Genomic DNA, 57,289 nt, shown 5'->3' on the forward strand with positions numbered 1-57,289 from the left:
CGCAGATCGACCTTTGGTGCGCAGAAGAGCCGGCGCGCGCTGCGGACCCGACCGCGCAGGAGGCCTTTCTGCGAAGCATCGGCTATCTGGTCGACACCCCGGCACCGTTCACGATCCATACCGGTGCCGTCGATCCCGAGATTGCCCAGCTTGCCGGGCCGCAGCTCGTCGTGCCGGGGCTCAACGCGCGCTTCCTGCTCAACGCCGCCAATGCGCGCTGGGGCAGCCTGTATGATGCCTTGTACGGGACCGACGCGCTTCCGGGCGCACCCCGGCCCGGGGGCTATGATCGCGAACGCGGCGCGCAGGTGATCGCGCGGGCAAAAGCGTTTCTGGACGAAGCCGTTCCGCTGGCCGATATGGCCTGGGCCGAGTTCACACAGGGCGATTTGCCGCTGGCAGATCCGACGCAGTTTGTAGGGCAGCGGGGCGAATCGTTGCTGTTTCGCCACCACGGGCTGCACATCGAAGTGGTGATCGATCGCACCCACCCGATTGGCGCGATCGATCCTGCGGGCATTGCGGATGTTGTGCTCGAAGCGGCGCTGACGGCGATCGTCGATCTGGAGGATTCGGTCGCCGCGGTCGATGCCGAGGACAAGGTCGCGGCCTATGCCAATTGGCTTGGGTTGATGCGCGGCGATCTGGAGGAGCGTTTCGACAAGGGCGGCGTGGCGATCACCCGGCGGCTTGCGGAGGACCGCGTCTATCAGGTTCCGGGGGCGGGCGACCTGACGCTGTCCGGGCGTTCGTTGCTGTTCGTCCGCAACGTCGGCCATCTGATGACCACCCCCGCGCTGCTGCTGCCCGATGGAGGCGAGGCGCCGGAGGGCATATTGGACGCGATCGTCACCAGCCTGATCGCGCTCCACGACCTGCGCGGGCTCGGCAGCCACAGGAACAGCCGCGCCGGATCGGTCTATATCGTCAAGCCCAAGATGCACGGTCCGGAGGAATGCGCGTTCACCGATCGGCTGTTCGATGCGGTCGAGGACCTGCTCGGGCTGGCGCGGCACATGATCAAGGTCGGCGTGATGGACGAGGAGCGCCGCACCTCGGCCAATCTCGCGGCGTGCATCGACGCGGTGAAGCACCGTATCGTCTTCATCAACACCGGCTTTCTCGATCGCACCGGCGATGAGATGCACACCAGCATGCACGCCGGGCCGATGGTGCCGAAGGGCGAGATGAAGGCGCTGCCGTGGATCGCCGCCTATGAGGATCGCAACGTTCGCATCGGGCTGGCCTGCGGCTTTTCGGGCAGGGCGCAGATCGGCAAGGGGATGTGGGCGGCGCCCGACCGGATGGCCGATATGCTCGCGCAGAAGGGTGCGCATCCGCTGTCGGGGGCGAACACCGCATGGGTGCCGTCGCCGACCGCCGCGACGCTGCATGCGCTTCACTATCATCAGGTCGATGTGTTCGCCCGGCAGCGCGAGATCGCTGGCGAGAGCATCCCGGCGCTGGCGCCGCTACTGACGATTCCCGTCGCGATCGGGCGCAACTGGAGCAGGGACGAGATCGAGCAGGAACTCGACAATAATGCGCAGGGCATTCTCGGCTATGTAGTGCGTTGGATCGATCAGGGTATCGGCTGCTCCAAGGTGCCCGACATCCATGACGTCGGGTTGATGGAGGACCGCGCGACGCTGCGCATTTCGTCTCAGCTTCTCGCCAACTGGCTGTTTCACGGGGTTGCGAGCGCGGTCGATGTCGAAGCCGCGCTGGAGCGCATGGCCTTGAAAGTCGATGCGCAGAACCGCGGCGACCCGCTGTACAGATCGCTTGCGGGGGCCGAAGGGCAGGCCGGGCTGGCGTTTCAGGCAGCGCGCGCGCTCGTGTTCGAAGGGGCTGCGCAACCTAATGGCTATACCGAGCCCTTGCTGCACCGCTTCCGGCGTGAGGCAAAGGCGCGGGGCTGATTGCGCGGCGCAAATTCGACGCTAAGGCGTTCTCTTTGCTTGAGGGAGCCCATCGTTGCGTTTGCTTGTCCCCGTTTCTGGACGGGCCGCGCCTTTGTGTGCGCGCCTTCCGATGGCCCTCCGTCGCGCCCGCAGGCCCTGAGTGTGACGATTGTTGCAACCATGTCATGCGCGTCCGGAGCAAAATCGACCTTCGCTCGTTTCGTGCCCGGGAGGGCCGGGATGCTACCACGGTCCCCGGAGGACGTGTGTGAGTAAAGGGGTTAAGGCGGTGTGGTTGGCCGCTCTGGCGGGGACGGCGTTCCTGCCGGGGCTCGCACAGGCGCAGATCGCCGATCCGACGCCGGGGCAGGGTGCGCCCACGCCCACGCCCGCACCGACCCCGGACTCCCCCCAGGCGTCCGGCAGCACCGCGGCGCCTTTCGCCAACGAAGAGCCCATCGTTGCGGATGATGCATTCGAGGCGCAACTGCCCAAATTGAGCGGAGACATCAATGCGCCGCTGGAGCCGATCCAGCGGTTCGAGCCGACCGTTCCCGCGCCAGCAGCAGGTGCTCCGACGCCGGGCGCTGCGCCAACTCCGGGTGCGCTTCAGGACTCGATCGAGAGCTTCCCTCCGCCCGCCGCTGAGTCTCCCGAATTTGCCCAGCCGCTGCCGCCGCTCGCGGATTTCCGCGTCGAGCCGGTGGCGATTGCCGGGGTCGAAGACGAAAAAGTCGGTTCGGTCCGCTATACAACGGTGCTGGAGGGGCTCGACGCCGTCGGGCTGAGCGGACGCTTTCGCACGCTTTCGGCACTTGAGGACGGCGACGGCAAGGCGGCAAACGCGACGATGGTCGCGGCGCGCGCGCGCGAGGATGAAAACCTTGCGGTCCGGCTGATGCAGTCGATCGGCTATTATGACGGCACCGCGATTTCGACGATAGAGCAGAATCCGCGGAACTCGGGCAATGTCCGCGCGACGATCACGGCCACGCCGGGATCGCTTTATCGGCTCGGAACGGTGCGCATCGTCAGTGACCCGACCGTCCCGGCGGGGCTGATCGACGCCGAACTCAACCTCAACCCGGGCGATCCGATCCAGGCGGATCGCGTTCAGGGCGCCGAAGCGAACGTCAGCATCCGGCTACCGCAGCAGGGCTATCCCTTCCTGAAGCTCGGCGATCGCGACATCCTGCTCGACGAGGAAACCCATTTCGCCGACTATACGCTGCCCGTGGATCTGGGGCCCCGTGCCAGCTTCGGGAAAGTCGTCACCGAAGGCAGGCGCCAGGTATTCGATGTCGAGCATATCGAATTGCTCCGGCGCTATCTGCCTGGGCAGATCTATGACAGCCGCGCGGTCGACGACCTGCGGGACGCGCTCATCGCGACAAGCCTGTTCTCCACGGTTTCGGTCGAGCCGATCCGCACCGGCAAGCCGGGGCCCGACGGGACCGAAATCGTCGACCTGCGCGTCCGGCAGACCGCCGGGCGTCCGCGCACGCTGGCAGGCGAATTGGGGTACAGCACGGGACAGGGCATCCGGCTCGAAGGCAGCTGGACGCACCGCAATTTCTTCCCCCCCGAAGGCGCGCTGATCGCCAGCGGGGTGATCGGCACGCAGGAGCAGGGGATTTCGGGCACGTTCCGCCGATCCAATGCCGGTCGCCGGGACCGCACCTTCCAGGTGATCGCCGCCGCGAACCACAGCGATTATGCCGCGTATGAATCCTACACGACGACCTTTTCGGTCCGCTGGTCGCGCGATTCGACTCCGGTCTGGCAAAAGAACTGGACCTATTTCTACGGCGCTGAGCTCGTCGGATCGAACGAGGACCGGTATAATTTCAACAAGGGCGCGCGCGATCGCGGGACCTGGCTGATCGCCGCGATCCCCGGATTCATTGGCTTCGATGCTTCGGACAATCTGTTGAACCCCACGCGCGGGTTCCGCATCAAGGCGAATGTCAGCCCCGAAACCTCGGTGCGTGGCACGGCGCGGCCCTATGCGCGCCTGATGCTGGAGGGGACCGGCTATTTCCCCATCACGCGCAACATCGTGCTGGGCGGGCGCGCCCGCGTCGGTTCGATCCCCGGAATCGCGCGCGACGACCTGCCGCCCTCGCGCCGCTATTATGCGGGCGGCGGCGGATCGGTGCGCGGTTTTGGCTATCAGGAACTGGGGCCGCGTTCGCCCGATGGGCGCCCGGTCGGCGGGCGCAGCCTCAACGAATTTGCGATCGAGGCGCGGTACCGGTTCGGCAATCTGGGCATCGTGCCGTTCGTCGATGCCGGGCAGGTCTATGAGGGCCTGTATCCGACTGGACAGAATTTGCGCTTCGGCGCGGGGATCGGGGGACGCATCTACACCAATTTCGGACCGTTGCGGGTGGACATCGCCACCCCGATCGCGCGCAAACCCAATGAATCGAAGGTCGCCCTGTACGTCTCGATCGGCCAGGCCTTCTGATGGCGACCGAATTTCCTGAAACCGAGGCTGGCGAGACCGAAACGCAGGTGTCGACGACGCGCCCTCTTTGGCAGCGCGTGGCGAAGTGGATCGGTATCGCGCTTGCGGCCATCATATTGCTGGTCGGAGCGCTCGCGATCGGGATCAACACCGGCCCGGGCCGCGCCTTTGTCGCGAGCCAGATCAACCGGTTGACGCTCGCCTCGGGACTCAATTTCCGCGTCGGGCGGATCGATGGTTCGCTCTACGGAGCGATGGTGCTTCGCGACGTCGAGGTGCGCGATCCCAAGGGCGTGTTCGCCGCGTCGCGCGAGATCGCCGTCGACTGGCGCCCCTTTGCCTATCTGCAAAACCATATCGACGTGCGCAGCCTGACCAGCCCCGAAGTGCGGCTGGCCCGGCTGCCCGAACTCAAGCCGGTCGAGAGCGATCCCAATGCGCCATTCCTGCCGGACATCGATATCGATATCGCCCGCCTCAGCATCGCGCGGCTCGATGTCGCGCCCGCGGTCGGCGGAAACCGCCATATCGCTCGGCTGAGCGGCAGCGCGCACCTTGCCGGCGGGCGCGCGCAGATCGTTGCCGATGGCGCGACGATCGCGGCGCCGGGTATCGCTGGCGGTGACCGCCTGTCGCTTCGGCTGGATGCCGTCCCCGACCAGAACAAGCTCGACATCGCCGCGCGCGTCGATGCCCCGGCGGGCGGGCTGGTCGCCGGTCTCGCGGGGCTCGACGCGCCGCTCGTCTTCGCGATCGACGGCAAGGGCAATTGGCAGGCGTGGCGCGGCCGCGCGACTGGAACGCTGGGCGGCGGGCAACTCGCCGACCTCGCGATCACGGCCAATAATGGCCGCTTCCAGGTACGGGGTCCCACCCATCCGGGGCTGTACCTGCAGGGCCCGGTCGAGCGGCTCACGGCGCCTGCGCTGGACGTTGCCCTCGACATGACGTGGCGCGATCGTCGCGCGGAAGGCGTGGTAAAGCTCAACTCGAAGGCACTTGCGGTCGAAGCCGCGGGGCTTGTCGACCTGGGCGAAAATCGGTTCCGGAACGTCCGGATCGACGCGCGGCTGCTGACCCCCGGTGCGATCGCTCCCAACCTCAACGGTCGCGATGTGCGTGCCGCGCTGGCGTTGAACGGCGCGTTCGCGAGCCCCGTGGTGGACTATAAGGTGCAGGCGGGGGCGATTGGCTTCGGCGAGACCGTGGTCGAGCGCTTGGTCGCGGAGGGCCGGGCACAGGTCGATTCGGATCGCATCCTCGTCCCCATCCGTGCCCGCGCGGCGCGCGTAAGCGGGCTCAATGCTGCCGCTGGGGGCCTCGTCACCAACCTGACAGTGCAGGGCGACCTCGCGATTTCGGGCGACCGCATCCTGTCGGACAACCTCCGGCTCCGGTCGGATCGTGTCGATGCGACCGCAATCATCGCCGCCGACATGAGCACCGGACGCTACACCGGCGCGCTCAAGGGGCGGATCAACGACTATGCGATCAACGGCGTCGGGGTCGTCAATTTGCGGACCGATGCACAATTGTTCACCGCGCCCGGCGGCGGATGGGGCATTCGCGGGCAGATCGCCGCGGAAACCCGCAAGATCACCAACGAGGCTGCGCTCAATTTCCTCGGCGGCAATGCGGTCGCCTCGGCGCGCGTCGTGCTGAATCCCAACGGCATCATCGGCGTGAGCGACCTGCGGATGCGCGCGCCCGATTTCCGCATCTTGCGCGGGTCCGGGCGCTATGATCCCGCTGGCCCATTGCTGATCAACGCCGATGCCGTGTCCGACCAATATGGCCCGCTGACTGCGCGTGTCAGTGGAACACTGAGCGCCCCGCTGGTCTTGCTGCGCGCCGAGCGTCCGGGGCTTGGCGTCGGGCTGGTCAATCTCGAGGCGACCATCCGGGGTCGCGGCGCGGCCTATGCCGTGCTGGCAACCGGTGGCACCGATTACGGGCCGTTCTCCGCCGATGTGGTGGTGCGGACCGGGGCGTTGCTCGCAGTCGATATCCAGAAGGCACAGTTCGCCGGGATGAACATCGCCGGCGCGATCCAGCAGACCCGTGCGGGCCCCTTCGCAGGCAATGTTTCGTTCGAGGGCTCGGGCGTCGTCGGCAGCGCGGTGCTGGCGGCGCAGGGCGACCTCCAGCGCGCCGACTTCCAGGCGCGTGCGCTCAACGCCGTCATTCCGGGCAATGCCGGGCTGACGATCGGGCGCGCATTGGTGAGTGGACACGTCATCCTGGCGGAGACGCCGCAGGTCGTTGCGGACGCACAGGTCGCCAATCTTCGCCTCGGCACCACAGTGCTGCGGACCGCGCGCGTCAAAGTCGATTACCAGGGCGGCAATGGCACGGCGCAAGCCGTGGCTGCCGGATCGTCGGGCGTGCCGTTTGACATCGCGGCCAATGCACGGCTTTCGCCCAGCCAGTGGCTGGTCGCGCTCCAGGGGCATGGCAGCGGCATCGGCTTCCGCACGGTTGCTCCGGCACGAATTGCCATCGATGGCGCCAACTATCGGTTGCTGCCGACTCAGGTCGATTTCGATCAGGGGACTGTCCGGCTCGCAGGGAGCTATGGCGACGGCATGGCGCTTCAGGCGCGGCTCGACCGCCTGGACCTCGCCGTGGTCAACGCCTTCGTCCCCGGTTCGGGCGTTGGCGGCACCGCATCCGGCAGCCTCGATTTTGCGCAGACCAATGACGGGGCGTTCCCCAGCGCGGATGCCCGGCTGGAGATCGACGATTTTACCCGCTCCAGCCTTGCCACGGTTTCTTCCCCGGTCGATGTCAGCTTCGTCGGCAAGCTGTTGCCCGATGGCGGCGACGCGCGCGCGCTGATCAAGCGGGGTACCACCACGATCGGTCGTATCGTCGCGACGCTGCGCCCGCTCAGCGCGGGTGCGGGCAGTTGGACCGAGCGGCTGCTCGGTGCGCCGCTGTCGGGCGGGATCCGCTATAATGGCCCGGCTGCCGTGCCTTTCTCGCTTGCGGGGCTGTCGAACCAGACACTGGCAGGACCGATCGGCATCGCCGCGGATTTCTCGGGTCGCGTCCGTGCGCCCGAACTGACCGGCGTGGTGCGCGGCCAGAACCTGACCTACGCAAACGAAACCTATGGCACGCAGCTTACTGCCATGGCGATCGACGGGCGTTTCTCCAGCGACCGGCTGATCCTCAACCGGATGACGGCGCGCGCCGGCGATGGCACCGTCACCGCGCAGGGCGAACTCGGCCTGTCGGCGGAGGCCGGATATCCGATTTCGATCACTGCCGATTTGGACAATGCCCGGCTGGCGCGCAGCGACGCGCTGGGCGCCACTGCGACCGGCAAGATCACGATCACCAAGACACTGGACGTCGCGAAGATCGAAGGCGAATTGCGCATTCCCGAGGCGCGCTACGAAATCATCCGCCAGGGTGCCGCAGAAGTTCCCGAGTTGACCGGCATCCGCCGCCGCAGCCAGGTTGTCGCGAACGCGGGCGACACCCCCGCAAAGCCCGCACGCGCATCGGGCATCTTCGACCTCAACCTGCGGCTCGTCGCCGACAATCGGCTGTTCGTTTCGGGCATGGGGCTTGAGTCCGAATGGAGCGCGCGGATCTTCGTGCGGGGCACCACGGCGGCACCCGAAGTACGCGGCAACATGGAGATCGTCCGCGGCACCTATAGCTTCGCGAGCCGGCGGTTCGAGATCAGCCGTGGCGTGATCCGTTTCCAGGGCGCGACGCTCACCAATCCTTCGGTCGATATCGCCGCGAGCACCACTGCCGAGGGCGTGACGGCGATCCTCACCGTGTCCGGGACTGCGCAGGCGCCGCAGATCGCCTTCTCGTCGACGCCCAGCCTGCCGCAGGAAGAAGTGCTCTCGCGGCTGTTCTTCGGCACCAACGTGACCAATTTGTCCGCAACCGAGGCCATTCAGCTCGCCGCGGCGGTCAATTCGTTGCGCGGGAGCGGCGGCGGGCTCAATCCGCTCGGCAAGCTCAAGTCGGCGACCGGGATCGACCGGCTGCGTATCCTGGGCGCCGACGACACCACCGGGCGGGGCACGTCGCTGGCGGCGGGCAAATACATCACCGACGACATCTACATCGAGATCATCACCGACGCCCGCGGGTTCACCGCGACCCAGCTCGAAATCTCGCTGACGCGCGCGCTCAGCCTGTTGTCGGAGACGGGGTCCTTTGGCGGATCGAGCGTCAGCCTGCGCTATTCCAAGGACTATTGACCGGCCTCTCCCCGGGGGCATGATTGCTCTGGCCCGCTTACTGACAGTGTTGTAAGCAATCGGGGACGGGAGAGGCCGATGAGCGAGCATTTCGACGTGGTGGTGGTGGGCGCTGGGATTTCCGGCATCGGCGCCGCCTATCACCTCCAGGCCAACAGTCCCGACCGCAGCTATGTGATCCTCGAGGGTCGCGCGCGGCTGGGTGGGACGTGGGACCTGTTCCGCTATCCGGGAATCCGGTCGGACTCGGACATGTATACGCTCGGCTTCGGCTTCAAGCCGTGGACCGACGCCAAGGCGATCGCCGATGGTCCGTCGATCCTGCGCTACCTCGACGAGACCGCGCGCGAGAATGCGATCGACCGGCATATCCGGCTCTCGCACCGCGTGACGCGGGCGTCCTGGTCGACCAGCGAGGCGCGCTGGACGGTGGTCGCGGAGCAGGACGGAGTGGAGCGGGTGTTCACCTGCGCGTTCCTGTTCCTGTGCAGCGGCTATTATAATTATGACCGGGGCTATGCGCCCGACTTTGCCGGGGCCGGGGAATTCGCCGGGCGGATCGTCCATCCGCAATTCTGGCCCGACGACCTGGACTATGCGGGCAAGCGTGTGGTGATTATCGGCAGCGGCGCGACGGCGGTTACGCTGGTCCCGGAAATGGCGAAGCAGGCGGCGCACGTCACGATGCTCCAGCGCTCGCCGACCTATATCGTCGCGCGCCCCTCGACCGATGCGATCGCCAACGGCCTGCGCCGCGTGCTCCCCGCCAAGGCGGCCTATGCCCTCACGCGGTGGAAGAATGTGCTGGTCCAGCAGTATTTCTTCGGACTCGCCCGGCGGCATCCGGAGAAGGCGAAGGCTCGGATCGTGGAGATGGTCCGCGGCGAGCTTGGCGCAGACTATGATGTCGGCACCCACTTCACCCCAAGCTACAATCCGTGGGACCAGCGCCTGTGCCTCGTGCCCGACGCCGATCTGTTCGCGACGATCCGCGCTGGCAAGGCGGAGGTCGTCACCGACACGATCGAGCGGTTCACGCCGACCGGCCTGTTGCTTGCCTCCGGGCGTGCGCTGGAAGCGGATGTCGTGGTGACCGCGACCGGGCTGGAGATCCAGTTGCTGGGCGGCGTGCCGATCACTGTCGACGGGGTGGCATTCGAGACCGCTAAGGCCATGACCTACAAGGGCATGATGTTTGCCGATCTGCCCAATTTCGCGCTTTCGTTCGGCTATACCAATGCCAGTTGGACGCTGAAGGCCGATCTGACCGCGACCTATGTCACCCGCTTGCTCAATGCGATGCGCAAGCGCGGGATGCGGCAGGTCACGCCTCGGGTCGGCGCCCCGGTCGAGGCGATGCCGTTTCTCGACTTCACTTCGGGCTATGTCACCCGTGCCGCCGGCGCGCTGCCGCGTCAGGGGGCACGCAAGCCTTGGAGATTGCACCAGAATTACCTGCGCGACGTGCTTGCGCTCAACTATGGGTCGATCGACGAGGAGATGGAATTTTCCAACCCCTTGCCGCATCCCGATCACGCCGCCGCCTGACCGAGCAGCGCCCGCGCCGCATCGACTCCTGTCTTGTACGCGCCGTGCGCCGTCGAGAATTCATTTGCCGAACACGCCTCCCCGGCAAAGCGGATGCGCGGGTCGACCGGTGCCGCCAGCGCTGCGCGTGCCGCCCGGCAGCCGGGCAGCGCGTGGCTGTAGCCGCCCAGGATGAAGTCGGTCCGGCCCCAGGCCGACCCCGCCAGCAGCCGCAGTCGCGGGCGCCATTCCTTGCCCAGCAGGCCGCACAATTCGTCGATCGCAAAAGCCGTCGCGCCGTCCAGCCCCTCCGCCGCCATCGCTTCCGCGCCTTCGCCGCCGAACATCACCTCGATCACCGGGCGGCCAAAGGGGCGCAGCGTATAGGTGCCCGTCACCGCCGCGCGCGGGTTGCCCAGCAGATGCGCGTTCGGCTCGATCGCGTCGGCGTCGTCGAGCGCTAGGAACAGCTTGTCGGCGAGCCCCAGCGGCAGGCTGGCGGCGGCGTGGAGCGCCGGGTCGAACGCCGTGGGGAGGCGGATCGCGCCGCTGGCAAGGACATTGGTCGAGACGGTGACGATCGCGGCGCCCGCGTCGATCGTGCCGCGCGGAGTCTCCACGCGCAGCCGCGTGCCGCTGGTGTCGATCGCGGTCACCGGCGTCGAGAGCGCGATCGGCAGCCCGCGCGCATGGGCGGCGACCAGCGCGCCATAGCCGTCGGGCACGCGCCAATCGGTCTCGGTCGCGGCGTCGTCATAGGCGAGATAGTCGGTGATCGAGACGGCGCGGTTGGACGCGCCGTTGATGAAGCCGCTGATCGCGTCGAGATAGCCGTTCCATTCGCCATCTGGCGCCATCGCGTCGGCGGCGCAGTCGCTGGGGGGCGGGGCGTCGCGCATCCGGCGGTCGAAGGTCTCGTACGCCGCCCCCGCAGCCGCGCGCTCGGCGGGGGAGAAGCCCAGGTCGCGCCACTGGTTGCGCCAGCGCGGCAGCGTGCGGTCGACGGCGAAGCCGCTCGCCTCGGCGATGCTCACCCACGGGTTATGCTGGGCGGAATGCAGCCAGCCCGCGCCCAGATCGAGCGGCATCCCCGCGACATGCACGGTGTGCGCGCGCCCACCCACGCGGTCGCTAGCCTCGACCAGCAGCACTGCCTTGCCCGCATCGGACAGCGTGCGCGCGGCGGCGACGCCTGCGGCTCTGGCGCCGATCACGATGATTTCGGGGGCGGTCATGCCTGCGGGCGGCTCCGCAGCAGCGCCGAGCGCAGGCATTCGCACACGGTCTCGCCGCGCTGGTTGTGCATCTGATGCCGCCAGGTCACGATGCCCTGGCCGGGGCGCGACTTGCTCGGGCGCATGTCGATCACTTCGGTCGAGGCGCGCAGCGTGTCGCCGATGAACACCGGGCTGGGCATCACCAGCTTGTCATAGCCGAGATTGGCGACCAGCGTGCCGGCGGTCGTGTCGCCCACCGTGATCCCGACCATCAGGCTGAACGTGAAGGTGCCGTTGACGAGGATCTGGCCGAACTCGCTCGCGCGCGCGGCCTCTGCGTCGAGGTGCAGCGGCTGGGTGTTGTGGGTCATGGTCGAGAACAGCAGATTGTCGGTCTCGGTCACGGTGCGGCGCAGATCATGCTCGATCCGGTCGCCGACCCGCCATTCGTCGTAAAAGCGGCCCGCCATCAGTGGTTCTCCGTCAAATGCAGCTTGAAGCCGATATGGCTGCGGTCCCAGCCCAGCCGTTCGTAGAAGCGGTGCGCGTCGGTGCGGGTGCGGTGCGAGGTGAGTTGGACCATGTTGCAGCCGCGCGCGCGGCACTCAGCGACCGCCCAGTCGATCATCGCGCTGCCATGCCCGCCGCCCCGCAGCGCCGTGGCGACCCGTACCGCCTCGATCTGGCCGCGCCACGCGCCGCGGAAGGACAGGCCGGGCAGGAAGCTGAGCTGCATCGTGCCCATCACCGCCCCGTCGAGCTCGGCGACGATCAGCCGCTGGTTGGGATCGGCATCGATCGCGTCGAACGCGGCGCGATAGGCCGGGTCGAGGGGGAGGCTGGGGTCCTCACGCTCATGGGCCACCGCATCGTCGGCGAGCAGCGCGACGATCGCGGGGAGGTCCGCCGGGGTGGCGTCGCGGAGGGTGAGCGTCATGGGTGGGGCCTGTTCGCGGGGATGGGGGGTGTATTCGCGCGCTCGCTCCCCTGCGCAGGCAGGGGGCCAGAGTCGCGGGCGGTGCGGCTTGTGGCCCTGGGCCCCTGCTTTCGCAGGGGAGCGCGGGGGTGAGGCGTGGTCATTCGCTCTTCTCGATGCGGACCAGCAGTGTGGCTTCGCTGACCTGCGTGCCGGCTTCCGCGTTCAGTTCTGCGACGATGCCGTCGAACGGGGCGGTGAGGCTGTGCTCCATCTTCATCGCCTCCAGCGTGACGAGGCGCTGGCCCTTGGTGACGGTGGCGCCGGGGGTGACGTCTACGGCGGTGATGCGGCCGGGCATCGGGGCGAGGATCGCGCCGTCGCCTGCATGGCCCGCCGCAGAGCCTGTGGTTTCCCGGGTCGTAAAGAAGTAGGTTTCACCCCGTTCTGTGACCACCAGAGTGCCGTCACGGTCGAGGTCGGAAGCGAGACCCGTATCCGTGTCGGCCGTTGCGATAGAGCAAGAATAGCGTTTCCCTGATTCGAAGAGCGTCAACTCGACGCGAGAGCTGCCGTTAAGGCGGAAGCCAAACAGCCCTTCCTTGAAAGGGCGTTGTTTCCACTCGGTGCCATCGAGCCAGTCGCGGCGAAAGCGGCGGCCCGCGCTTTCCAGTACTTTTTCGGATGGTTCAGCGCGGCGAGTGAGTGTCTCGCCGGTTCGCTCGATAAGACCTGTGTCGATCTCACCGCGCCCGAAGGCATCAAGCGAAAGGCACTCGTATAGAAATGCCTTGTTGGTTCGGAGCGGCCCGACAAAGCTTGTGTTGAGGTATTTAATCAGCTGAGAGCGCGCCGCTTCGCGTGTTTCACCATGCGCCACGATTTTGGCAATCATGGGATCGTAGAAGGAACTGACGCGATCTCCCTCTTCCACGGCGCTTTCCAATCGTGCGTCGTAGTGGACGTTCATCAGGTCCACGGGCCCTGGGCTCGGCAAAAAACCCTTCGCCGGGTCCTCCGCATACAACCGAGCCTCCATCGCCCAGCCGTCGATCTCCAACTCCTCCTGCCGCTTCGGCAACGCCTCCCCGCTCGCCACGCGCAACTGCCACTCGACCAGATCGACGCCGGTGATTTCCTCGGTCACTGGATGCTCGACCTGGAGCCGCGTGTTCATTTCCATGAACCAGATGCGGTCGGCACGAAGCCCCTCGCTGGCGTCGGCGATGAATTCGATCGTGCCCGCGCCGACATAGTCCACCGCCTTCGCCGCGCGGACCGCCGCTGCGCAGATCGCCTCGCGGGTTGCCTCGTCCATGCCGGGGGCGGGGGCTTCCTCGATCACCTTCTGGTGGCGGCGCTGGAGCGAGCAGTCGCGCTCGAACAGGTGGACGACGTTTCCGAAGGTGTCGCCGAACACCTGCACTTCGATGTGGCGGGGCGACAGGATGTATTTCTCCAGCAGCACGCGGTCGTCGCCGAACGACGAGGCGGCTTCGCGGCGGCAGCTTGCCAGTGCGTCGGCGAAGTCGGCGGCGCGCTCGACGCGGCGCATCCCCTTGCCGCCGCCGCCCGCCACGGCCTTGATCAGCACGGGATAGCCGATCGCGTCGGCTTCGGCCTGGAGGCGGTCGGGCGACTGGTCCTCGCCGAGATAGCCGGGGGTGACGGGCACCCCGGCGGCGATCATGCGTGACTTGGCGGCATCCTTCAGCCCCATGGCGCGGATGCTGTCGGGGCGGGGGCCGACCCAGATGAGGCCGGCGTCGAGCACGGCTTCCGCGAAATCGGCATTTTCCGACAGGAAGCCATAGCCGGGGTGAACCGCCTCAGCCCCGGTTTCGCGGGCGGCGGCGAGGATCTTCTCGGCGACGAGGTAGGAGTCGCGCGCCGGGCTGGGGCCGATATGCACGGCCTGATCCGCCTGCCGAACATGCAAAGCGTTCGAGTCGGCGTCCGAATACACGGCAATGGTGCGGACATTGAGTGCCCGAGCGGTGCGGATGATCCGGCAGGCGATTTCGCCACGATTGGCAATCAGTAGCGATTTCAACATGTTGGCCTCTCCGGATACGCGGAAACTTCACGAAACTCGCGCATATTGGGCAGTAAGATAATGGCGTGGGGTTGGGCGGTCATGCGGCCAGCCTAGGCACATTATGGGCGTGTAGGACAGCGCCTCACGGGTGGCGTTCGGGGAAGCCGTGGCGCGTGGCGAGCGCGGCGAGCAGCCCCTCGATCTCGTTCGCGAAGCCGCCGTCCCAGACGAGCGCGGGCAGGTTCTGGTTCGCCTCGCCCAACGCCGCGACCACGGCGGCGCGGGGGCGGGGCCAGGGGAGGCGGACGACGTTCAGCTTCGCGGCGCGATCGGGGAAGGTGGCGAGCAGCCCTTCGACGATCATGCATTCCTTGCAATAGAAATGCCGCGCGCCGCCCAGCGCCGGATCGGCCCAGTCGGGATCGAGCAGGAACAGCGTGTCGCGGCTCATTGCGCCGGGCATCCGGTGGTGCGCGAGGTCCAGCTGACGTTGGCGATCTTCCACGCGCCATTCTCACGGACCATGTCGAAATGGTCGACCCCGCAATGATGGACCTTGCCGTCGATCAGGAAGACATAATCGCCCCACACCATCGCGATGTCGCCGTCGATCTCGATCGCGGGGCTGCGCATCCGTTCCTCCAGCCGCTCGGCGCCGGGGGTGAAGCGCGCGAGCAACTGCGGCCAAGGGGTGCGGGTGATGCTGCGGCTGCCGTCGGGCTTTTCGGTCGCAATGATCGCGGCGCCGCCGGGGAGGAGGAGGGGCTCCACCGTCGTGGCGTCGCGTGTCGTGATCGCGGCGAACAGCGCGGTGATGGGGGCGAGCACCTCTGCCTCCTCCGATGCGGGCGGGGGCAGCGCGGTGCCCTTCACGATCGGGGCGACGGGGGTGGTTTGCAGGGCGAGGGCGAGGAGCAGGGGGAGCATGGGGGTTCCTTAGTAAGGGCCGAAGACGCGAACTCTATCATTCCTCCCCGGAACGGGGAGGGGGACCGCCGGCCGCAGGTCGGTGGTGGAGGGGGCTCCGCGCGCGGCAGGCGGTGACGATGCCGGTGATTACTGCGTCAAGGTCGCGAAGAATTTCTGCGGCGGGGATGCGGAGGGTGGCGAAGCCAAGTGCCGCCAGCCTTTCGTCGCGGACAGCGTCGCGCTGGGGCTGCGTCCCCCGCGCGTGCGCTTCGCCATCGACTTCGATCGCCAGCCGGGTTTCGAGACAGGCGAAGTCGAGCTGGTATTCGAGCTGGGGGTGCTGGCGGCGGAATTTGAAAGCGCCGGGGCGCTTGCGGAGCGCTTGCCAGAGCAGGACTTCGGGAAGGAGCATTCTGCTGCGCTCGGCGCGGGCTTTCTTGACGTGCTTTATCGGCGCGCGAAGAACCTCGGGCTGGCGTGGGCCCCCTCCACCACCCCGCTGCGCGGGGCGGTCCCCCTCCCCGTTCCGGGGAGGAATGTCCTTCGCGCCCCTCACATCCGGAACACCCCGAACGCCGGGCGCTCCGGGATCGGCGCGTTCAGCGTTGCTGCCAGCGCCAGCCCGAGCACGTCGCGGGTTTGCGCCGGGTCGATGATGCCGTCGTCCCAGAGCCGCGCGGTGGCGTGCCAGGGGTTGCCTTCGTCTTCGTATTTCTGGCGGATCGGGGCCTTGAACGCCTCGGCCTGCTCGGGCGTCCAGGTCTCCGCGTCGCGATGGACGGTGGCCAGCACGCTCGCCGCCTGTTCGCCGCCCATCACCGAGATGCGGCTGTTGGGCCAGCTGAACAGGAAGCGGGGGCTGTAGGCCCGCCCGCACATCCCGTAATTGCCCGCGCCGAAGCTGCCGCCGATCAGCACCGTGATCTTGGGCACGGTCGCGGTCGCCACTGCCGTCACCAGCTTTGCGCCATGTTTCGCAATGCCTTCGGCCTCATACTTGCCGCCGACCATGAAGCCCGAGATGTTCTGGAGGAACAACAGGGGGATGCGCCGCTGGCACGCCAGCTCGATGAAATGCGCGCCCTTTTGTGCGCTTTCGGAGAACAGGATGCCGTTATTGGCGATGATCCCGACGGGCATTCCCCAGAGTTGCGCGAAGCCGCAGACGAGGCTGGGGCCGTACAATGCCTTGAACTCGTGGAACTCGCTGCCGTCGACCAGCCGGGCGATGACTTCGTGGACGTCATAGGGCGCGCGCACGTCCTGCGGCACGATGCCGTACAGTTCCTCCGCCGCATAGCGGGGCGGGCGCGGGTCGAGCAGCTTGACGTCGGGCGTAGCGTCGGCGGGCAGGTGGCTGACGATGTCGCGGACGATCGTCAGCGCATGCTCGTCATTCTCGGCGAGGTGATCGACCACGCCCGAGGTGCGCGCGTGGAGATCGCCGCCGCCCAGATCCTCGGCGCTGATGACTTCGCCGGTCGCGGCCTTGACCAGCGGCGGGCCGGCGAGGAAGATCGTGCCCTGATTGCGGACGATGATGCTCTCGTCGCTCATCGCGGGGACATAGGCGCCGCCCGCGGTGCAGCTTCCCATCACGCAGGCGATCTGGGGGATGCCCAGCGCCGACATATTCGCCTGGTTGAAGAAGATGCGGCCGAAATGGTCGCGGTCGGGGAACACTTCGTCCTGGTGCGGCAGGTTGGCGCCGCCGCTGTCGACGAGGTAGATGCAGGGCAGGCGGTTCGCCTCGGCGATTTCCTGCGCGCGGAGATGCTTCTTCACGGTCATCGGGAAATAGGTCCCGCCCTTCACCGTCGCATCGTTGCACAGGATCATCACCATCCGGCCCGACACGCGCCCGATGCCGGCGATCAGCCCCGCGCCGGGGACTTCGTCGCCGTACAGGCCGTTCGCGGCGAGCTGGCCGATTTCCAGGAACGGCGCGCCGGGATCGAGCAGCCGCTCGACGCGCTCGCGCGGGAGAAGCTTGCCGCGCGCGCTGTGGCGTTCGCGCGAGGCTTCGCTCCCGCCCAGCGCCGCCTGTGCCACGTCGCTGCGGAGGCGATCGGCGAGCGCGCGGTTATGCGCGGCGTTGGCGCGGAAGGCGTCGCTGTCTGCCGCGACCCTCGTATCGAGCACGGGTGCGCTCATGAAATCCAATCCTCTCAGCTTCTTTCCCCACGCCTATACGCGGCGACCCGAGTTTGGAAGGCACTGGCGCCCGGTTGCCCGCGGGTGTAGCCGATGCCGTCGAAACCTGGGTTCGGAGACGAAGCTTGAACACACGCGCGATGCTCTTCGCAGCGCTTCTGGCGACCAGCGCATGCACCCCTGCCGAAACGGGGGGAAATGGCGCCGCTACGGTGGCCGGCGCGGGGATCGGAGTCGATCTGGCGGGGCTCAACAAGGGCGTGCAGCCGGGCGATGATTTCGAGGAATATGCCAATGGCGGCTGGCGCGCCCGTGCCGAAATCCCGGCGGACCGATCGGGCACCGGCAACTTCCTCGAAGTGTTCAACAAGGCCGAGGCGAACAACACCGCGATCATCCAGGCGGCGCTGAAGGCCAATGCCGCGCCCGGCACCGACACCCGCCGCATCGCCGATTGGTACAATGCCTATACCGATACCGCCGCGATCGAGCAGCGCGGGCTGGCCCCGCTGGCGGGCGAGATGGATGCGATCGCGGGGCTGAACGACAAGACCCAGCTTGCGACGATGCTGGGCGCCAATCTGCGCGCCGATGTCGACCCCCTCAACGCCACCAATTTCGAGACCGAGAATCTGTTCGGGCTGTTCGTCAGCCAGGCGTTCGACCGGCCCGACACGACCGTCCCCTATCTGCTCCAGGGCGGGCTCGGGCTGCCCGAGCGCGATTACTATCTGTCGCCCAAGGCCGAAATGGCGACGGTCCGCGACCAGTACAGGGCCTATATCGGCAAGCTGCTGAGCCAGGCGAATATCACCGAGCCCGATGCCCGCGCCGCGCGCATCTTCGCGCTGGAGAGCCGGATCGCGCAGGCGCATGCCGACATCCTCACGAGCCAGGACGCGCACAAGGCGAACAACGCCTGGAAAAAGGCCGATTTCGCGGCGTATGCGCCAGGGATCGACTGGGGCGCGTTCTGGAACGCCGCCGGGCTGGGCGCGCAGGACGATTTCATCGTGTGGCAGCCCGCCGCCGTCGCCGGCATCGCCAAGCTGGTCGCGAGCGAGCCGCTCCAGACGTGGCAGGACTGGCTGATGTTCCATCGGCTCAACGAAGTCTCCAGCGTGCTTCCCGCCGCGTTCGACCAGGCGCATTTCGACTTTTACAACCGCACGCTGAGCGGCCAGCAGAAACAGCGCCCGCGCGACAAGCGGGCAATCGGCAGCGTCAACCAATGGCTGGGCGATGCGATGGGCCAGCTGTACGTGAAGGACTATTTCCCGGCATCGTCCAAGACCGATATCCAGACGATGGTGTCCGGCATCCTGAAAGCGTTCGATACGCGCGTCGCGCAGCTTCCCTGGATGGCGGACACGACCAAGGCGGAGGCGCGCCGGAAGATCGAGACGATGCGTGTCGGCATCGGCTATCCCGAGACGTGGCGCAGCTATGCCGGGCTGGAGGTCAAGGTCGACGATCCGGTGGGCAATCTGCGCCGCGCCGAACTGGCCGAATATCGCCACCAGATCGGCAAGATCGGCAAGCCGGTCGATCGCGGCGAATGGTGGATGACGCCGCAGACGGTCAATGCGGTCAATTTGCCGCTCCAGAACGCACTCAACTTCCCCGCCGCGATCCTTCAGGCGCCCTTCTACGATCCCGGCGCCGACGCGGCATCCAACTATGGATCGATCGGCGCGACGATCGGGCATGAGATCAGCCACAGCTTCGACAATCTCGGCGCCGATTTCGACGCGAGCGGGCGGCTGCGCAACTGGTGGACCAAGCCCGATCTCGACCGGTTCGAGGCAAGCGCGCAGGCGCTGGTCGCGCAATATGATGCATATGAGGTGCTGCCGGGCCTGCACGTGAACGGTCGGCAGACGCTGGCGGAGAATATCGCCGACGTCGCGGGGCTGAGCGCGGCCTATGACGCCTATCGCGCCTCGCTGGGCGGCAAGCCCGCGCCGGTGATCGGCGGGCTGACCGGCGACCAGCGCTTCTTCCTCGCCTTTGCCCAGAGCTGGCGCGCGAAGAACCGCGAGCAGATGGTGCGCGCGCGGATCGCGAGCGATCCGCATGCGCCGGACCGTTTTCGCGCGCAGACGGTGCGGAATCTGGACGGGTGGTATGCGGCGTTTGCGGTGAAGCCGGAGCAGAAGCTGTATCTGGCGCCGGAGAAGCGGGTGAAGGTTTGGTGAGGGTTTGAGAAGGTTTCTCACACAAAGACACGAAGGCACGAAGGAGAAGAATTGTTCTTTTGTCTTCGTGCCTTTGTGGCTTTGTGTGAAGCTATCTTAAGAAGGGTTTTTCGCGCAAAGACGCAAAGGCGCTAAGAGAAGAAGAGCCGTTCTTCTGCTTTGCGGCTTTGCGTCTTTGTGCGAGAAAAAATCTTCTTTCTTGGACGCTCCGCGTGAGCCGCTCAGCGCAAGATGCTCGCCGCCACTGCCTCCGCGACCTTGATCCCGTCGATCGCGGCGGAGAGGATGCCGCCTGCATAGCCCGCGCCTTCGCCTGCCGGGAACAGCCGGGCGGTGTTGAGGCTCTGGAAATCCTTGCCGCGGGTGATGCGGATCGGGGAGGAGGTGCGCGTTTCCACCCCGGTCATCACGGCGTCGGGATGGTCGTAGCGCGCGATCTGGCGTCCGAAGGCGGGCAGCGCCTCGCGGATCGCCTCCACCGCGAAGGCGGGGAGGCACTCCGACAGGTCGGTCATCGTCACGCCGGGCTTGTACGACGGGGTGACTTCGCCGAGCGCGGTCGAGGGGCGGCGGGCGAGGAAATCGCCGACGCGCTGGCCGGGTGCCCAATAGCTGGAGCCCCCCGCGACATAAGCGAGCGATTCCCACTTCCGCTGGAATTCGATCCCCGCCAGCGGCCCCTCGGGATAATCGCGCGCGGGGTCGATGCCGACGACCAGCCCCGAATTGGCGTTGAATTCGGCGCGCGAATATTGGCTCATGCCGTTGGTGACGACGCGGCCCTCTTCGGAGGTGGCTGCCACTACGCGACCGCCGGGGCACATGCAGAAGCTGTAGACCGTGCGCCCATTCTCGCAGTGGTGCGCGAGGCTGTACGCGGCGGCGCCGAGATCGGGGTGGCCCGCGCATTTGCCATAGCGCGCCTGATCGACCCAGCTTTGCGGATGCTCGATGCGGACGCCGATCGAGAAGGGCTTGGCCTCGATATGCACGCCGCGACGGTGGAGCATCTCGAAGGTCGGGCGCGCGCTGTGGCCGACTGCCAGCACGACATGATCCGCTTCGAGGAAGCTGCCATCGTCGAGGTGGAGCCCGCGGAGCGACTGGCTGCCATCGGGCAGGCGCTCGAGCTCCAGATCGTCGACGCGCGTCTGCCAACGATATTCGCCGCCCAGCGATTCGATCGTGCGGCGCATGGCCTCGACCATCGTGACGAGGCGGAAGGTGCCGATATGGGGGTGCGCTTCCCAGAGGATGTCGTCGGGCGCGCCGGCCTTGACGAACTCTTCCAGCACCTTGCGGCCGAGGAAGCGGGGGTCCTTGACCCGGCAATAGAGCTTGCCGTCGGAAAAGGTGCCCGCACCGCCCTCGCCGAACTGGACGTTCGAATCCGGGTTGAGCTCGGCGCGGCGCCACAGGCCCCAGGTGTCCTTGGTGCGCTCGCGCACGATCTTGCCGCGATCGAGGATGATCGGGCGGAACCCCATCTGCGCGAGAATCAGCCCCGAGAACAGCCCGCACGGCCCTGCACCGACGACTACGGGCCGCAGCCCGGCCCAGCCATCGGGCGCGTGGGCGGGGGCGCGATAGGCCATGTCGGGGGTGGGGCGGACATCCTTGTCGCCTTCATGCGCGGCGAGCACCGCGGCTTCGTCCGCCAGTTCGACGTCGAGCGTGTAGATGAGCAGGATCGCGGTACGCTTGCGCGCATCGTTGCCGCGCCGATAGACTTCGAAGCGCAGCAGCGCGGCGGGCTCGATCCCCAGCCGTGCGCAGATCGCCACCGGGAGCGCGGCGGGATCATGGTCGAGCGGCAGGGCGAGTCCGGAAAGGCGAAGCATGGGGGAGCCTAGAGCATGATGACGACAAAGAGCCCGTTCGTGCTGCGCGTGTCGAAGCATCGGCCCTTTGACAGGCTCAGGGCGAACGGTGGAGGGTGGATCGACCCAACCTCAGCGCGCTCTAAAGGCTAAACCTGCGCGCGCCAAATCGCGGCGGTCAGTCGGGGTCGGTCTCGACCGGTGGCGCGGCGGGGAAGGGGGCGGGGGCACTGTCCAGCGCGCGGCGGAGCTGGTCGCGGTCGAGCTTGCCTTCCCAGCGCGCGACGACCACCGTCGCGACGGCATTGCCCATGAAATTGGTCAGGCTGCGGCATTCGCTCATGAAGCGATCGACGCCGAGGATCAGCGCCATGCCCGCAATCGGCACCTGCGGCACGATCGCCAGCGTCGCCGCCAGCGTGATGAAGCCCGAGCCGGTCACCCCCGCCGCGCCCTTCGAACTGAGCATCGCCACGCCCAGCAGCGCGAGCTGCTCGCCCAGCGTCAGCTCCACGCCGGTCGCCTGCGCGATGAACAAGGCCGCCAGCGTCATGTAGATGTTGGTGCCGTCGAGGTTGAACGAATAGCCGGTGGGGACGACGACCCCGACGACTTCCTTGTCGCACCCGGCGCGCTGCATCTTTTCGATCAGCGCGGGGAGCGCCGCTTCGGAGGAGGAGGTGCCGAGCACCAGCAGCAGCTCGGCCTTGAGATAGCGAATCAGCTTTAGGATCGAGAAGCCGTTGAGCGCGGCGACCGCGCCGAGGATGACCAGCACGAAAAACGCCGACGTGAAGTAGAAGCTGGCGACCAGGGTGCCCAGGCTCTGGAGCGTGCCCAGCCCATAGCGCCCGACGGTGAAGGCCATCGCGCCGAACGCGCCGACCGGCGCTGCCCACATCACGATCGTGACGAGTCGGAACACCACCAGCCCGAGTCGCTCGAGCAGATCGGTGACGGCGCGCGCGGGCTCGCCGACCAGCGCGAGCGAGACGCCGAACAGGATTGCGACGAACAGCACCTGGAGGATCGAGCCGCTGGTGAACGCCGAGACCAAGGTGGTCGGGATGATCGAAAGCAGGAAGCCGGTCAGCGTCGAGGCATGCGCCTTTTCCTCGAAGCCATGGACTTCGGCGGCGTTGAGCGTGACGGGGTCGACGTTCATCCCGGCACCCGGCTGGACCACATGCGCGACGACCAGCCCGACGACCAGCGCCAGCGTCGAGAAGAACAGGAAATAGGCAAAGGCCTTCACGACCACGCGGCCGAGCGAGGCGAGCTGGCGCGACCCGGCGATGCCGGTGACGACGGTGAGGAAGATCACCGGCGGGATGATCATCTTGACCAGCGCTATGAACCCGTCGCCGAGCGGCTTGAGCCCGGCGCCGAATTCGGGCGCGAAATGTCCGACCGCGATCCCGCCGACGATGCCGACCACGACCCAGAAATAGAGCCGCTGCCAGAAGCGCTGGCGGGTGGCCGGGGCCGTGGGTGTCGCGATGAGCGCCATGCGCTGTCCTTATTCTGTCTCAGTCGATGCGGCGGCGTTCCCCCGCAAAAAGGCGCCCCATGCGAAAAGGGCGCCCCCTTTCGGGAGCGCCCTTCCTAACTGTGCGTACCGGCCATTGCGAGCCGGAAAGCCGATCAGTTCGCGTTGGCTTCCGCCACGTCCGCGTTGTTCTCGGCAACTGCTTCGGCGTTCTCGAGAGCGGTTTCCACCACTTCGTTGGTCGCGTTGTCGCCGGCTGCGTCATAGATCGCTGCGTTGGCTTCTTCCGAAGCTGCGACGTTCTCTGCCACGGTGTTGGTGGTCTCGCCACCGCAAGCGGCGAGCGACATCAGGCCGGCAGTCGCCGCAACAATGAGGATCTTCTTCATAGGGAGGCTCCCAGAAACATAAACGTTTCGCACCCGGCCCGAATGCCGTTGCGAAGCTGCTGAAATAGCGGTCGTTGCGGTTTCGTCAATCATAAATTCGCCGCACCGCAAAAATTTCGCCATTATTTCGCCCGATTTCCGCCTTTCCGCAGCCATTTACGGGGCGGGGTCACTCCCCGTGCGGCGGCACCCCGGCGATGTCCTCGGGCGCATTTGCCACGATTGTCAGCAGCGTGGTCCATGCCGCCACATTCTGACGGAGCTGCGCCGGATCGATCTTATCGAGCGTGTCGTCGGGGGTGTGATGATAATCGAAATAACGCAAGGCGGATTGCGACAAGTCGATTCCGGCGACCCCGGTCTGGAGGATCGGGCCGACATCGGTGCCGCCATGCGCCTCTCCCCGTCCGCGCGCGATGCCCAGAGGGGCCAGCGCGATCGCCAGCCGATCCGCGATCGGTGCGGCACCGACGGGGAGGTTGGTCTCGAACTTCCACACCCGATCTGCCCCGGAATCCGATTCGGACGCGAAGACATGGCGTTCGCCGGTATGCGCCTTGGCATAGGCCGCGCCGCCGAAGCCGCCGACTTCCTCGGCGCCGAACCACACCACGCGGATCGTGCGGCGCGGCTGGCCCGCCGCCATGACGGCCTTTGCCGCGGCAGTGGTGATCGCGATTCCCGCCGCGTCGTCGATCGCGCCGGTGCCCAGGTCCCAGCTATCGAGGTGCCCCCCGACCAGCACGATTCCCGCCGCAGGGTCGCTGCCGGGCACATCGCCGATGACGTTGCCCGATTCGGCCTCGCCCTTGAATTCCGGCGTGACGAGCAGCCGCAGCCGCACCGGGCCGCGCTTGAGCAGGCGTTCGAGCTGTTCGGCATCGGGGAGCGAGAGCGCGGCGGCGGCGATCGGAGTCACGCCCTTTGCCCAGTTGGTCACGCCGGTATGCGGGTTGCGGTGATAGTCGGTGCCGATCGAGCGGATCAGGATCGCGACGGCGCCCTTGGTCGCGGCGACATTGGGGCCAGCGCGGCGGGCGGCGCCGAACGCGCCATAGTGCGAACCGTCCTGCGTCGCGGTCATCGAATGGCTGACGAATGCGATCTTGCCCTTGACGCGCTCCGCCGGGGCGGCGGCGAGATCGGCCATGGTCGGGAAATAGACGATTTCCGCCTCGACGCCCTTCGGCCCGGTGCTCCCCGAATTGCCGAGCGCGGCGATCGTCAGCTTTTGTGCCGAGGGGCCGACGACTTCGGCGGTCTCGGCGCCGCGCACCCAGACGGGCATGCGATAGGTCTCGATATGGACATTCTGGAAGCCGAGCGCGGTCAGCTTCTTCACGCCCCAGTCGCGCGCCCGCGCCTCCGCCTCGGTCGCGGCGAGCCGCTGGCCGACTTCGGTGGTCAGCCCCTCGACCACATCCCACGCCACCTCGTCCTTGAGCGCGGCGTCGCGCAACGCCGCCACATCGGGCGCGGTCTGGGCAAGGGCGGAAAGAGGCAGGGCGAGCGCGGCGACGGCGGCGAGCAGCAGGGGCTTTTTCATGGTCCCGATTGCTATACGCACCTGCAACATTTGCCAATCCGTCCGCCGCGTCGAGCGCCAGAATTGCCAATCGCCCGCCTGATCGCTACATGGCGCCCAGCTTTTCCTGGCATTCTCAGACATCCGAACGGAGACCCCGACGTGGCCGCGCAATATGCCTTTGTCATGAAGGACATGACCAAGACCTTCCCCGGCGCCCCCAAGCCGGTGCTGAGCAACATCAACCTGCAATTCTATCAGGGCGCGAAGATCGGCATCGTCGGCCCCAACGGCGCCGGCAAGTCGACGCTGATGAAGATCATGGCGGGCGTCGACAAGGATTTCACCGGCGAGGCATGGCCGGGCGAATATATCACCGTCGGCTATCTGGAGCAGGAGCCCCAGCTCGACCCGACCAAGACCGTGCTCGAAAACGTCAAGCAGGGCGCGCGCGAGACCGCCGACCTGGTCGATCGCTTCAATGCGATCTCGGCGGAGATGGGCGATCCCAAGGACGACACCGATTTCGACGCGCTGATGGAGGAGATGGGCGACCTTCAGGCCAAGATCGACGCCGTCGACGGCTGGACGCTCGACAACCAGCTCGAAGTCGCGATGGAGGCACTGCGCTGCCCGCCGGGCGACTGGCCGGTCGAAAATCTGTCGGGCGGTGAGCGTCGCCGAATCGCGCTGACCCGGCTGCTGATCCAGAAGCCGTCGATCCTGCTGCTCGACGAACCGACCAACCATCTCGACGCCGAAAGCGTCAACTGGCTGGAAAACCACCTCAAGGACTATGCCGGCGCGGTGCTGATGATCACCCACGACCGCTATTTCCTCGACAATGTCGTCGGCTGGATCCTCGAAATCGATCGCGGCAAGTACTTTCCCTATGAAGGGAATTATTCGACCTATCTGGAGAAGAAGTCGAAGCGGCTCGAGCAGGAGGACCGCGAGGAATCGGGGCGCCAGACTGCGATCCGCAACGAGCTGGAATGGATTCGCCAAGGCGCCAAGGCGCGCCAGACCAAGTCCAAGGCGCGTATCGCCAAGTTCGAGCAGCTCGTCGAGGCGCAGAAGAACCGCAGCCCCGGCAAGGCGCAGATCGTCATCCAGGTGCCCGAGCGGCTGGGCGGCAAGGTGATCGAAGTCGAGAACATCTCCAAGGCGTTTGGCGACAAGCTGTTGTTCGAGAACCTGTCCTTCACGCTGCCCGCGGGCGGCATCGTCGGGGTGATCGGGCCGAACGGCGCGGGCAAGTCGACGCTGTTCAAGCTCATCACCGGGCAGGACACGCCCGACAGCGGCACGATCGAGCTCGGCTCGACGGTACGGCTGGGCTATGTCGACCAGAGCCGCGACCATCTCGACCCGAAGAAGAACGTCTGGGAGGAAATCTCCGACGGGCTCGATTATATGAAGGTCAACGGCCACGACCAGTCGACCCGCGCCTATGTCGGTGCGTTCAACTTCAAGGGCGCCGACCAGCAGAAGAATGTCGGCAAGCTCTCGGGCGGTGAACGCAACCGGGTGAACATCGCCAAGATGCTCAAGCGCGGCGGCAACGTGCTGCTGCTCGACGAACCGACCAACGATCTCGACGTCGAAACGCTGGGCGCGCTGGAGGAAGCGATCGAGAATTTCGCAGGCTGCGCGGTGGTGATCAGCCATGACCGCTTCTTCCTCGATCGCCTCGCGACGCATATCCTGGCGTTCGAGGGCAACAGCCATGTCGAATGGTTCGAAGGGAACTTCGAATCCTATGAGGAAGACAAGCGTCGCCGCCTGGGCGACGCCGCCGATCGCCCGACCGCGCTGTCGTACAAGAAGCTGACGCGGTAATGGCCCGCGCCGTCCTGACCTTCGCCGAAGGTCAGGACGGGGGCTCCGTCACCGGAACGGCGGTTCGTTGAACGCGCGCAGCTTGCGCGAATGGAGCTTGGCGCCTTCGCGGCGCAGTTCCTCGCAGGTTTCGATGCCGATCTTGAGATGTTCGGCGATGGCGCGTTCGTAGAAGCGATTGGCCTGGCCGGGCAGCTTCAGCTCGCCGTGGAGCGGCTTGTCCGACACGCAGAGCAGCGTCCCATAGGGCACGCGGAAGCGATAGCCCTGGGCCGCGAGCGTCGCCGACTCCATGTCGATCCCGACCGCGCGGCTGAGCGAGAAGCGCAGCGCGCTGGCCGAGTAGCGCAACTCCCAGTTGCGATCGTCGCTGGTGACGATGGTGCCGGTGCGCAGTCGCTGCCGAAGCTCGTCGCCGCTCTGCCCCGACACCGTCTCCGCCGCGCGGGCCAGCGCGAGCTGGACTTCGGCGATTGCGGGAATCGGGATTTCGGGGGGCAGCACATCGTCCATGATGTGATCGTCGCGGAGATACGCATGGGCGAGGACATAGTCGCCGATCCGCTGGCTGGGGCGCAGCCCGCCGCAATGGCCGATCATCAGCCACGCCTCGGGCCGCAGCACCGCGAGGTGATCGGTGATCGTCTTCGCATTCGACGGGCCGACGCCGATATTGACCAGCGTGATCCCCGTGCCGCCCGGGGCCATCAGGTGATAGGCGGGCATCTGGTGGCGGCGCCATGCACTGCTGTCATTGAGCAGGCGATCCGGATCGTCGCCGCGTTCGACCAGGATGCCGCCCGCGCCCGAAACGCCGGTGAAGCGGCTCGTGGCGCCATCGGGGCCGGGATTCAGCTGATCGATCGCATAGCGGATGAACTCATCGACATAGCGGTGATAGTTGGTGAACAGGATGTACTGCTGCACATGCTCGACGGGCGTGCCGGTGTAGTGCCGCAGGCGTGCAAGCGAGAAATCGGTGCGCAGCCCGTCGAACAGCGCCAGCGGGCGGGTGTCGTCATAGGCGATCCACAGCCCGTCGGCGATCTCGTCGCCGATATGGGCGAGTTCGGTGGTCGGGAAATGGCGCGACAGTTCGGTCGCCGAAATCGCCTCCATCCGGTGCGAGTGGCTGGCGTCGAGCACATAGGGAAAGGGAATTTCCTGAGTACCCGGGCGCGCGTCGACCTCGACATCATAATCCTCGATGAGGAAAGTGAGTTGTTCGACCAGATAATTGGCGAACATCGCGGGTTTGGTAACGCTGATTCGATAGGTGCCGGGTTCGACCAGCCGCCCGAACGATCGCCGAGGGATCGGGCGGTCGGCGCCGCCACGGTAGCGAAGGTGGATTTCGGGATAGGCGAACGAACCGTCCCGGCGGCTTTCGGGCGCGGGCGGCGTGCCCTCGGTCATGTAGAGCGAGAGCGCGGCTTGAAGCCGCTCGACCGAGCCGCGATAGAGGCGATCGAGTTCGGCGACGATGTCGGATGCTTTAGTCATCTTCGACGGCTAATGCGTCAACATGACTCTGGCAAGACCAACCCCTCCCGGAAACCACCGGGAGGGGCGGGGCGATTACTTCTTCGCTGGGCCTTTGGCGGGCGTGTCCTTGTCGCCCAGCAACTGGCTGGCCGCATAGGCCGCGCCGCCGACCGCTGCCGCTGCGCCCGCCGCGATGGCGGCTGCGGCGATCGGATGTTCCTTCACCGCCTCGACGGTGGCATCCACGGCGCTGCCCACCGCTTCCTGTGCGGTTTCGAGGAAGGACTTGTTCGCGTCCGACGCCGGGCTGGTGCCCTCACCGGTATTGTCATTCGTGGCCATGGCATTTTTCCTTGTGGGTAGAGGAAGGTGCGCCGGATTCAACTCCGGCGCCCCCATGCCAGTTCCGTTACGGTCGCAGTATTAGAGCTGGCCGAGCATATAGTCGGCCGAGCTGACTTCGAACTGGCCCGGCGCCTCGACGTTGAGCTGCTCGACGACGCCGTCATTGACGATCATCGAGAAGCGCTGGCCGCGCGTGCCCATGCCGAACTTCGATCCGTCCATCTCGAGTCCGAGTGCCTTGGGGAAGCCGCCATTGCCGTCGGCGAGCATCGTCACCTTGCCCTCGACGCCCGAAGCCTTGCCCCATGCGCCCATCACGAACGCGTCGTTGACTGCGGTGCACGCGATCTCGTCGATGCCCTTGGCCTTCAGCTCGTCGGCCTTTTCGACGAAGCCCGGCAAATGCTTGGCGGAGCAGGTGGGCGTGAATGCGCCGGGGACCGAGAAGATCGCGACCTTGCGGCCGGCGAAATAGCTGTCCGACTCGACGGCGTCGGGGCCGGCCTCGGTCACCTTGACGAAGGTCGTGTTCGGAACGCGGTCGCCTTGCTGGATCGTCATGTCAGTCTCCTTGGATGAGTCTCGGGCTTCAATCGGCGCGGACGATGACATTTTCAAGCGTGGCGGAGCAGGATCGGGGCGGGTAAGTGTGCAGCGATGGAGTCGGCACCTTTCCTTACCGGACAATTCCTCCTCGCAATGCCGGGGATCGGCGATCCGCGTTTCGAACGCGCGGTGATCGCAATGTGCGCGCATGACGCGGACGGCGCGCTGGGGATCGGGATCGGCGAGACGATCGACGGGCTCGGGCTGCACGACCTGCTCCGGCAGTTCGACATCGATCCGGGCGCGTCGCCCGACCGGGCGGTGCATTTCGGCGGACCGGTGGAGCCGCGGCGCGGATTCGTTCTGCATACCCCCGACTGGTCCGGGCAGGACACCGTCGACGTCGGCGGACGCTGGGCACTGTCGGGGACGATCGACGTGCTGCGCGCGATCGCCGAGGGGGAAGGGCCGTCGCGCTGGCTGGTGGCGCTGGGCTATGCCGGCTGGGGCGAAGGGCAGCTCGACGCGGAGATGACGCGCCACGGCTGGTTCAACACCCCCGGCGACGCGCGGCTGCTGTACGATGTCGAGGCCGATGCGCGCTGGGCCAGCGGCTTTGCATCGGCGGGGATCGACCCACGGCTGCTGTCGAACGCCGCGGGCAAGGCGTGATCGTCGGTTTAGTGCAGCACCCTGCTCTGCGCGGCTGACCGCGCCGCTGGGGCCGGGCCGATGTGGAACTGCCCGGCCTGCCCGTTGAGCGTCGTGACTTCGGTACGCAGGCTGCGCGCCGCGGCGGAGGTTTCCTCGACCATCGCGGCATTTTGCTGAGTCGCGTGATCCATGGTCGAGACCGCGGTGGCGATTTCGCTGATCGCATCGGCCTGGGCGCGGTTCTCGCTCGACATCGAGTCGAGCAGCGTGTGGACCTGATCGGTCGCCCCGGCGATCTGGACGAGCGCGGCGTCGACCCGCGCGACCATGTCGACCGCCGATACCACTTCGGACTGGGTGACGGTCAATTGCTCGCGCGCGCGCTTCGCCTCTTCCTCGGCGCGCATTGCAAGCGCGGAGACGAGGTCGGCGACCACGGCGAAGCCGCGCCCGGCCTCGCCCGCGCGCCCCGCCTCGACCGCCGCGTTCATCGCGAGCACGCGCGTCTGGAACGCGATCTTGTCCAGCCCCTCGATCACGCCGTCGATGCCGCGAGCGCTGTCCGCCACGCGCGCCATGGCGGCGGACGCGGCGGCGGCGACTTCGCGCCCATGGCCCACCGAGCGTGATGCATCGCCGGCGGTGGTCAGCGTGCGCGTTGCGGAGTCGGCGATGCCTTTCAGCCGGGCGCCCATCACCGTGATCGCCGCGCTGGTCTGTTCCAGGCTCGCGGAATTGCCTTCGGTACGGCGCGCCAGATCCTCGGTCGCAACGGCGATTTCGCCAGTGCCCGTGGTGATCCCGCGCGCGCTTGCGGCGACGGCGCCGATCAGCCCGCGCAGCCGCAGCAGCGCCGCGTTGAAATCCTGCCGGACGGGTTCATAATCGGCGGGGAAGGGATAGAGGATGTCGCGGCTGAGATCGCCCGCGGAGATCGCCGCGATCGCGTCGCGCAGGGCGGCGGTGACCTGTTGCTGCGTCTGCGCCGCCTCCTCCTCGGCGCGGGTGCGCTCGATGGCGGCGGCGCGGAATATCTCGCACGCGCGCGCCATCCGACCGATCTCGTCGCGCTGCTGCTGATAGGGAATTTCGGTGTCGTTGGTTTGGCCCGCCAGTTCCTCCATCGTGTCCGCCAGCGTGCCGATGGGGCGGATGATCGCGTTGCGCGAGATCATCAGCGCGAACAGCCACACCGCGCCCGCGACCAGCGCGGTGGCGAACGAGACGATCATCGCCCAGCGATCGAAGGTCAGCGCGTCTTCGCTGACCTGCGTCGCGACCACGATCTGCTCCTCGACCAGCGCGCTCAGCGCCTCCGAAACCGGGTCGATCGCGGCGTACAGGTCCGACACCACGATGCGATCGAGCGCGGCGCGATCGCCGCGGTCGAGCGCCGTCTGGAGTTCGGCGACCTTCCGGTCGGCGGCGTGCATCCGCTTCTCGGCGGTGTCGGCCAGCACCGCCTCGCGCTCGGCGATGTAAGTCGCGCGATACGCCTTCCACTGGGCGTCGATCTGCCCGCGCCCGGCGCGCACCTGCTCGGCGGCCTTCGCCATTGTCAGGTTGCCGTTACGCGCCTTGTGCGAGGCGTCGACGATTGCGACGGCATATTGATCGGCGACGATCTTGAGGTCGCGGAGCGGGACGACCCGGTCGGCGAGCAGCGTCTGGAACGCCGCGGAATCGGTTTTCGTCACGGCGGCGAGCGTCGCGAGCAAAGCGAGGAGCGCGAGGGCGAAAAGCCCGAGGCACAGGGTGAGTTTGCTGCGGATCGAATAGTTTGAGAGCATTGTTCTTCTTCGCCGCCCGGCCAGTCCGCGATCCCCATCCGCTATAATAGGAAAGGCGCGGCGCGGCGGGCGGGAATGCGCATGATTTCGTCGTGCGACACATCGATCCGCAACGGCACCATATAAAGATATCTTTATATTTCGATTGCGCCCTGACCGCGAAGCCGCTAGGGGCGCCCAATCGCGGTCGGCGAGTCCGGCGCGCGCCTATATTTTACGAACTGGAGAAGCGTCTTGGCTACCGTGCTCGACAAGAAGGACTATGTGATCAAGGATATCGCGCTCGCCGATTTCGGCCGCGCCGAGATCAACATCGCCGAGACCGAAATGCCCGGCCTGATGGCGCTGCGCAGCGAGTTCGGCGCGTCGCAGCCGCTGAAGGGCGCGCGCATCACCGGATCGCTCCACATGACGATCCAGACCGCGGTGCTGATCGAGACGCTGACTGCGCTCGGCGCCGATGTCCGCTGGGCGACCTGCAACATCTTCTCGACGCAGGACCATGCCGCCGCCGCGATCGCCGCGACCGGCGTGCCGGTGTTCGCGGTGAAGGGCGAGAGCCTGGCCGAATATTGGGATTATGTCGGCGACATCTTCAACTGGGGTGCGGACACCGACGGCACCACCGCCAACATCATCCTCGATGACGGCGGCGACGCGACGATGTTCGCGCTGTGGGGCGCCAAGCTTGAGGCCGGCGCGACGCTGGGCGAGCCCGAGAACGAAGAGGAAGTCGAGTTCCAGCGCGCGCTGAAGGCGTTCATCGCCAAATACCCCGGCTATCTGACCGAGACGGTCAAGAACCTGAAGGGTGTTTCGGAAGAGACCACCACCGGCGTCCACCGCCTGTACGAAATCGCCAAGAAGGGCGAGCTGCCGTTCCCGGCGATCAACGTCAACGACTCGGTGACCAAGTCGAAGTTCGACAACCTCTATGGCTGCAAGGAATCGCTGGTCGACGCGATCCGTCGCGCCACCGACGTGATGCTCGCGGGCAAGGTTGCCGCGGTCGCCGGCTTCGGTGACGTCGGCAAGGGCTCGGCCCAGTCGCTCCGCAACGGCGGCGCGCGCGTGATGGTCACCGAAATCGATCCGATCTGCGCGCTGCAGGCGGCGATGGAAGGCTTTGAAGTCGTGACGATGGAAGAGGCCGTGAAGCGCGCCGACATCTTCGTGACCGCGACCGGCAATGCCGACGTCATCACCGCCGATCACATGAAGGCGATGAAGCCGATGTCGATCGTGTGCAACATCGGCCATTTCGACAGCGAGATCCAGATCGCCGCGCTGTCGAACTACAAGTGGACCGAAGTGAAGCCGGGCACCGACCTGGTCGAATTCGACGACGGCAAGCAGATCATCGTGCTGGCCAAGGGCCGGCTGGTGAACCTGGGCTGCGCCACCGGCCACCCCAGCTTCGTGATGTCGGCCAGCTTCACCAACCAGACTCTGGCGCAGATCGAGCTGTGGACCAAGGGTGAGAACTACAAGAACGACGTGTACGTCCTGCCGAAGCACCTCGACGAAAAGGTCGCTGCGCTCCATCTGGAGAAGCTGGGCGTCCAGCTGTCGAAGCTGAGCGAAAAGCAGGCGTCGTATATCGGCGTGCCGGTCGAAGGGCCGTTCAAGCCGTCGCACTACCGCTACTGATCGCCGCATCGCGGGCGGCGGCGTCGGTCGCCGCGCCGAGACGGTTGCATCTTCGGGGCCGCGCCTTCCATAGGGGAGGCGCGGCCCTGCTGCGTTCGGAAATCCTTTCGGTGTGCCAAGGGGTTGCGCGGAACGTCCGCGGCTGGCCCACGTTATGGCCGGGACAGGGAGACGCGACGATGTGGCGTGCAGCGGCGGGAAGACTCGCGATCGGCGGCGCGGTGATCGGCGTGCTCGGGGGTATTGCCGGGCTGGGCCTCAGCAATTTCGTCGATTCCGGGGCGTTCCAATTCTATAGCAAGCCGCAGATGGCGGAGGCAGCCGCAATGGCGGACCTGATCGCCGACGCGCCCGAGCGGCCTCGCGCCCGCTTCGACCGCTGATCGGGCGGCGGCATGGCTGACGACAAGGCGCCCGATCCGTCCCCCCGTTCCACACCCGATCCCGCCCAGGCCCGGCTGGCCGCCCTCCTCCGCGACGCGCTTCCCGCGACCGAGGAGGAACTGGCGGACGAAATCCAGCGGCTGATGCTCCATCTTTCGCGCGAGCCGCTCGACGCAAATCCAGCGCTGCCTGCCGCGCTCGAGGACCCCGAACGCGCCTCGCTGCTCCGGCGCCTGTTCGGTCGCGCACCGCGATCGCCGTCGTAACGCGCTTCCCGATCCGCGGCGCTTTGCCTAAGGGTGGGCCATGATGGCGCAGCGTGGCCGCGAGTGGGCGGTTTGATCGAGATTCCCCAGGCGGCGGCGGTGCTCGCGGGCGCCGTCGTCGCGCTGCTCGTGTTCGGCGCGACCTGGGTGCTGTACGCCGGGCTCCGCGCCCGTGCGGAGGCGGCGGAGATGGCCGACGACAATGCCCGGCTGGGCGCGCTGGTCGGCGGATCGCCCGCGCAGGCGATGGTCGTCCGCGCCGATGGCCGTGTCGAGGCGCCGCGGCGGTTCGCCGACTGGCTCGGGCTGGAGCGGCTGCCGCGCGAGCTGACCGAATTGACGAGCGCCGATGCCGGGCTGGTGCCCGAGGATGCCGAAGCGCTGACCGTGCATGTCACCGCGGCGCAGCGGGCGGGGCGCCCGTTCACGCTGTCGGTGCGCGCGCGCGGCTCCGATCGCGCGCTGCTGGTGGTGGGCGAGAAGGCCCCCGATGCGGTGCGCGCGCCGGGGGGCGTTGTGTTGTGGTTCCTCGATGCGACCGAGAGCCAGAGCGAGATCAACCGGCTACAGCGCGATGCGACGCGGCTGCGCGCGGCGTTCGACGCGCTGACCGCGCTGATCGAGGCGGCGCCGATGCCGATGTGGTATCGCGGATCGGACCTGCGGCTGCTGATGGTCAACACCGCCTATGTCCGTGCCGTCGAAGGCAAGGACGGCGAGGATACCGTCGCGCGCGGGCTGGAGCTGGTCGAGGGCGCCGGGCTGGGCGGGCCGCTCGCCAATGCCGCCATCGCGCGCGACACCGGCGAGCCGCAGACGGTGGCGATGCCCGCGACGATCGGCGGCGCGCGGCGGATGCTGCGGCTCCACGACGTGCCGCTGCCCACCGGCGGGGTCGCGGGCTTCGCGATCGATATCGAGGAACTCGAGCAGCTGCGCGGCGGGCTCAAGCGCTTCGGCGAGGCGCAGCGCGCGATGCTCGACCGGCTCTCGGCAGGCGTCGCGCAGTTCGGCCCCGACCATGCGCTCAGCTTCTGCAACCAGCCGTTCCGCCGGATGTTCGCGATGAAGAACGAATGGCTGGCCGACCGCCCCGAATTCGATCGCGTGCTGGAGCGGATGCGCGAAGCCAATCGCCTGCCCGAGATGCGCGATTTCCCGGCATGGAAGGCGGAGCGCCGCGAATGGTTCGTCGCGCCCGATGCGGTCGAGGAAACCTGGACCGTGGGGGGCACGCATCTGCGCGTCGTCGCCCAGCCGATGCCCGATGCCGGGCTATTGCTGATCTTCGAGGACCGCACCCAGCAGTTCGAATTGCAGCGCGAACATGGCGAGATGCAGCAGGTCCGCACCGCGACGCTGGAGAGCCTGGCCGAGGCGGTGGCGGTGTTCGGCAAGGGGCGGCTCCAGCTGTGGAACCGCAAGTTCCGCCAGGTCTGGGGCTTTGACGAGGTTTTCCTCGATGCGCATCCGCAGATCACCAGCCTGGTCAAGGCCGCCGGCCCCAGGCTGACCAACCCCGCGCGCGCCGAAGTGATCGGCGACCTTGTCCGCCTGGCCGCGCAGGACCGGCAACAGCGCGGATCGAGCATCGCCTTTGCCGATGGCCGCCATTTCGACGTGACCGCGGTGCCGCTGCCCGACGGCAATGCGCTGGTGACGATGCTCGACACTACCGACCATCACCGCGCCGAACGCGCGCTGCGCGACCGCAACGAGGCGCTGGAGGCGGCGGACCGCGTGCGCACCGCGTTCGTCGCGAGCATGAGCTATGAACTGCGCACGCCGCTGACCTCGATCAAGGGGTTTACCGAGATGCTGCACGGCGGCTTTGCCGGGCCGCTGAGCGACAGCGGGGTCGAATATACCGAGGCGATCCTGGTCTCGGTCGATCGGCTGGGCAACCTGATCGACGACGTGCTCGACCTGACCCAGAGCGAAGGCGCGCCGCTGGAACGCCGCCCGGTCGACCTCGAGATGATCGCGCACGGGGCAGCCGAGGCGGTGGCGCCGCTCGCCAAGGCCAAGGCGATCGAGCTTGTCGTCGAGGATGCCGGGACCGCGGGCACCGTGACCGGCGACCCGCGGCGGCTGCGCCAGGTGATCGAGCATCTGCTGCGCCACGCGGTGGGCGCGACGCCCGAGGGCGGGCGGGTGCTGCTCCACCTCGATGGCAATGCGGGCGTCGCGCGGGTGATCGTGTCCGACGACGGCCCCGGAATGCGCCCCGACCAGGTCGCGAAGGCGTTCGACCGCTTTGCCCAGCACGGCATCGCCCGCAGCGGCGAGCGCGCGCTGGGGCTGGGCCTGCCGCTCGCCAAGCAATTCGTCCAGGCGCATGGTGGGCGGATCGAACTGATCTCCGAACCGGGGGAGGGGACGCTGGTGACGGTAGAGCTGCCGCGCAAATGAGGGCGCGCGATCGTATCGCCCAGGTACGCCGTCATGCTGAACTTGTTTCAGCATCCATGGTGCCACAAGCCCCGCCAGCACCTGGGGAGGGTTGGATGCTGAAACAAGTTCAGCATGACGGCCGGGGGGGAGTGGGGTGCCGCTTTCGTCGCGATCGCGCCGTGGCGCCCGGTGGACACTGAGATGCACCTCGCTTCCCCCCAGGACTCGCACGCGCTCGGCATCCGCCTCGCGGCGCTGGCGCAGCCCGGCGACGTCATCGCGCTGTCCGGCCCATTGGGCGCGGGCAAGACGAGCATCGCGCGCGGGCTGCTCGCCGCCCTGGGGCTGGAGGGCGAGGCGCCGAGCCCGAGCTTCGCGATCGTCCAGCCCTATGACCCGCCCGAGGTCCGCTTCCCGGTGCTCCATGTCGATCTCTACCGGATCGAGGACCCGGCAGAGGCCGAGGAACTGGGGCTCGACGATGCCCGCACCGATTCGCTGCTGGTCGTCGAATGGCCTGAGCGGCTGGGCGAGGCCTATTGGGCCGATGCGCTGTGGCTCGCCCTCGAAGTGGCGCCCGACGGCGCGCGCGCCTTGACAGCACGGGTCCCCGCGGCATGGAGGGATCGATGGCTCCAGATATGAATCCGCCCGCCGCGGCGCAGCAGTTTCTCGTCGATGCGGGTTGGGAAGGGGCCGAGATAAGGCCGCTTGCCGGCGATGCGTCGTTCCGCCGCTATTTCCGCGTCGTCCACCACGACCGCAGCGCGATCCTGATGGACGCGCCGCCGCCGCACGAGGACCCCCGCCCGTTCATCGCGATCGCGCGCTGGCTCGCCGATCGCGGCTTCGCGGCGCCCGCGATCCTGCACGAGGACCTGGCCGAGGGGCTGGTGCTGCTCGAGGATTTCGGCGACGCCCGGATGCGCGAGACCGTCGACGCCGCACCCGAGAGCGAGTTGCGGCTGTACGAGGCGGCGGTGGACCTGCTGGTGCGGCTCCACACCCACGCCGCCGCCGATATCCGCGCCTATGACCGCGCCGAATATCAGCGCGAAGTGGGGCTGCTCACCGAATGGTATTGCCCCGCGCTGGACCTTGCGGTCAACGATGCGGGGTATATCGCGGCCTGGGACGCGGCGCTCGCGCCGGTGCTGGGCAGTCATACGCCCGTCACGGTGCTGCGCGATTACCATGCCGAGAACATCATGCTGATAGAGGGCAGCGAGAGTTTGGGGCTGCTCGATTTCCAGGACGCGCTGGCGGGGCATCCCGCCTATGACCTCGTCTCGCTGTTGCAGGACGCGCGGCGCGACGTGCCCGCCGACCTCGAAATCGCGATGCTCTATCGCTACAAGCGGATCACCGGGGCGGGGGACGAGTTCGACGTGGCCTATCATGTGCTGGGCGCGCAGCGGAATGCGAAGATCGTCGGCATCTTCACCCGGCTGTGGAAGCGCGACGGCAAGCCGCGCTATCCGGGGCTGTGCCCGCGCGTGTGGGGCTATCTGGAGCGCGACCTGAAGCATCCCGCGCTGCGCCCCGTGGCCGAGTGGTTCGACGCCAATGTGCCCGCCGAGATGCGCGGCGATCCCGTGGCGATCCTCGGCGCATGACCACCTATTCGCTCCGCCCGCAGCCCGAGGGCGTTGTGCCCGAGACCGCGATGGTGATGGCCGCCGGCCTCGGCAAGCGGATGCGCCCGCTCACCGCGACGCGCCCCAAGCCGCTGGTCGATGTCGCGGGCAAGCCGCTGATCGACCATGTTTTCGACCGGCTGCGCACCGCCGGCGTGCGCCGTGCGATCGTCAACGTCCATTATTTCGGCGATCAGCTCGAAGCGCATCTGCGCGCGCGGGTGAAGGACATCGATCTGTTGATCTCCGACGAACGCAAGCAGTTGATGGAGACCGGCGGCGGCATCGTCCAGGCGCGCGAGCTGATCGGCGACAAGCCGTTCGTGTGCGTCAACAGCGACAACCTATGGGTCGACGGTCCCGCCGACGCGATCCGCCAGCTGGCGGCGCAATGGGACGATGAGCGCATGGACGCGCTGCTCCTCGTCGTGCCGCTCGCCCGCGCTTATGGCCATGGCGGCAACGGCGATTTCAAGGTCGACCCGTTCGGCCGCATCACCGAACGGCGCAAGCCGGGGCGGATGGCGCCCTTCGTCTATACCGGCGTCCAGATCCTCTCCCCGCGCGTGATCCGCGACTGGCCCGAGGGGCCGTTCTCGACGAACCTGTTCTGGACGCGGGCGATGGAGGAAGGCCGTTTGTGGGCGGTGGTCCATCAGGGGCTGTGGTTCGACATCGGCACCCCGCCCGCGATCGCGGCGGCGGAGGCGGTGCTGGCGGAGATGTGAGGGATTGATACTCCGCCCCCGGCGGGCGAGGATTTGCTTGGCACTTATCCACAGCCTCCTTCGCGACCCTTTCCCCCAAGGGAGTAGGGCGTCTAAGGTCGGCTGAATGCCCCGCCCGATGTTGGCGGCGTTATCCTCACCCGCCAGGCCGGAGCCCGGCTATCGGGCGTAGGCGTCGATCAGCGATCCGACATAGTCGGGCTGGCGCGCGGTCAGTTCCGGGGAGGGGCGGGCCTTTCGCACTGCCTTGCCCGCGGCGGGATCGGGCGTGCCATAGATGAAGCCGTTGGTGGGATAGGTCGATGTGCCCAGCCCGTCATTGTCGCGATACCAGACCTTGACCACGCTCCAGTCGCCCCGGCGCGAGACGTCGAACAGCGTCACGTCGCGTTCCGCCCGGCCACGCTCGCCGCCGATTCGCGACCAATTGGCGTGGGTGACCATCACCACGCGCGAATCGATGATCCGGCTGACGACCGAGACATGCCCCAGCTGCAGCTTCTGGGTACGGGCGAACACCAGCACCGCCCCGACCCGCGGAACACTGCCCCGGGCATAGCGGCCCTGCGCCTGCTCCCACCACGTCCAGGCATCGCCATAGATCTGGATGCCCGACGCGGCGCGCGCGAAAGGCACGCATTCGCCCTTATAGTCGAGAAGGGAGGAGGCGCTCGCAGGCAGGACCGCGCACAGGGCGGCCAGCAACACGGCTGTGTAAAAAACGCTACGCATAGTCGGGTACCAGATACAGGGTACCCCCCCGCACTATTGGTATCCGAAAATGGTTTAAGAGTCGTTAACGGCGTTTCGAGTCGTGGGAGGACGCTGCCGGCGGTTCAGCCAAGGGGCGGCGGCTGGCCGGGCAGGTTCGGGATCTCCTGGTCGATACAGGCCCAGGGGGGCGCCGCACTCGTCCAGATCGCCGATTGCGGCGCGGCGATTGCGGGATCGTCGAGCGCGCCGGCCCGGACGATCAGGTGCATCGGCCGCGCATCGGCCTTGCTGAGCAGCGGCGTGCCGCAGGTCGCGCAAAAGCCGCGCTGCATGGCATTGCCGCTGTCGGCGACCGAGGCGTGCCAGCGCACCTCACCGGTCACGGTGACGGCATCGGCGGGGAACACCGCATTCACCGTGCCGCCGCCCGCACTGAGATACTGGCACAGCCGGCACCAGCATTGCCGGGCAGCGATCGGATCGGCAGCGATGCTCAGCCGCACCGCGCCGCACAGGCAGCCGCCGCCATGGCTCATTTGCCCGGCTGCCGCTTGGCCATGAACGCCAGCCGTTCGAACAGCATCACGTCCTGCTCGTTCTTGAGCAGGGCGCCGTGGAGCGGGGGGATCGCCTTGGTCGGATCGCGCGACTGGAGCACGTCGAGCGGCAATTCCTCGTGGAGCAGCAGCTTGAGCCAGTCGAGCAGCTCGCTGGTCGATGGCTTTTTCTTGAGGCCCGGCACCTCGCGGATGTCATAGAAAATGTCCATCGCCTTGCTCACCAGGATTTTCTGGATGCCCGGGAAATGGACGTCGATGATCGCCTGCATCGTCTGGCGATCGGGGAATTTGATATAGTGGAAGAAGCAGCGGCGCAGAAAGGCGTCGGGCAGCTCCTTCTCGTTGTTCGAGGTGATGACGACGATCGGGCGCTCGGCGGCGCGGACATTCTCGCCGGTCTCGTAGACATGGAATTCCATCCGATCGAGCTCCTGGAGCAGGTCGTTCGGGAATTCGATGTCGGCCTTGTCGATCTCGTCGATCAGCAGCACGGGGAGCTTGGGCGCGGTGAACGCCTCCCACAGCTTTCCCTTGCGGATATAATTGCCGATGTCGTGGACGCGCGCGTCGCCAAGCTGGCCGTCGCGCAGCCGGGCGACGGCGTCATATTCGTACAGCCCCTGCTGCGCCTTGGTCGTCGATTTGACGTTCCATTCGATCAGCGGCGCGCCGACCGCCTTGGCGATCTCATAGGCCAGCACGGTCTTGCCGGTGCCGGGCTCGCCCTTGACGAGGAGGGGACGCCGGAGCGTGACCGCCGCATTGACCGCGACCTTCAGGTCCTCGGTCGCGACATAGCTTTGGGTGCCTTCGAAACGCATGGTGGCAGTGGTAGAGGGCGCACGCCCCCAATGGCAAGCTTACAGCGCCGCGCGCGCGCTCGCCCGGGCTTCGAGCAGGTCCCACAGCCCGCGATGCTGGGCAAAGACCTGTTGCGCGCCGAACAGCATCGCGCGCTCCATCGATCCCTCGCGCGCCAGCGCGTCGACGACGCTGACCGTTTCCTCGATAGGCGGCAGTTCCGACGGCGGCGAGGCGACGCCCATGCGATCGGCAACCGAATCGAGGACTTCGCGGATCGAGACCCAATCGAGCGCGAGCGCGATCGCGGCGCCCGCAGCGCACCCGGCGCGATCCGATTGCGACAGCATGTCGAGCGCGTGGCGCTGGGCGGCGGCGGCGGCTTCCGACTCGGCGTGGCCGGGGGTGCTGGGCACCGGGCCGGCCGCGGCGGCAATCCGGACGAGATAGGTTCGCTCGGCAGCAAAGGCTTCTGCGGCGACTTCGATCCAGTGGCGCTCCAGCGGCAGCCGGACATGCTCGAGAGCATGGTCGATCACCCCAGGATGCCGGCCGTGCAGCACGCAGATATAATAAGCGGCATCGGCCAGATCGCGCATCGACTCCGCCTCGCGGACGAGGCGCCGCAAATGGCGGTGGTTGGCGCTGCCGTCAGACGACGCCAGCGCGCCCATGGCACCCCAGGCGCCCTCCGAGCGTGTCAGCTGTGCGGTTTCGTATGGCATGGGCCCCCGTGCGAAGTGTCCGTTGCCGCCTGTGCGGGTCGACTCCTTTTGCAACTAAGGACAATACCGAAGCGCGTAAGGACGTGGTTTACGCCGCGTTAGGGATAGATTGTGGCGTCGGAAGGCGCGGGCCGGCTGCGATGGGGCGCTACGACGGCAGAGGATCGAGGCAGGGCAGGAGGACTGCCATCACACGGGGATGCGCGTGCCAAATTCTCAGGCCGTCATGCTGAACTTGTTTCAGCATCCAACCCTCAACTTGCGTTTCCGCAGCGTGTAGCACGTTGGATGCTGAAACAAGTTCAGCATGACGGCAGTATAAGAGGGATCCCGGCATCCTCGGAAATTTCCGAGTGCCGGGATCGCTTACTGGTCGAGGAACGACCGCATCTTGCGGCTGCGGCTTGGGTGCTTGAGCTTGCGCAGCGCCTTTGCCTCGATCTGGCGGATGCGTTCGCGGGTCACGCTGAACTGCTGGCCGACTTCCTCCAGCGTGTGATCGGTGTTCATGCCGATGCCGAAGCGCATGCGGAGCACGCGCTCTTCGCGCGGAGTCAGGCTGGCGAGGACGCGGGTGACCGTTTCCTTCAGGTTCGCCTGGATCGCGGCGTCCACCGGGATGACGGCGTTCTTGTCCTCGATGAAGTCGCCCAGATGGCTGTCCTCCTCATCGCCGATCGGGGTTTCGAGGCTGATCGGCTCCTTGGCGATCTTCATCACCTTGCGGACCTTTTCGAGCGGCATCGACAGGCGCTCGGCCATTTCCTCGGGCGTGGGCTCGCGGCCCTGCTCGTGGAGGAACTGGCGGCTGGTGCGGACCAGCTTGTTGATCGTCTCGATCATGTGGACCGGGATGCGGATCGTGCGCGCCTGGTCGGCGATGCTGCGCGTGATCGCCTGGCGAATCCACCAGGTGGCATAGGTGCTGAACTTGTAGCCGCGGCGATATTCGAACTTATCGACCGCCTTCATCAGGCCGATATTGCCCTCCTGGATCAAATCCAGGAACTGAAGGCCGCGGTTCGTATACTTCTTGGCGATCGAGATCACGAGGCGGAGATTGGCCTCGACCATCTCCTTCTTCGCGATCCGCGCCTCGCGCTCGCCCTTTTGCACCATGTTGACGATGCGGCGGAATTCGGTGAGCGACATGCCGGTCGCCTGCGAGATTTCCGAAATCTCGATGCGAATGCGATCGACCGCGCCCGCTTCGTTCTCGGCGAAGGCCTTCCACTTCTTGTCGAGCTTCTCGACCGAGGGGATGAAATTCTCATCCATCTCGTGATCGACATAGCGATCGAGGAAATCCTTGCGGCTGACCTTGTGGCGCTCGGCGAGGCGCAGCATCTGGCCGCCCAGCGCAGTCAGGCGGCGGTTGAAGCTGTAGAGCTGATCGACCAGATATTCGATCTTGGCATTGTGGAACTGGACGCTCTCGACTTCGGCGGTCAGCTCTTCGCGCAGCTTGTGATATTTGCGCTCGTCCGCAGCCGTCAGCTCGCCGCCAGCCGACATCGCGTCGAGCCGGGCGATCTGAACCTTCGAGAATTTCTTGTAGATCGAGGTGATGTTGGCGAACTTCTCCAGCGCCTGCGGCTTGAGCTGCTCTTCCATCTGCGCGAGGCTGAGGGTGTTGTCCTCTTCCTCATCGTCCGACGGGCGCGGGGTGCGGCGCTCGGTGCCGTCTTCGTCCTCGTCGGCGGAGGCCTCTTCGGGCTCTTCCTCTTCCTTGAACGACGGGCCGGCGGTCTTTTCCGAAATCTCGCCGTCGCCGCCATCCTCGTCGTCGGTCAGGTTCTCGGGCGCGGGGTCCTTCGACAGCATCGCGTCGAGATCGAGGATCTCGCGAAGCTGCATCGTGCCTTCGTTGAGCGCGTCGGACCAGCCGATGATCGCGTTGAAGGTGATCGGCGATTCGCACAGCCCGAGGATCATCGTGTCGCGACCCGCCTCGATCCGCTTGGCGATGGCGATTTCGCCCTCGCGGCTGAGCAGTTCGACCGCGCCCATTTCGCGCAGATACATGCGGACGGGATCGTCGGTGCGATCGACCGTCTCTTTCTTCTTGACGATTTCGAAGGCCTGGCCGTCGTCCTTGTCTTCGGCCTCGACTTCCTCGGGCGTGTCTTCCTCGGCCTCGGCGTCCTCGCCGACATCCTCATTCTCGACGACATTGATCCCCATGTCATTGAGCGCGGACATCACATCCTCGATCTGCTCCGAGGACATCTGGTCCTGCGGCAGCATCTCGTTGAGCTGGTCGACGGTGATGTAGCCACGCTTCTTGGCGCGGGCGACAAGCTTCTTGAGCGTGCCCTCGTTGAGGTCGATCAGGGGGGCGTCACCCGCTTCACCCGTTTCGGTGACGTCGCCCATCGGTGCCTTGGCCATCAATTACCTCGAATATCTGATGGCGGCTATTTTACAGCCGCCCTAATCGTCGTTTTGTTCGTCATCCGCAAGCATCAGATTTGCAAGCCGCGCCTGCAACTCCTGACGTTGCCGCGAAAGCGCCACCTGACGGGTGAACGCCTCCTCCGATCCGTCGCGACTCAGCGCCGCCGTCGCCGCCGCGAGCGCCGCATCGACCACGGGCTGCGCGACCATGACGGCGATCGCCTCGTTAAGGTCGTCGCGCGCCTTCGCCGCATCGGCATCGTGCCGTGTGAACGAGAAGGGCAGCGCGTCGGCTCTCAACAAGTCGGTCGCTACGGTATCAAAGCCGGACCGCGCCAATATGGTGAGGACTTTGCCGCTATCAAGCTGCCGGTCGGCAAGCGCCACGTCGACCACCGCCTCGAACAGCTTGCCCAGCGCGCCGGAGGCCGAGCGCAGGCTGCCCAGCACCTCCATGTGCCGCGCAATCTCCGCCGGATGGCGGATCAGCCCGGCGAGCACCGCCTTTGCCAATATGGGGTCGAGCCCGCCCGACTGCACCCCGCGCACCGCGACGGAGGGCGGCGGCTCGGGCGGTTTCCAGCCGCCGCGCGGGCGCGGGCCGGAGGCGGCGCGGGGGCGGTATTCGCGGGGCGGGGAGGCGAACAGCGTGTCGAAGCGGCGGCGGAACTCGGCGGTGTATTCGGTGCGGACGCTCGGCTCGGCGATCGTGCCCGCCAGTTCGGCAAGCCGGCGCTTGAGCCCCGCCTTGGCCTCGGGCGTCTCCAGCGGCTCGGCGGCGACTTCGCTCGCCCAGAGCCGGTCGACCAGCGGCTGCGCCTTGCCCAGCAGCGCCTCGAACGCGGCGCGGCCCTGGGTGCGGACCAGATCGTCGGGGTCCATCCCCTCGGGCAGCGTCACGAACGCCAGGCTGCGGCCCGGCTGGATATGCGGCAAAGCGCGGTGGGCGGCACGCAACGCCGCCTTCTGCCCCGCCGAATCGCCGTCGAAGCAAAGCAACGGTATCTCGACCATCCGCCACAGCCGCTCAAGCTGGTGCTCGGTCATCGCCGTGCCCAGCGGCGCCACCGCCTCGTCAAACCCCGCCTGCGCGAGCGCGATGACGTCCATATAGCCCTCGACCGCGATCACCCGCCCGGCCTTGCGCGCCGCCGCCTGGGCGCGGTCGAGATTGTAGAGCGTGCGCCCCTTGTCGAAGAGCGGGGTCTCGGGCGAGTTCAGATATTTGGGCTCGCCATCGCCGATCACGCGCCCGCCAAACGCGATCGTCCGCCCGCGCACGTCGCGAATCGGGATCATCAGCCGGCCGCGAAACCGGTCATAGGGCTCTTTTTCGTCGACCTGGATCAGCAGCCCCGCCTCGACCAGCATCGCATCGCCATAATCGGCGAGCGCCTGGCGCAGCTTGCCGCGCGAATCGGGGGAGAAGCCGAGCCCGAACGCGCGCGCCGTCTCCTCGGTAATGCCGCGCCGTTTGAGCACCGCGCGGGCCTCTGCGCCCTCGATCCCGTTCAGCCGCTCGGTGAAGCATTGGGCGGCATCGGCCATCGCCTCGTGCAGCCCCTTCGCCCGCTCGGCCTTTTCGGCGGCCTGGCGGTCCATCGCGGGCATCTCCAGCCCCGCTGCCTGGGCAAGCTCCTTGACCGCATCGATGAAGGGCAGGCCGCGCTGCTCGGTCATCCAGCGGATCGCATCGCCATGCGCCGAGCAGCCGAAGCAATGGTAGAAGCCCTTGTCGTCGTTGACGTAGAAGCTCGGGGTCTTCTCGTTATGGAACGGGCAGCAGGCGCGATATTCGCGACCTGCCTTTTGCAGCTTTACCGTCTTGCCGATGAGGGTGGAGAGCGGCGTGCGGGCGCGGAGTTCGTCGAGGAATTGGGGGGTGAGGCTCATAGCTCAGCGCTCCCCCTGCCGGTCAGGCCCTCCCCCGACCCCTCCCGCAAGCGGAAGGGGAGCGCGGTTTGCGACGCTGCGGCTCTTTCGCTCCCCTTCCGCGGAGCGGGAGGGGTCGGGGGAGGGCAGTGCCCCAAGCACGCGCTCAATCTCGGCCACGACGCCGTCCATATTGCCCAGCACCTCGTTGTTCCAAAACCTGAGCACGCAATAGCCTTTTGATTCCAGAAACTTGGTCCGCGCGCCGTCCTTCGCGGAGTCGGCGTGCTGGCCGCCATCGACTTCGATCACCAGCTTCAGGCTGCGTGCGACGAAATCGCAGATATAGGGATCGACCAGCACCTGCCGGTTGAAACGGACACCTGCCACCTTCCGCGCGCTCAGCGCCTGCCACAGCGCGGCTTCCGCTCGCGTCGGGTGGTTTCGCATCGCACGGGCGTTGGTGGCTGGTTCCATTCCCTCCCCCGACCCCTCCCGCTTTGCGGGAGGGGAGCGCAGATTGTTAGCGTCAGGAAAGCGCCGCCTTCACCAGCCCGCTCGCCTTGCTCATGTCGAGCGTGGTCGCGTGGCGCGCCTTCAGCTCGGCCATGACGCGGCCCATGTCCTTCATGCCGCTCGCGCCCAGCTCGGCCTTGATCGCCTCGATCGCGGCGCTGGTTTCGGCTTCGCTCATCTGCTGCGGCAGGAAACGCTCGATCACCGCGACTTCCGCCGCCTCGACATCGGCCAGTTCCTGGCGCCCGCCCTTCACATACATGTCGATCGATTCGCGGCGCTGCTTGACCATTTTCTGGAGCACTTCGACCACCATCGCGTCGTCCTCCATCGGCTGCGCCTTGACGCGCTCCTCGATGTCGCGGTTCTTGATCGCGCTCTGGATCAGGCTGATGGCGGCGCGGCTCTCCTTGTCGCCGGCCTTCATCGCTGCAATCTGGGCAGCCTTGATGTCGTCGCGAATCATGCGGTCTCTTTCGGTTTTCAGGTTAGCCGCGCACGATAGCCCCCTCGCGCAAAATTGAACAGGTTGACGGACGCGGGCAGGGGGTCTAGCCGCCACCGCTTAGCGACATCGCCACAATCTTACTGGAGCGCCACCCCATAATGGCCGAAGCCAAACCCATGCCCATGCCTCAAGGAGCCACCGGCGTATTGGTGCTCGCGAGCGGAGACGTGGTCTGGGGCCGAGGATTCGGCGCCGAAGGGGCCGCCGTCGGCGAAGTGTGTTTCCACACTGCGATGACCGGCTATCAGGAGATCATGACCGACCCGAGCTTTGCCGGGCAGATCATCAACTTCACCTTCCCGCATATCGGCAATGTCGGCGCGAACCCCGATGACGTGGAGGCCGATGGCCCGCACGCTTTGGGCATGATCGTGCGCGAGGATGTGACCGAGCCGAGCAATTTCCGCAGCACCGAACATCTGGATGCGTGGATGCGCAAGCACGCGCGCATCGGCCTGTCGGGGATCGACACCCGCGCGCTGACTCGCCGCATCCGCACCGGCGGCGCCCCCAACGGCGTGATCGCGCATTCCGCCGAGGGCACGTTCGACATTCCCGCGCTGCTGGAAATGGCGCGCGGCTGGCCGGGGCTGGAGGGCATGGACCTCGCCATCACCGTGAGCTGCGAGACGCATTTCGGCTGGGAAGGCGGCGTGTGGCGGCTGGGCGCGGGGTATGATTCTTCTAAGTCCCCCTTCCGCTTGCGGGAGGGGCTAGGGGAGGGCAGTGCCTTTTCCGCGCCTACGGACGCTGCGGATAGTCCCTCCCCCGACCCCTCCCGCAAGCGGGAGGGGAGCGCAGGTGGCGGGCGCCCCCACGTAGTCGCGATCGACTATGGCTCGAAGCGCAACATCTTCCGCAATCTGGTGAAGGCCGGCGCGGACGTGACCGTGCTGCCCGCCACCGCGACCGCCGAACAGGTGATGGCGTTCAACCCCGACGGCTTCTTCCTGTCGAACGGCCCCGGCGATCCGGCGGCGACGGCGGACTATGCCGTGCCGGTGATCCGCGACCTGCTGGCGACGGGCAAGCCGCTGTTCGGCATCTGCCTGGGGCACCAGTTGCTCGCGCTCGCCGTGGGCGCCGAGACCAGCAAGATGTTCCAGGGCCATCGCGGCGCCAACCATCCGGTCAAGCGGCTGAGCGACGGCGCGGTCGAGATCACGAGCATGAACCACGGCTTTGCCGTGCTGCGCGAGAGCCTGCCCGAAAATGCGCGCGAGACGCATGTGTCGCTGTTCGACGGGAGCAATGCGGGGTTCGAGCTGACGGATCGGCCTGCGTTTTCGGTGCAGTATCACCCTGAGGCTAGCCCGGGGCCGCAGGATAGCTTGTATCTGTTCGAGCGGTTTGTGGGGCTGATGAACCGTTAAAGGGAGGGCGAAAGTGGCTACTATCCGGAAGTTCGAACTACGCGAAGCTGAGCGTCTATCGAAGCAAACCGAGGCCGCCGCGTCCATCCTCCTTTCTGAGTTGGACGGCGAGAAATTCATCCAGCTCGATAGTTATGGCTCTCCCGATCGCCAACTGGTTGGAAAGCGTTCACAAAGTATGCGGTTGACGCGGGAAGCCTTCGAGCAACTCGTGAAGCTCGGCACAGAACATTTTAAAGGCGAATAATGCCCAACCCCACCGGCATCTCCATCCTCGGCGTCTGCGCAGCCTCCCTCACCCCCTTTAGGGGGAGAGGGAAGAGCCGCGTAGCGGCGAAGGGAGCGGGGGGAGTCGGTTTTGCTTCGCGAGGGCGCGGGACTTCCCCCTCTCCCAACCCTCTCCCCCTGAAGGGGGAGAGGGCTTTAGAAGTCCTTGCCCAGCGCCATCAGGATCGCGCGCGCCACGCCCTCGGGATTGGTCATCACCTCGTTGTTGGCGAAGCGAATCACGCGCCAGCCTTGCGCCTCGACATCTCCATCCTCGGCGTCGGCGCAGCCTCCCTCACCCCCTTTAGGGGGAGAGGGAAGAGCCGCGTAGCGGCGAAGGGAGCGGGGGGAGTCGGTTTTGCTTCGCGAGGGCGCGGGACTTCCCCCTCTCCCAACCCTCTCCCCCTGAAGGGGGGGAGGGCTTTAGAAGTCCTTGCCCAGCGCCATCAGGATCGCGCGCGCCACACCCTCGGGATTGGTCATCACCTCGTTGTTGGCGAAGCGGATAACGCGCCAGCCCTGTGCTTCGAGTTCCGCCGTCCGCAGCGCGTCGTGCGCTTCGGCGCCGGGCAGTGCGTGCGTCGCGCCGTCGAGTTCGACGATCAGGCGATGCGCGCGGGCGGCGAAATCGGGAATGAACCGGCCGCGGACATTCTGGCGGACGAACTTGATGCCCTGGAGACGTCCGGCGCGAAGGATTTCCCAGAGCGTTCGCTCGGGATCGCTCATGTTGGTTCGGAGTTGTTTCGCGCGGGATCGGGTCTCGATGTTTCGTTTCATCGTGCTGGGTTCCCCCTCTCCCCAACCCCTCTCCCCCTGAAGGGGGCGAGGGGCTATCGCTTGGCCGCGCGCGCTTCCGCCGACCGCAGCAGCGTCTCGTCAAAGCGACGATGCGCCCGCCTGGCCGCCCACTCGTAATTACCGCACAATATCACCGGAAGCGAACGTACGCATCATGCCCAAACGCACCGACATCTCCTCCATCCTCGTCATCGGCGCCGGTCCCATCGTGATCGGCCAGGCGTGCGAGTTCGATTATTCGGGCACGCAGGCGATCAAGGCGCTGAAGGAAGAGGGCTATCGCATCGTCCTGGTCAATTCGAACCCGGCGACGATCATGACCGATCCCGAACTGGCCGACGCGACCTATGTCGAGCCGATCACCCCGGCGATCGTCGCGCGGATCATCGAGAAGGAGCGGCCCGATGCGGTGCTGCCGACGATGGGCGGGCAGACGGCGCTGAACACCGCGCTGGCGCTGGCGAATGACGGCACGCTGGAGAAGTATGGCTGCATCATGATCGGTGCCGATGCCGAGGCGATCGACAAGGCCGAGGACCGGCTGAAGTTCAAGGACGCGATGACCAAGATCGGGCTCGAAAGCGCCCGCTCGGCGATCGCGCATAGCGAGGCGGAGGCGCTGGCGGCGCTGGAGACGGTGGGCCTGCCCGCGATCATCCGCCCCAGCTTCACCATGGGCGGTTCGGGCGGCGGCATCGCGTATAACCGCGAGGAATTCATCGCGATCGTCCGCAACGGGCTCGATTTGTCGCCGACCACCGAGGTCCTGATCGAGGAATCGCTCCTCGGCTGGAAGGAATATGAGATGGAAGTCGTGCGCGATCGCAACGACAACGCCATCATCATCTGCTCGATCGAGAATATCGACGCGATGGGCACGCATACCGGCGATTCGATCACTGTCGCGCCCGCGCTGACGCTGACCGACAAGGAATATCAGATCATGCGCAACGCATCGATCGCGGTACTCCGGGAAATCGGCGTCGAAACGGGCGGTTCGAACGTACAGTTCGCAGTCAATCCCAGGGATGGCCGCCTGATCGTGATCGAGATGAACCCGCGCGTGTCGCGGTCGTCGGCGCTGGCGTCGAAGGCGACGGGCTTCCCGATCGCCAAGGTCGCGGCGAAGCTGGCGGTCGGCTACACGCTTGACGAGATCACCAACGACATCACCGGCGCGACCCCCGCGAGCTTCGAGCCGACGATCGATTACGTCGTGACCAAGATCCCGCGCTTCGCGTTCGAAAAGTTCAAGGGCGCCGAGAATACGCTGGGCACCGCGATGAAATCGGTCGGCGAGGTCATGGCGATCGGGCGCAACATCCATGAATCGATGCAGAAGGCACTGCGCGGGCTGGAGACCGGGCTGAGCGGCTTCAACAATGTCGATGCACTGGCGGGGGCGCCGCGTGACGAGATCGAGGCGGCGCTGGCGATCCGTTCGCCCGACCGGCTGCTGATCGCGGCGCAGGCGCTGCGCGAGGGCTTTACCGTGGCGGAAGTGTTCGGGCTGACGGCCTATGACCCGTGGTTCCTGGAGCGCATCCAGGAAATCGTCGATGCCGAGGCACAGGTGTGCGCCAACGGGCTGCCGCAGGACGCCGCCGGTCTGCGCAAGCTCAAGTCGATGGGCTTCAGCGACAAGCGCCTGGCGTTCCTCGCGCTCAAGTCGGTCAACATGCGCGCCGGGTCGGAAGTCATGGCGCGCAGTTCCGGGCTGATCGGCGAGATCGCCAATGCGATGTCGGGCGGCGTGACCGAGGCCGAAGTGCGCAAGCTGCGCCACAAGCTGGGCGTGCGCCCGGTGTTCAAGCGCATCGACACCTGCGCCGCCGAGTTCGAGGCGAAGACGCCGTACATGTACTCGACCTATGAGGCGCCGAGCTTCGGCGAGCCCGAGAACGAGTCCAACCCCACCGATCGGAAGAAGATCGTGATCCTGGGCGGCGGGCCGAACCGGATCGGGCAGGGGATCGAGTTCGATTATTGCTGCTGCCATGCCTGCTTCGCGCTGGGCGATGCCGGCTATGAGACGATCATGGTCAACTGCAATCCCGAAACGGTGAGCACCGACTATGACACGTCGGACCGGCTGTATTTCGAGCCGCTGACCGCCGAGGACGTGCTGGAGATCCTGGAAGTCGAGAAGTCGAACGGCACGCTGGTCGGCGTGATCGTCCAGTTCGGCGGGCAGACGCCGCTCAACCTGGCGCAGGCGCTGGAGGATGCGGGCATCCCGATCCTGGGCACCAGCCCCGACGCGATCGACCTGGCCGAGGACCGCGAGCGCTTTGCCGAACTGGTCGGCAAGCTGGGGCTGAAGCAGCCCGCCAACGGTCTTGCCCGCAGCCGCGACGAAGCGGTCGCCGCCGCCGCGCGGATCGGCTACCCGGTGCTGATGCGCCCCAGCTATGTGCTGGGCGGGCGGGCTATGGAGATCGTCGACTCGCAGGTCCAGCTCGACAATTACATCCAGACCGCGGTGCAGGTGTCGGGGGACAGCCCCGTGCTGATCGACCAGTATCTGCGCGACGCGATCGAAGTCGATGTGGACGCGATCGCCGACGGCACCGATGTCGTCGTGGCGGGCGTGCTCCAGCATATCGAGGAGGCGGGGGTCCATTCGGGCGACAGCGCCTGCTCGATCCCGCCCTACAGCCTGCCCGCCGAGATCATCGCCGAGATCGAGCGCCAGACCGAGGCGCTGGCGCGCGCGCTGAAGGTCAAGGGGCTGATGAACATCCAGTTCGCGGTCAAGGATGGCGAAGTCTATCTCATCGAGGTGAACCCGCGCGCCAGCCGCACGGTGCCCTTCGTCGCCAAGGCGATCGGAATTCCGATCGCGAAGATCGCCGCGCGGGTGATGGCGGGCGAGAAGCTGGCCGATCTGCCCAAGATCGACCGCAACATCGATTATATCGCGGTGAAGGAAGCGGTATTCCCCTGGGCGCGATTCCCCGGCGTCGATCCGGTGCTCAGCCCCGAGATGAAGTCGACGGGCGAAGTCATGGGCATCGACAAGGATTTCGCGACGGCCTTTGCCAAGGCGCAGCTGGGTGCGGGCACGGTGCTGCCGACTTCGGGCACGTTGTTCGTATCGGTGAAGGACAGCGACAAGCCCGTGGTGCTGCCGGGGGTGCAGATCCTGGCGGGGCTGGGCTTCACGATCGTCGCGACCGGCGGGACGGCGGACTATCTGGAAAGCCACGGCATCGCGATCGAGCGCGTGAACAAGGTGGCGCAGGGTCGCCCGCATATCGTGGACCGTATCCAGGATGGCGGAATCGACGTGATCTTCAACACGACGGAAGGCTGGCAGTCGCTCAAGGACAGTTCCAGCATCCGTGCGACCGCGATGGCGCAGAAGATCCCGTATTTCACTACGGCGCCCGCCAGCGTCGCTACGGCGCGGGCGATTGAGGCGCTTTCGGGGCAGGTCCTTGATGTTTGCCCGCTCCAGTCTTACTATTCGCATTCGCACAATTGATTTTCCCCGACCGATGTTGATGTGCGGGCGTGCCGAACGCGGTACGCTTGGGTCTGGGGGCGTTTAAGGGACGGAATGGTATGGCGACGGTCGAAAAGATGCCGATGCTGGTCGAAGGCTATGAGAAGCTCACGTCTGAGCTCAAACGGCTGAAGGCCGAGCGCCCGTTGATCGTGGACGCGATCGAGGAAGCGCGCGCGCATGGCGACCTTTCGGAAAACGCCGAATATCACGCCGCCAAGGAGCAGCAGGGCCAGAACGAGGCCACGATCTCCGACATCGAGGACAAATTGAGCCGCGCGCAGATCATCGATCCGCGCGAACTGTCGGGCGACAAGGTGGTGTTCGGCGCGACGGTGACGTTGCTTGACGAGGACGACAAGCCGATCCGCTACCAGATCGTCGGCCAGACCGAGGCCGATGCGAACCAGGGCCGCATCTCATACAACTCGCCGATCGGTCGCGCGCTGATCGGGCGCAAGGTCGACGAAGAGGTCGAGGTGTCGGTGCCGGCGGGCGACCGCTATTATGTGGTGTCGAAAATCGAATTCATCTGAGTCGCATGGACCTTCCCCGCGGGAGATTTACCGACGCCCTGGTGGCGATCGTCGCCTTCGCTGCGCTGTTCTCGGCGCTGGCGCTGGGGCTCAATGCGGCGCTGGCGCAGTTCGGGTTCGTGCCTGCGGATTTCCTGGCCGGGGGCTGGCATCAATATCCGGTGATCTCTTGGGCATCTCCGCTCGCGTCGGCGCTGATCCCGCGCTCGATCCTCGATGCGGTGTTCAACGGCGTGTTCCTGCTGATCGCGGGACGCTTCGTCGAGCGTGCGATCGGGCCGGTGGGGCTCGGCGTGGTGGCGGTCGCGGGCGCCTATGGCGGCGCGCTGGCGCGGCTGGCGCTTACGCCGGGGTCGCTGATCGTCAGCGCGGGGCTGGCGCCCACGCTGTTCGCCGTCGTCGGGGCCTATCTGATGCTCTATGGCGCGCCGCATGCGCTGCCGGTGCCCCGCAACCAGCCGCGGGTCGTGCAGATCGCGGTGCTGGCCTGCTATTGGATTGCCGTCGACCTGGCATTTGCGCTCGTGTCGGGCAGCGTCGAGATTTCATCGAGCATTATCGGCCCGCTGGGCGGGCTGTTGACCGGCGTGGCGCTGGCCCGGCCGCTCCTCGCCTGGCAGTATCGCAAGGCGTAGCGACCGGACGCACGGCGTGCGGCGATCAGTGATCGACGCCGGGTTCCAGCAGGCGGTGGAGGTGCACGACGACGTAGCGCATTTCGGCGTCGTCCACCGTGCGTTGCGCCGCAGCGCGCCATGCCTTTTCGGCAGTGCCGTAATCGGGGAAGATTCCGACCACGTCGAGTTTGGTCGGGTCCTGGAATTCCAGGGTTTGCGGGTCCGTGACACGGCCGCCGAAAACGAGATGTAGCTTGCTCACAAGAGCCTCCTGGGGAGAGCGGTTCGCCTAAGCCCTTAACGGGTCTTGGCGAGCGCTCAACCCCTGAGAAGCTCCTGAGGCCGAAGCGCCTGAGCCAGCGTCAGGCCTTGGCCGCGTCCTTAGCGGCGCCGATGACGGTGCCGAACAGCGCGGACACGCGCTCCTTGGTATCGTCCTTGTTCGGCAGCAGCGCGTCGATTTCCTGCTTGCCCGCTTCCTTGGCGGCCTGTGCCGCGGCGGTGGCACGATCGGCGATCTTGCGCCCGATCGGGTCGAGCAATTCGCGCTCCTTGGCGAGACGGGGCAGCAGGGCGCCGATCAGGACGCCCAGCGCCACGCCACCGGCCAGCAGGGCGAGCGGGTTTTCGCCCAGCCCCTCGACGGCGTGCAGCGCCTTTTCACTGGTGGTCTGGGTCGCCGTGTCGGCATTGGGGTTCGTGCTCATCGTGCAATTCCTTTCTTCGCGCGGGGGGCGGAGTGGATCTCAGGGTCCAAACCATCGGCCGCGGCGGGGGTTTCATCCGGCGTGCGGCGGCGGCGAAGGATGTCGCCGATCCAGCCGCGGGCGAGGTACAGGCCGATCGTCCCGGCAATCGCCGCCACGGCGACGGGCCGCGTCCGCGCGGCCTCGGCGCCCTTGCGGGCAACCGTGCTGAGCGTCTGCGAAGCGCCCTCGACGGCGTCCTGCACCAGATTGGTCGGGCGCAGCCGGTCCTGCACGGCGCCGATCGTCGCGAACAACCGGGCGCGGGCTGCCTCTGCCTCGGCCTGTGCCGCGACAAGATCGGGGGTGGTAGGGGTGGTCGTCATGGCAGGCCCTTCAACGCGCGCTTGACGTGGCGCCACGCCAGCCATGCCATCAGCCCGGCCAATGCACCCGTAACCACCACCACGATCAGCGTGGCGAAGCCCGGACCCACGATCGGGGTAAGGGTCAGCACCAGCCCGACAATCAATGCGATCGCCGCGGCCATCGCCAGCCCGAGCGCGACTGCGCCCATCCACAGCCCGGCGCTGATGTCGCGCAGTTTCGAACGGAAAACGGCGTAATAATATCCGATCTCGGCCCGCGCGACGCCCTTGCCGTCCTCGACGAGCCGCCCGAGCAACTCGCCGAGACCCTCGGCAGACAAATCCGGTTCAGCCACCCACTATTCCCTGATCAGACGTCGATGGGATCGGTGGCGGTCGACGATGGGCTCTTATCCGAAGCGGCATCGACGCCCGACTTGACCAGCCGTGCGATCATGAACCCAACTGCGGCGGCTGCGCCAACCGCGATCACCGGGCTCTTGCGCACGAAATCGGTCGCACCGGCGATGAGATCATCGACGTCCTGGCCGCGTAGCGTCTCTGCAAAGCCCGAAATGCCGTCGGCGGCCGAGCGCGCGTAGCGGCCATATTCGACGCCGAGCTTGGCATCGACGTCCTCGGCGGCGCTCGCCATCATCTTGGCAACTTCGTCGAGTGCCGAGGTCGCGCGCTCCTTGCCCTGGTCGGCATAGGAACGCGCGCGGTCGGCAGCCTGGCTGCCAAGCTTGCCCGCTTCCTCGCGCAGCCTTTCGGTCGTGCTCGGCTTCGCATCGGCGCCGGCGGGCGCCGCCTCCGGCTCGATCGCGATGCCCGAAGCCCCGCCCAGCGGATCGGTACGCGATTCGTGATTGGGATCGGTATTGAACGGCACGCCCGAATCGGTCGTGCCCGGTGTGTTTTCGTCAGCCATGCTTAAACCCTCCATGTCTCGTCGAAACAAACCACGCCCGCGTTTGCGAGTTCCATCGCGAGCGGTTAGAGGCTCGGCCCGCGCCCATCATGCCCTAGGTAGGGAGACCATTACGTGACCGCAATCATCGACATCCATGCTCGCCAGATTCTCGACAGCCGGGGCAATCCCACGGTGGAAGTCGATGTGCTGCTGGAGGACGGCAGCTTCGGCCGCGCCGCCGTGCCCTCTGGCGCTTCGACCGGCGCGCACGAGGCAGTCGAGCGGCGCGACGGCGACAAATCGCGCTGGCTGGGCAAGGGCGTCGAGGGCGCCGTCGACGCCGTGAACAGCGAAATCGCCGAGGAAGTGCTGGGCCTCGACGCCGAGGACCAGGCCGATCTGGACCGCGCGATGATCGAGCTGGACGGGACCCCGAACAAAGGCCGCCTGGGTGCCAACGCGATCCTGGGCGTCAGCCTGGCGGCGGCGAAGGCGGCGGCGGATGCGCGCGGGCTGCCGCTGTATCGCTATGTCGGCGGCGTCAACGCGCATGTCCTGCCGGTGCCGATGATGAACATCATCAACGGCGGCGAACATGCCGACAATCCGATCGATTTCCAGGAATTCATGATCGTGCCGGTCGGCGCGGCAAACATCGTCGAGGCCGTGCGCTGCGGTTCGGAGATTTTCCACACGCTGAAGAAGAAGCTGCACGACAAGGGGCTGGCGACGGGCGTGGGCGACGAGGGCGGATTCGCGCCCAACATCGCCTCCACCACCGAGGCGCTCGACTTCATCATGGCGAGCATCGAATCGGCGGGGTACAAGCCCGGCGAGGACGTGATGCTCGCGCTCGATTGCGCAGCAACGGAATATTACAAGGACGGCGCCTATCGCATGGTGGGCGAGGGCAAGACGCTCTCGTCGAGCGAGAATGCCGATTTCCTCGCCAATCTGGTCGCGCAATATCCGATCTTCTCGATCGAGGACGGCATGGCCGAGGACGATTGGGAGGGCTGGAAGGTGCTGACCGAGAAGCTGGGCACGACCGTCCAGCTGGTCGGCGACGACCTCTTCGTGACCAACCCCACGCGGCTGAAGCGCGGCATCGACGGCGGCTATGCCAATTCGCTGCTGGTCAAGGTCAACCAGATCGGCACGCTGACCGAGACGCTGGCCGCGGTGACCATGGCGCAGCGCGCGTCGTACACCGCAGTCATGTCGCACCGTTCGGGCGAGACCGAGGATGCGACGATCGCCGATCTCGCAGTCGCGACCAATTGCGGGCAGATCAAGACGGGCTCGCTCGCCCGTTCGGACCGGCTCGCAAAGTACAACCAGCTCATCCGCATCGAGGAGGAACTGGGCGACGCTGCGGTCTATGCGGGCAAATCGGTCCTCAAAATGGTGGTTAAGTAAAAGTATCGGCTTGCTAACTCGCTTTGGTTAAGCGAGATTCAGTATCATGTTGCGTACCTCTCCGATCCGATCCTTGCTGCGCCGCGCCGGGCTTCCGGCCGCGGTGCTGATTGCCGTGGGCTTTTTTGCCTATAATGCCACGCTCGGCCCCACCGGGATCATCGCGACCAAGGCGCTGCGGGCCGAGTTTGAGCAGAAGAAT

General features: G+C 66.7%; 51 protein-coding genes and 1 pseudogene (2 of these 52 running past the window's edge). 21 read left to right on the forward strand and 31 right to left on the reverse strand.

Features of this window, described 5'->3' with window-relative positions; all coding sequences use genetic code 11:
- From TS85_RS06270 to TS85_RS06285, 4 genes are all read left to right on the forward strand, one after another.
- Positions 1 to 1,922, forward strand: partial view of a malate synthase G gene (locus tag TS85_RS06270; protein ID WP_044331100.1) — the 3' portion only. Its footprint begins 184 nt before the window's first position; the window shows 1,922 of its 2,106 coding nt (coding positions 185-2,106); the start codon falls outside the window, past its left edge; it ends in the stop codon at positions 1,920 to 1,922.
- A 271-nt stretch (positions 1,923 to 2,193) separates the two neighbouring features.
- The gene (locus TS85_RS06275) at positions 2,194 to 4,374 is read left to right on the forward strand and encodes an autotransporter assembly complex protein TamA (RefSeq protein ID WP_227698698.1); all 2,181 of its coding nucleotides are present in this window, start codon (positions 2,194 to 2,196) and stop codon (positions 4,372 to 4,374) included.
- A complete protein-coding gene (locus tag TS85_RS06280; protein ID WP_044331102.1) occupies positions 4,374 to 8,603 on the forward strand; it encodes a translocation/assembly module TamB domain-containing protein in 4,230 nt (1,409 codons plus the stop codon). The genes TS85_RS06275 and TS85_RS06280 overlap by 1 nt, the downstream gene beginning before the upstream one ends.
- 78 nt (positions 8,604 to 8,681) lie before the next feature.
- Positions 8,682 to 10,151, forward strand: coding sequence for a flavin-containing monooxygenase (locus TS85_RS06285; RefSeq protein WP_044331105.1), 1,470 nt, complete (start codon positions 8,682 to 8,684; stop codon positions 10,149 to 10,151).
- On the opposite strand, the gene TS85_RS06290 is transcribed toward TS85_RS06285, so the two are convergent.
- The 8 genes from TS85_RS06290 to TS85_RS06325 form a co-directional block, all read right to left on the reverse strand.
- Positions 10,136 to 11,365 carry a flavin monoamine oxidase family protein gene (locus TS85_RS06290; protein ID WP_044335981.1) on the reverse strand — a complete coding sequence of 410 codons (1,230 nt, stop codon included), beginning with the start codon at positions 11,363 to 11,365 and terminating at the stop codon, positions 10,136 to 10,138. The two genes, TS85_RS06285 and TS85_RS06290, sit on opposite strands and share 16 nt — an antisense overlap.
- Positions 11,362 to 11,817 (reverse strand): MaoC family dehydratase, encoded by a 456-nt coding sequence (locus TS85_RS06295; RefSeq protein WP_044331107.1) that lies wholly within the window; start codon positions 11,815 to 11,817, stop codon positions 11,362 to 11,364. The genes TS85_RS06290 and TS85_RS06295 overlap by 4 nt, the downstream gene beginning before the upstream one ends.
- Entirely contained in the window at positions 11,817 to 12,284 is a 468-nt protein-coding gene (locus TS85_RS06300; protein WP_044331109.1) for a GNAT family N-acetyltransferase, read from the reverse strand. The genes TS85_RS06295 and TS85_RS06300 overlap by 1 nt, the downstream gene beginning before the upstream one ends.
- 139 nt (positions 12,285 to 12,423) lie before the next feature.
- Positions 12,424 to 14,319: an acetyl/propionyl/methylcrotonyl-CoA carboxylase subunit alpha gene (locus TS85_RS06305; RefSeq protein WP_044331111.1), complete on the reverse strand. Its 1,896-nt coding sequence runs from the start codon at positions 14,317 to 14,319 to the stop codon at positions 12,424 to 12,426.
- Between the two features lie 124 nt (positions 14,320 to 14,443).
- On the reverse strand, positions 14,444 to 14,752 hold the full coding sequence (locus TS85_RS06310; RefSeq protein WP_044335984.1) for a DUF3088 family protein: 309 nt from the start codon (positions 14,750 to 14,752) through the stop codon (positions 14,444 to 14,446).
- Positions 14,749 to 15,228 (reverse strand): nuclear transport factor 2 family protein, encoded by a 480-nt coding sequence (locus TS85_RS06315; RefSeq protein ID WP_044331112.1) that lies wholly within the window; start codon positions 15,226 to 15,228, stop codon positions 14,749 to 14,751. Before TS85_RS06315 ends, TS85_RS06310 begins: the two co-directional genes overlap by 4 nt.
- Before the next feature lie 37 nt (positions 15,229 to 15,265).
- Positions 15,266 to 15,622, reverse strand: coding sequence for an endonuclease domain-containing protein (locus TS85_RS06320; RefSeq protein ID WP_044335986.1), 357 nt, complete (start codon positions 15,620 to 15,622; stop codon positions 15,266 to 15,268).
- Positions 15,623 to 15,762: 140 nt separating this feature from the next.
- Positions 15,763 to 17,364, reverse strand: coding sequence for a carboxyl transferase domain-containing protein (locus TS85_RS06325; RefSeq protein ID WP_044331114.1), 1,602 nt, complete (start codon positions 17,362 to 17,364; stop codon positions 15,763 to 15,765).
- A gap of 125 nt (positions 17,365 to 17,489) precedes the next feature.
- Here TS85_RS06325 and TS85_RS06330 point away from each other — a divergent pair, with 125 nt between their 5' ends.
- Complete coding sequence (locus TS85_RS06330) at positions 17,490 to 19,562, forward strand: M13 family metallopeptidase (RefSeq protein WP_227698699.1); 2,073 nt, start codon at positions 17,490 to 17,492, stop codon at positions 19,560 to 19,562.
- A gap of 221 nt (positions 19,563 to 19,783) precedes the next feature.
- On the opposite strand, the gene TS85_RS06335 is transcribed toward TS85_RS06330, so the two are convergent.
- The 4 genes from TS85_RS06335 to TS85_RS06350 form a co-directional block, all read right to left on the reverse strand.
- The gene (locus TS85_RS06335) at positions 19,784 to 21,403 is read right to left on the reverse strand and encodes an NAD(P)/FAD-dependent oxidoreductase (RefSeq protein WP_044331119.1); all 1,620 of its coding nucleotides are present in this window, start codon (positions 21,401 to 21,403) and stop codon (positions 19,784 to 19,786) included.
- 157 nt (positions 21,404 to 21,560) lie between these two features.
- The gene (locus tag TS85_RS06340; RefSeq protein WP_044331121.1) at positions 21,561 to 22,892 is read right to left on the reverse strand and encodes a dicarboxylate/amino acid:cation symporter; all 1,332 of its coding nucleotides are present in this window, start codon (positions 22,890 to 22,892) and stop codon (positions 21,561 to 21,563) included.
- Between the two features lie 134 nt (positions 22,893 to 23,026).
- Positions 23,027 to 23,260, reverse strand: coding sequence for a hypothetical protein (locus TS85_RS06345; RefSeq protein WP_044331123.1), 234 nt, complete (start codon positions 23,258 to 23,260; stop codon positions 23,027 to 23,029).
- Between the two features lie 169 nt (positions 23,261 to 23,429).
- Positions 23,430 to 24,806 (reverse strand): M20/M25/M40 family metallo-hydrolase, encoded by a 1,377-nt coding sequence (locus TS85_RS06350; RefSeq protein WP_044331125.1) that lies wholly within the window; start codon positions 24,804 to 24,806, stop codon positions 23,430 to 23,432.
- A 141-nt stretch (positions 24,807 to 24,947) separates the two neighbouring features.
- On the opposite strand from TS85_RS06350, the gene ettA reads away from it, so the two are divergent.
- On the forward strand, positions 24,948 to 26,627 hold the full coding sequence (gene ettA, locus TS85_RS06355) for an energy-dependent translational throttle protein EttA (protein ID WP_044331127.1): 1,680 nt from the start codon (positions 24,948 to 24,950) through the stop codon (positions 26,625 to 26,627).
- Between the two features lie 48 nt (positions 26,628 to 26,675).
- Here the strand turns inward: ettA and TS85_RS06360 are convergent, their stop codons facing one another.
- The 3 genes from TS85_RS06360 to TS85_RS06370 all read right to left on the reverse strand — a co-directional run bounded on the left by TS85_RS06360 (position 26,676) and on the right by TS85_RS06370 (position 29,018).
- Positions 26,676 to 28,130, reverse strand: a complete 1,455-nt coding sequence (locus tag TS85_RS06360) for an AMP nucleosidase (RefSeq protein ID WP_044331128.1) — start codon at positions 28,128 to 28,130, stop codon at positions 26,676 to 26,678.
- Positions 28,131 to 28,205: 75 nt separating this feature from the next.
- The gene (locus TS85_RS06365) at positions 28,206 to 28,454 is read right to left on the reverse strand and encodes a hypothetical protein (protein WP_044331129.1); all 249 of its coding nucleotides are present in this window, start codon (positions 28,452 to 28,454) and stop codon (positions 28,206 to 28,208) included.
- A gap of 81 nt (positions 28,455 to 28,535) precedes the next feature.
- Positions 28,536 to 29,018, reverse strand: coding sequence for a peroxiredoxin (locus TS85_RS06370; RefSeq protein WP_044331130.1), 483 nt, complete (start codon positions 29,016 to 29,018; stop codon positions 28,536 to 28,538).
- A gap of 96 nt (positions 29,019 to 29,114) precedes the next feature.
- Between TS85_RS06370 and TS85_RS06375 the strand changes: the two genes are divergently transcribed.
- Complete coding sequence (locus tag TS85_RS06375) at positions 29,115 to 29,675, forward strand: YqgE/AlgH family protein (RefSeq protein ID WP_044331131.1); 561 nt, start codon at positions 29,115 to 29,117, stop codon at positions 29,673 to 29,675.
- 8 nt (positions 29,676 to 29,683) lie between these two features.
- Here TS85_RS06375 and TS85_RS06380 read toward each other — a convergent pair whose 3' ends face one another.
- Positions 29,684 to 31,447 carry a methyl-accepting chemotaxis protein gene (locus tag TS85_RS06380; protein ID WP_044331132.1) on the reverse strand — a complete coding sequence of 588 codons (1,764 nt, stop codon included), beginning with the start codon at positions 31,445 to 31,447 and terminating at the stop codon, positions 29,684 to 29,686.
- Positions 31,448 to 31,681: 234 nt separating this feature from the next.
- Between TS85_RS06380 and ahcY the strand changes: the two genes are divergently transcribed.
- From ahcY to TS85_RS06415, 7 genes are all read left to right on the forward strand, one after another.
- Positions 31,682 to 33,097, forward strand: coding sequence for an adenosylhomocysteinase (gene ahcY, locus TS85_RS06385; RefSeq protein WP_044331133.1), 1,416 nt, complete (start codon positions 31,682 to 31,684; stop codon positions 33,095 to 33,097).
- A gap of 179 nt (positions 33,098 to 33,276) precedes the next feature.
- Positions 33,277 to 33,480, forward strand: a complete 204-nt coding sequence (locus TS85_RS25270) for a hypothetical protein (protein WP_044331134.1) — start codon at positions 33,277 to 33,279, stop codon at positions 33,478 to 33,480.
- A gap of 12 nt (positions 33,481 to 33,492) precedes the next feature.
- Complete coding sequence (locus tag TS85_RS25275; protein ID WP_044331135.1) at positions 33,493 to 33,747, forward strand: hypothetical protein; 255 nt, start codon at positions 33,493 to 33,495, stop codon at positions 33,745 to 33,747.
- Positions 33,748 to 33,819: 72 nt separating this feature from the next.
- Positions 33,820 to 36,159: a PAS domain-containing sensor histidine kinase gene (locus TS85_RS06400; RefSeq protein ID WP_044335988.1), complete on the forward strand. Its 2,340-nt coding sequence runs from the start codon at positions 33,820 to 33,822 to the stop codon at positions 36,157 to 36,159.
- Positions 36,160 to 36,342: 183 nt separating this feature from the next.
- Complete coding sequence (tsaE, locus tag TS85_RS06405) at positions 36,343 to 36,786, forward strand: tRNA (adenosine(37)-N6)-threonylcarbamoyltransferase complex ATPase subunit type 1 TsaE (protein WP_044331136.1); 444 nt, start codon at positions 36,343 to 36,345, stop codon at positions 36,784 to 36,786.
- Positions 36,783 to 37,757, forward strand: a complete 975-nt coding sequence (locus tag TS85_RS06410) for an aminoglycoside phosphotransferase family protein (protein WP_173426267.1) — start codon at positions 36,783 to 36,785, stop codon at positions 37,755 to 37,757. The genes tsaE and TS85_RS06410 overlap by 4 nt, the downstream gene beginning before the upstream one ends.
- On the forward strand, positions 37,754 to 38,506 hold the full coding sequence (locus TS85_RS06415) for a nucleotidyltransferase family protein (protein WP_044331138.1): 753 nt from the start codon (positions 37,754 to 37,756) through the stop codon (positions 38,504 to 38,506). Before TS85_RS06410 ends, TS85_RS06415 begins: the two co-directional genes overlap by 4 nt.
- Before the next feature lie 159 nt (positions 38,507 to 38,665).
- On the opposite strand, the gene TS85_RS06420 is transcribed toward TS85_RS06415, so the two are convergent.
- From TS85_RS06420 to TS85_RS06455, 8 genes are all read right to left on the reverse strand, one after another.
- The gene (locus TS85_RS06420) at positions 38,666 to 39,238 is read right to left on the reverse strand and encodes a CHAP domain-containing protein (RefSeq protein WP_044331139.1); all 573 of its coding nucleotides are present in this window, start codon (positions 39,236 to 39,238) and stop codon (positions 38,666 to 38,668) included.
- 104 nt (positions 39,239 to 39,342) lie between these two features.
- Positions 39,343 to 39,756: a GFA family protein gene (locus TS85_RS06425; protein ID WP_044331140.1), complete on the reverse strand. Its 414-nt coding sequence runs from the start codon at positions 39,754 to 39,756 to the stop codon at positions 39,343 to 39,345.
- A complete protein-coding gene (locus TS85_RS06430; protein ID WP_044331141.1) occupies positions 39,753 to 40,601 on the reverse strand; it encodes an AAA family ATPase in 849 nt (282 codons plus the stop codon). The genes TS85_RS06425 and TS85_RS06430 overlap by 4 nt, the downstream gene beginning before the upstream one ends.
- Positions 40,602 to 40,640: 39 nt before the next feature.
- Positions 40,641 to 41,306 carry a DUF6975 family protein gene (locus TS85_RS06435; RefSeq protein ID WP_052507787.1) on the reverse strand — a complete coding sequence of 222 codons (666 nt, stop codon included), beginning with the start codon at positions 41,304 to 41,306 and terminating at the stop codon, positions 40,641 to 40,643.
- Positions 41,307 to 41,672: 366 nt separating this feature from the next.
- A complete protein-coding gene (rpoD, locus tag TS85_RS06440; RefSeq protein WP_044331142.1) occupies positions 41,673 to 43,697 on the reverse strand; it encodes an RNA polymerase sigma factor RpoD in 2,025 nt (674 codons plus the stop codon).
- A 42-nt stretch (positions 43,698 to 43,739) separates the two neighbouring features.
- Positions 43,740 to 45,596 (reverse strand): DNA primase, encoded by a 1,857-nt coding sequence (gene dnaG, locus TS85_RS06445; RefSeq protein ID WP_044331143.1) that lies wholly within the window; start codon positions 45,594 to 45,596, stop codon positions 43,740 to 43,742.
- Positions 45,597 to 45,599: 3 nt separating this feature from the next.
- Positions 45,600 to 46,052, reverse strand: coding sequence for an endonuclease domain-containing protein (locus tag TS85_RS06450; RefSeq protein ID WP_077228497.1), 453 nt, complete (start codon positions 46,050 to 46,052; stop codon positions 45,600 to 45,602).
- Between the two features lie 52 nt (positions 46,053 to 46,104).
- Positions 46,105 to 46,557 carry a GatB/YqeY domain-containing protein gene (locus TS85_RS06455; RefSeq protein ID WP_044331144.1) on the reverse strand — a complete coding sequence of 151 codons (453 nt, stop codon included), beginning with the start codon at positions 46,555 to 46,557 and terminating at the stop codon, positions 46,105 to 46,107.
- A 140-nt stretch (positions 46,558 to 46,697) separates the two neighbouring features.
- On the opposite strand from TS85_RS06455, the gene carA reads away from it, so the two are divergent.
- On the forward strand, positions 46,698 to 47,972 hold the full coding sequence (gene carA / locus TS85_RS06460; RefSeq protein ID WP_044331145.1) for a glutamine-hydrolyzing carbamoyl-phosphate synthase small subunit: 1,275 nt from the start codon (positions 46,698 to 46,700) through the stop codon (positions 47,970 to 47,972).
- Positions 47,973 to 47,985: 13 nt separating this feature from the next.
- Positions 47,986 to 48,219: a hypothetical protein gene (locus TS85_RS06465; RefSeq protein ID WP_044331146.1), complete on the forward strand. Its 234-nt coding sequence runs from the start codon at positions 47,986 to 47,988 to the stop codon at positions 48,217 to 48,219.
- 176 nt (positions 48,220 to 48,395) lie between these two features.
- Here TS85_RS06465 and TS85_RS24535 read toward each other — a convergent pair.
- Positions 48,396 to 48,491: pseudogene (locus TS85_RS24535) on the reverse strand (DUF559 domain-containing protein); the annotation flags it as partial.
- Between the two features lie 171 nt (positions 48,492 to 48,662).
- Positions 48,663 to 49,019: an endonuclease domain-containing protein gene (locus TS85_RS06470; RefSeq protein ID WP_044331147.1), complete on the reverse strand. Its 357-nt coding sequence runs from the start codon at positions 49,017 to 49,019 to the stop codon at positions 48,663 to 48,665.
- 175 nt (positions 49,020 to 49,194) lie between these two features.
- Here TS85_RS06470 and carB point away from each other — a divergent pair, with 175 nt between their 5' ends.
- The 3 genes from carB to TS85_RS06485 all read left to right on the forward strand — a co-directional run bounded on the left by carB (position 49,195) and on the right by TS85_RS06485 (position 53,719).
- Complete coding sequence (carB, locus tag TS85_RS06475; RefSeq protein ID WP_044331148.1) at positions 49,195 to 52,527, forward strand: carbamoyl-phosphate synthase large subunit; 3,333 nt, start codon at positions 49,195 to 49,197, stop codon at positions 52,525 to 52,527.
- A gap of 80 nt (positions 52,528 to 52,607) precedes the next feature.
- A complete protein-coding gene (gene greA, locus TS85_RS06480; protein ID WP_044331149.1) occupies positions 52,608 to 53,084 on the forward strand; it encodes a transcription elongation factor GreA in 477 nt (158 codons plus the stop codon).
- Positions 53,085 to 53,089: 5 nt separating this feature from the next.
- Positions 53,090 to 53,719, forward strand: coding sequence for a rhomboid family intramembrane serine protease (locus TS85_RS06485; RefSeq protein ID WP_077228499.1), 630 nt, complete (start codon positions 53,090 to 53,092; stop codon positions 53,717 to 53,719).
- 25 nt (positions 53,720 to 53,744) lie between these two features.
- Here the strand turns inward: TS85_RS06485 and TS85_RS06490 are convergent, their stop codons facing one another.
- The 5 genes from TS85_RS06490 to TS85_RS06510 form a co-directional block, all read right to left on the reverse strand.
- A complete protein-coding gene (locus tag TS85_RS06490; protein ID WP_044331152.1) occupies positions 53,745 to 53,963 on the reverse strand; it encodes a DUF4170 domain-containing protein in 219 nt (72 codons plus the stop codon).
- Positions 53,964 to 54,063: 100 nt separating this feature from the next.
- Positions 54,064 to 54,408 (reverse strand): hypothetical protein, encoded by a 345-nt coding sequence (locus TS85_RS06495; protein WP_227698700.1) that lies wholly within the window; start codon positions 54,406 to 54,408, stop codon positions 54,064 to 54,066.
- On the reverse strand, positions 54,405 to 54,773 hold the full coding sequence (locus TS85_RS06500) for a DUF3618 domain-containing protein (RefSeq protein ID WP_044331153.1): 369 nt from the start codon (positions 54,771 to 54,773) through the stop codon (positions 54,405 to 54,407). The genes TS85_RS06495 and TS85_RS06500 overlap by 4 nt, the downstream gene beginning before the upstream one ends.
- Entirely contained in the window at positions 54,770 to 55,111 is a 342-nt protein-coding gene (locus tag TS85_RS06505) for a phage holin family protein (protein ID WP_044331154.1), read from the reverse strand. The genes TS85_RS06500 and TS85_RS06505 overlap by 4 nt, the downstream gene beginning before the upstream one ends.
- A 14-nt stretch (positions 55,112 to 55,125) precedes the next feature.
- Positions 55,126 to 55,686 (reverse strand): hypothetical protein, encoded by a 561-nt coding sequence (locus tag TS85_RS06510; protein WP_227698701.1) that lies wholly within the window; start codon positions 55,684 to 55,686, stop codon positions 55,126 to 55,128.
- A 114-nt stretch (positions 55,687 to 55,800) separates the two neighbouring features.
- Here TS85_RS06510 and eno point away from each other — a divergent pair, with 114 nt between their 5' ends.
- Both eno and TS85_RS06520 read left to right on the forward strand, forming a co-directional pair.
- Positions 55,801 to 57,087: a phosphopyruvate hydratase gene (eno, locus tag TS85_RS06515; protein ID WP_044331155.1), complete on the forward strand. Its 1,287-nt coding sequence runs from the start codon at positions 55,801 to 55,803 to the stop codon at positions 57,085 to 57,087.
- Between the two features lie 46 nt (positions 57,088 to 57,133).
- On the forward strand, positions 57,134 to 57,289 hold the start of the coding sequence (locus TS85_RS06520; protein WP_044331156.1) for an FtsB family cell division protein. 162 nt of this gene lie beyond the right edge of the window; only the first 156 of its 318 coding nucleotides appear in the window; its start codon is at positions 57,134 to 57,136; the stop codon falls past the right edge of the window.

The sequence above is a fragment of the Sphingomonas hengshuiensis genome, from assembly GCF_000935025.1.
Lineage (GTDB): Bacteria > Pseudomonadota > Alphaproteobacteria > Sphingomonadales > Sphingomonadaceae > Sphingomonas > Sphingomonas hengshuiensis.

Coding starts and splice junctions, on each gene's coding strand:
- TS85_RS06500 (WP_044331153.1), bottom strand. CDS start 54,773: ATGACGACCACCCCTACCACCCCCGATCTTGTCGCGGCACAGGCCGAG.
- TS85_RS06425 (WP_044331140.1), bottom strand. CDS start 39,756: ATGAGCCATGGCGGCGGCTGCCTGTGCGGCGCGGTGCGGCTGAGCATC.
- TS85_RS06365 (WP_044331129.1), bottom strand. CDS start 28,454: ATGGCCACGAATGACAATACCGGTGAGGGCACCAGCCCGGCGTCGGAC.
- TS85_RS06370 (WP_044331130.1), bottom strand. CDS start 29,018: ATGACGATCCAGCAAGGCGACCGCGTTCCGAACACGACCTTCGTCAAG.
- TS85_RS06360 (WP_044331128.1), bottom strand. CDS start 28,130: ATGACTAAAGCATCCGACATCGTCGCCGAACTCGATCGCCTCTATCGC.
- TS85_RS06315 (WP_044331112.1), bottom strand. CDS start 15,228: ATGCTCCCCCTGCTCCTCGCCCTCGCCCTGCAAACCACCCCCGTCGCC.
- TS85_RS06420 (WP_044331139.1), bottom strand. CDS start 39,238: ATGCGTAGCGTTTTTTACACAGCCGTGTTGCTGGCCGCCCTGTGCGCG.
- TS85_RS06335 (WP_044331119.1), bottom strand. CDS start 21,403: ATGCTTCGCCTTTCCGGACTCGCCCTGCCGCTCGACCATGATCCCGCC.
- TS85_RS06300 (WP_044331109.1), bottom strand. CDS start 12,284: ATGACGCTCACCCTCCGCGACGCCACCCCGGCGGACCTCCCCGCGATC.
- TS85_RS06495 (WP_227698700.1), bottom strand. CDS start 54,408: ATGAGCACGAACCCCAATGCCGACACGGCGACCCAGACCACCAGTGAA.
- carB (WP_044331148.1), top strand. CDS start 49,195: ATGCCCAAACGCACCGACATCTCCTCCATCCTCGTCATCGGCGCCGGT.
- TS85_RS06470 (WP_044331147.1), bottom strand. CDS start 49,019: ATGAAACGAAACATCGAGACCCGATCCCGCGCGAAACAACTCCGAACC.
- TS85_RS06435 (WP_052507787.1), bottom strand. CDS start 41,306: ATGCCATACGAAACCGCACAGCTGACACGCTCGGAGGGCGCCTGGGGT.
- TS85_RS06410 (WP_173426267.1), top strand. CDS start 36,783: ATGAATCCGCCCGCCGCGGCGCAGCAGTTTCTCGTCGATGCGGGTTGG.
- TS85_RS06375 (WP_044331131.1), top strand. CDS start 29,115: ATGGAGTCGGCACCTTTCCTTACCGGACAATTCCTCCTCGCAATGCCG.
- TS85_RS06510 (WP_227698701.1), bottom strand. CDS start 55,686: ATGGCTGACGAAAACACACCGGGCACGACCGATTCGGGCGTGCCGTTC.
- TS85_RS06305 (WP_044331111.1), bottom strand. CDS start 14,319: ATGTTGAAATCGCTACTGATTGCCAATCGTGGCGAAATCGCCTGCCGG.
- TS85_RS06345 (WP_044331123.1), bottom strand. CDS start 23,260: ATGAAGAAGATCCTCATTGTTGCGGCGACTGCCGGCCTGATGTCGCTC.
- TS85_RS06340 (WP_044331121.1), bottom strand. CDS start 22,892: ATGGCGCTCATCGCGACACCCACGGCCCCGGCCACCCGCCAGCGCTTC.
- TS85_RS06320 (WP_044335986.1), bottom strand. CDS start 15,622: ATGCTCCTTCCCGAAGTCCTGCTCTGGCAAGCGCTCCGCAAGCGCCCC.
- TS85_RS06485 (WP_077228499.1), top strand. CDS start 53,090: ATGGACCTTCCCCGCGGGAGATTTACCGACGCCCTGGTGGCGATCGTC.
- dnaG (WP_044331143.1), bottom strand. CDS start 45,596: ATGAGCCTCACCCCCCAATTCCTCGACGAACTCCGCGCCCGCACGCCG.
- carA (WP_044331145.1), top strand. CDS start 46,698: ATGGCCGAAGCCAAACCCATGCCCATGCCTCAAGGAGCCACCGGCGTA.
- TS85_RS06325 (WP_044331114.1), bottom strand. CDS start 17,364: ATGAGCGCACCCGTGCTCGATACGAGGGTCGCGGCAGACAGCGACGCC.
- TS85_RS25270 (WP_044331134.1), top strand. CDS start 33,277: ATGTGGCGTGCAGCGGCGGGAAGACTCGCGATCGGCGGCGCGGTGATC.
- TS85_RS06430 (WP_044331141.1), bottom strand. CDS start 40,601: ATGCGTTTCGAAGGCACCCAAAGCTATGTCGCGACCGAGGACCTGAAG.
- TS85_RS06290 (WP_044335981.1), bottom strand. CDS start 11,365: ATGACCGCCCCCGAAATCATCGTGATCGGCGCCAGAGCCGCAGGCGTC.
- greA (WP_044331149.1), top strand. CDS start 52,608: ATGGCGACGGTCGAAAAGATGCCGATGCTGGTCGAAGGCTATGAGAAG.
- TS85_RS06350 (WP_044331125.1), bottom strand. CDS start 24,806: ATGAAAAAGCCCCTGCTGCTCGCCGCCGTCGCCGCGCTCGCCCTGCCT.
- rpoD (WP_044331142.1), bottom strand. CDS start 43,697: ATGGCCAAGGCACCGATGGGCGACGTCACCGAAACGGGTGAAGCGGGT.
- TS85_RS06285 (WP_044331105.1), top strand. CDS start 8,682: ATGAGCGAGCATTTCGACGTGGTGGTGGTGGGCGCTGGGATTTCCGGC.
- TS85_RS06380 (WP_044331132.1), bottom strand. CDS start 31,447: ATGCTCTCAAACTATTCGATCCGCAGCAAACTCACCCTGTGCCTCGGG.
- TS85_RS06310 (WP_044335984.1), bottom strand. CDS start 14,752: ATGAGCCGCGACACGCTGTTCCTGCTCGATCCCGACTGGGCCGATCCG.
- TS85_RS06415 (WP_044331138.1), top strand. CDS start 37,754: ATGACCACCTATTCGCTCCGCCCGCAGCCCGAGGGCGTTGTGCCCGAG.
- tsaE (WP_044331136.1), top strand. CDS start 36,343: ATGCACCTCGCTTCCCCCCAGGACTCGCACGCGCTCGGCATCCGCCTC.
- TS85_RS06455 (WP_044331144.1), bottom strand. CDS start 46,557: ATGATTCGCGACGACATCAAGGCTGCCCAGATTGCAGCGATGAAGGCC.
- TS85_RS06280 (WP_044331102.1), top strand. CDS start 4,374: ATGGCGACCGAATTTCCTGAAACCGAGGCTGGCGAGACCGAAACGCAG.
- TS85_RS06450 (WP_077228497.1), bottom strand. CDS start 46,052: ATGGAACCAGCCACCAACGCCCGTGCGATGCGAAACCACCCGACGCGA.
- TS85_RS06295 (WP_044331107.1), bottom strand. CDS start 11,817: ATGGCGGGCCGCTTTTACGACGAATGGCGGGTCGGCGACCGGATCGAG.
- TS85_RS25275 (WP_044331135.1), top strand. CDS start 33,493: ATGGCTGACGACAAGGCGCCCGATCCGTCCCCCCGTTCCACACCCGAT.